This window comes from Burkholderia sp. ZZQ-2 (genome assembly GCF_050768715.1).
Lineage (GTDB): Bacteria > Pseudomonadota > Gammaproteobacteria > Burkholderiales > Burkholderiaceae > Burkholderia > Burkholderia cepacia.
The window spans coordinates 54,943-112,613 of record NZ_LDVA01000261.1 but is presented as its reverse complement, the minus strand read 5'-3'; the positions used below and the strand labels follow the sequence as shown (position 1 = coordinate 112,613).

Sequence of the window (57,671 nt, the reverse complement as noted above, 5' to 3'; positions counted from 1 at the left end):
TCACCGTCTACGCGCCGACCTTCGGCAAGACGGTGCTGCATCTGAGCACCGCCGACAGCCTGCTCGTGACGCTCTGCGTCGGCGTGTCGAACTTCGTGTGGCTGCCGATCGGCGGCGCGCTGTCCGATCGGTTCGGCCGTCGGCCGCTGCTGGTCGGCATGACGATGCTCACCGTCCTGACCGCCTATCCGGCGCTGTCGTTCCTCGCTCACGCGCCGTCGTTCGCCAACATGCTGCTCGTCCTGCTCTGGCTCTCGTTCATGTACGGGATCTATAACGGTGCGATGGTCGTCGCGCTCACCGAAGTGATGCCGGTGCAGGTGCGTGTCGCGGGCTTCTCGCTCGCCTACAGCCTCGCGACGGCCGTGTTCGGCGGCTTCACGCCGGCCATCTCGACCGGGCTCATTCACATGACGGGCGACAAGGCCGCACCCGGCTACTGGATGAGCTTCGCCGCGGTGTGCGCGCTGCTTGCGACCTTCGCGCTCTACCGTCACCGCACGGCGACGCTCACGCCGGCGCATTGATAGCCCATCCGAAACTTCACCCCCACACACGAATTCGCACGACCACGACCATGAGAAATCAGCTCCTGAAATTTTGCGCGACCGCGCTCGTCGCCAGCGCGGCGTTTGCGGCCAACGTGCAGGCGGCCGAGCTCCACGTGATGAGCTCGGGTGGCTTCACGGCCGCCTATAAACTGCTCGGCCCGCGGTTCGCGTCCACGACCGGCAATACGCTCGACACCGCGCTTGGCCCGTCGATGGGCAAGTCGCCCGAAGCGATTCCGAACCGGCTCGCGCGCGGCGAGCCCGCCGACGCCGTCATCATGGTCGGCTACGCGCTGGACGAACTGATCAAGCAAGGCAAGGTCATCCCCGGATCCCGCGTCGAGCTCGCCGATTCGCGCATCGGCATGGTCGTGCGCGACGGCGCGGCAAAGCCCGACATCAGCACCACTGAAGGTCTCAAGCAGGTGCTGCTGCACGCGAAGTCGATCGCCTACTCGGACAGCGCGAGCGGCGTGTATATCGAACGCGAGTTGTTCAAGAAGCTCGGCATCGAGGAGCAGGTGAAGTCCAAGGCGAAGATGATCCCGCGGATTCCGGTGGCTTCTGTCGTCGCGAACGGCGACTACGAAATCGGCTTCCAGCAGGTCAGCGAGCTGCTGCCCGTCCACGGTGCGACCTTCGTCGGCAAGATTCCCGAATCGCTGCAGTCCGTCACGCGCTTCGCTGCCGGCATCCCCGTCGGCGCGCAGCATCCGAAGGAAGCGAAGGCGCTGCTCGATTATCTGGCGTCGCCCGGCGTGCAGGCCGACGTGAAAACAACCGGACTGGATGCCGTCCCCGCGCATTGAGTCCGACCCGCGGGAAGGCTTGTGTCACAAAGTCTTCCCGTTGCCGCCGGCATCCCCTGCGGTACTGCCTTCATCGGCCCCGTTCGGGGATGCCGGGCCGGCCATGGCGAGCCTCTGCGCAAGCCGTATGCGATCGCACGCACCTTCCCACAGCGAAACGAAGATCACCGCGCAGGCATTGCTGATCACGCTTGTCAGGGCGCGCGCCTCCGACATGAAGCGATCGATGCCGACCAGCAGTGCGACGCCGGCGACGGGCAGGTCGGGCATGACGGCGAGTGTGGCGACCAGCGCCACCAGCCCGCTACCGGAAACACCGGCCGCCCCCTTTGACGTGAGCAGCATGATGGCGAGCATCACCGCGATCTGCGACGCGGAGAGCGGCACGTCGCACGCCTGGGCGATGAACAATGCCGCGAGCGTCAGATAGATCGCGGTACCGTCCAGATTGAAGGAATAGCCCGCCGGCAGCACGAGCCCCACGATGCCCTTGTCGCAGCCGAGTGCCTCCAGCTTGACGATCAGACGCGGCAGAACGGGCTCCGTGGACGACGTCGCGAGGACGATGAGCAATTCTTCGCGCATGTAGCGCAAGAGCCGCCACAGCGCGAAACCGTGCAGTCGCGCGAGCGGTGCGAGCACCAGCGCGACGAACAGCACGCAGGCCACGTAGAAGGACGCCATCAGCTTCGCGAGCGAGCCGACCGAACCGATGCCGAAACGGCCCACCGTGAACGCCATCGCGCCGAATGCGCCGAGCGGCGCGAGCCGCATGATCATCGCGAGCACGCGAAAGACGACCTGGGCGACACCGTCGATCAGCGCAAGAACGGGCCGGCCGGCCCGCGGGTGCGCATTCAGCGAGAAGCCGAACAACAGCGACAGCAGCAGCACCGGCAACACTTCGCCTTTGGCGAACGCGCCGAGCATCGTGTCCGGAATCACGCTCAGCCCGAACTCCACAAGGCCCCGCGGCTCCGCATGCTTCGCATACGGAGCGAGGATGCCTGCATCCAGGTGGCTGACGTCGACGTGCATGCCGGCGCCGGGCTGCAGCACATATGCGGTGACGAGTCCGAGCGCGAGCGCAGCGGCGGTCAATAGATAGAAGAGCGCCAGTGCCCGCACGATCGTGCGGCCGATCGCCTTCCCGTTCGCCAGCGACGTGATGCCCGAGACGATCGTGCAAAAGACGATCGGGGCGATGGTCATCTTGACCAGGCCGACGAACGCATCGCTGAGGGGCTTGAGCATCGCGCCCGCCGCGGGCCATGCGTGACCGATGCCCATGCCGAGCATCATCGCGAGCAGAACCTGCACGTAAAGCGATCCAAGCGGCCTGGCCAACCTCACTGTCCGGTCTTCCTTCGTGTCTCTCTGTCGTCGTTACGCCGATGCGCCACTGCTTGCGGTCCCGCCACGCTTCGCCTCGATGACCATCCGATGAAACGCCTCGGCGGCCGGCGTAAGCGGTCGTCCGCGCCGCTTCACGATTCCCACGCGTCGTTTGACGACCGGTTCGACGAGCGGCACGCTCGTGAGAATCGGGTGGTCATGCCCAGGCATCGCCATCGAGGGGACCGCGGCGACGCCGAGCCCCGCTTCGATCAATCCGAGCAGGGTCGTCACGTGGCGTGTCTCGCAGACGCTCGGCGCGCGCGGCGCGACGGCGGTCAGCGCCTGGTCGAGCAGCAGACGGTTGCCGGAAGTCTTGTCGACCGACACATAGTCGTGCTCGTAAAGCTCGTTCCAGGTCACGCGCTTCTTGCGTGCGAGCGGGTGGTCGCGGCGGCAGGCGGCAACGAAGCGTTCCTGGAGCAGCACCTTGAACTCGATCTCAGCCTCCTGGCTGCCGATGAAGCTCACGCCGAAATCCGCCTCGCCGCTGATGACGGCCCCGAGCACCTCGTTGGCGCTTGCATCGAGCAGCTTCACCCTGATGCGCGGAAAGCGCTGATGATAGCGCGCGACGATGGCGGGAAGAAAGTAGTAGGCGACCGACGGCACGCATGCGATCGTCACATGGCCGAGGCGGCTCGATGAAACGTCGCGGATGCCGAGCAGGGCGGCATCGAGATCGTCGAGCAGTTGTTCGGCACTCTGCGCGAACACGCGACCTACCGTGGTGAGCGAGACGCTGCGCGTGGTGCGCTCGAACAGTCGTACGCCGAGCGCTTCCTCGAGCTTGTCGATACGACGGCTCAAGGCCGGCTGGGAGAGGTTGACTGCGTCGGCGGCCTTTCGGAAGCTCCCCGTTTCCACTACGGCGCGAAATGCCTGCAAGTCGGTTAAATCGAAGTTGATCCCCACAGGCAAATCTCCGCCACTCAGATGCGGTGCATTGTGCATGATTCTGCCGGCGCCATGCGCGTTGCGTTGCCTGAAACCGATGTCTTCGGGTTTGCCCGCCGTGGTTGCCCGAACCGCGCACGATAGTCCCGCGGCGATGCGCCGACGCATTTTGCAAACGCACGCTGCAACGCGTCCACGCTTGTGGATCCCGATCGTTCGGCTATCCGTTCGAGCGGCCAGTCGGCCCGCTCCAGCCGTGCCTTCGCACGCCCGACCCGCGCAGCCGGCACGTAACGGGCCGGTGAGAGCCCGGTCTCTTTGACGCGTGTGATCCTTGCGCTGCGACAGATCGCCGGATCGTGGAAATCGAGGAGATTACCTGGCGACCAAGGTCGCGTGGATGACTTTTGGCAGCCACGCATACGCAATCGTTACCAGCGTCACGCCGACGACGAGCATCGGCACAACCATCGGCCACGCGCCCGACTGGTAACGCGGATCGGCGAATCCCGCTGCCGTCTGTCCCACGCTGAACGCGAAGAACATCATGATGAAGCCGGACCAGGATACGGCGCGGCCTGCAAGGTGAGGCAGGCCGCTGACCGCCCCTGCTTGCCCGCACGGCTGATGGATTCCGTGGCCGAGGCAATACACGCCATGCCCGACGAGCAGCGGCCAGATGCTGCCGGGAAGCAGCGCGCACCCCAATGCCTGGATCACCGCGCCGCAGAGGCTCAGCGTTGCGCCTTGCCGCACCGTTCGCAGCATGCTTTGACGGCGCAGCAGCACGCGGCAACCAAACGTGCTCAGGACATAGACGAGCGTACCGCCCGCCGGTATCCAGCCATAACGCTGGGGCGAGATGCCGAGCTGCCCGATGTAGATAGCCGGAGACAGCAGCAGAAAGCAGAACATGCCGGTGTACGTCGACGCGGCCAGCAGCGTCCATACCCTGAACGGGGCATTGCCGAGTATCTCGCGCACTTCCCGGTTCGAGTCCCGGTTCGGCGCGCTTCGCGCGAAGCTTTCCTCGAAGCCGTACCAGCACATGACGAGCAACCCGAGCGCATACACGCTCATCCCGGCGAGCACCCATCGCCATCCGGCCTGCTGTGCGACATACGCACCGAGGATCGGGGCGAGGAACGCCATCATCCCCATCCCCATGAAACCGCGCGCCATTACGTACGGGCCGTCGCCCGCCGAATACCGGTCGCGCACTGTCGCACGGGCGCATACCAGTATCGCGGCCATGGCCAGCCCCTGCATCGCGCGAGCGGCCACCAGCATCGCCGCGGTCGAGGCCAGCGCAGCGGCCAGTGCGGACAGCGCATAGAGCGCAAGGCCGGTCAGCAGGACGGGGCGGCGGCCGAACCGGTCGGAAAGGCTGCCCATCGGCAATTGCCCGACACCGAATATCAGCGCGAAAACCGTGAGGCTGACACTGGCGGAGCCCAGCGTGGCGGCGATTTCGGGCAGCGCCGGCAGGTAACTGTCGGTCGCCACCGGCTGGGCCGCCAGCAGAAGCGGCAACATGAGCGCGAAGTTCAGGCGAGCGGGTCGCGTGGAGTCCGGCATGGCGGTTTTCGACACGGTATCGGGCATCGAGCTTCGAGTAAGGGCTGCGGTTACGCAAGGTTGCTCGTCCGGCGAGCGCGGCCGCGGCGAGCTGAAATGGCCGGGCGGAAGGGGCGCCGAACCCGACGCCCCGCCGAACGCCGGCTAGCTGCCGACGGATCCGGGCACGGGTTCGCGCACGACGCGATCGTGCGACAGCGCCTCGGCGCGCAGCAGGTCGTATTCTGCCTTGGCGACCGGTTGCGCGTTCGCTCGCCCCAGGTCGTTCAAATGGACACGACTGGTTTCGCGTGCGCTCCAGGCCGCGAGCGACGCGATCACGGTGATGCCGAACGCGATCGCACCGACGATCAGCCAGACGTGATGGGCGCCGGGCGGCGCGACCGCGGTGAACAGCGCGGGCAGCATCGCCGTGGCCGCGGTACCGAGGTTCTGCGCGATGGCCATCGCCGAGACGCGCGTGCGGGTCGGAAAGAGTTCCGGGTAGAAGGCGGGGAATACCGCGTTGTAGCCCTGGTACACCACGCCCCACATCAGCATCGACATCACGAATGCGAGCGGCACGTTCCGGATGCTGATCGCATACAGGTACGCGAACGCGAGCAGCCCGGCGGCCAGCGAGCCGATGATGATCGGCGGCCGGCGGCCGACGCGGTCGGACAGGTTGCCGACGAACGGAATCACGATCATCGCAACGATATTGCCCATCACCGTGATCCAGAGATAGACATCCTTCTGGAATCCGATTCCATATGCAGGCTGAACCGCATAGGCCGCGCCGAAGATCGTGGCGACGACCGGAATCACGTTCATCATCGACATGCAGGCCACGCGCAGCATGTCGGGAAAGTGGTGCCTGAAAGCGTCGGCCACCGGCGAGCCGGCTTGCGACCGGTTGCGTACCGCTTCGTCGAAGGCCGGCGACTCGTCGACCTCGCGGCGAATGATCAGGCCAGCCACGATGACCAGCGCACTCAGCAGGAACGGAATGCGCCAGCCCCAGCTATCGAATTGCGCGGACGGCATGTAGTAGGCGAGCGGCAGGAACACGGCGGCGGCCAGCACTTGCCCGGCCTGCACGCCCTGCAGCGTGAAGCTGACGAAGTAGCCGCGCCGGCCGAACGGCGCGTGTTCCAGGATCATCGAGCTCGCGCCGGTGATCTCGCCGGCCACGGCGAAACCCTGCAGCAGGCGAAGCGTCACCAGCAGTGCGGGCGCTATCAGCCCGGCTTGCTGATAGGTCGGCAGGAGGCCGACGCCGACGGTCGAGATGCCCATCAGGAACATGCAGAACAGCAGGACGGTTTTTCGTCCGCGCGTGTCGCCGAGGTGGCCCAGCACGAACGCGCCGATCGGGCGGGACACGTAGCCGACGCCGTAAGTGGCCAGCGACGCGATGATGGCCGTCGTGGGGCTCCCGTGCGGAAAGAATATCTGCGGGAAGATCAGCGCCGATGCCGTGGCGTAGATGAAGAAATCGTAGTATTCGAGCACCGATCCGATCCAGCCGCTGATGGCGGCTTTTCTCGATTGGTGCCTGCCCCTGGGCTCGTCTCGCAAGGTCGTGGTCATCGTCGTCTCCGGATATTGATATGCGTGCCGGGCAAGGCGGGTGATGCGGGGAGTCGTCACTGCCCGATGTGTCGACTCCGTCGTGCGACCTGACCGCGGCCCGTCGATACGGCGCGCGGCGAGCACGCGCGGTGCGCAACGCCGCGCCCTGGCGACGGCTGCGCATGCGCGTCGGTCCCGCATCGGCAGCCGATGCGGGAATCGGCTTATTCGTCGCCGAGCGCCGAAACCGTGGCCCTCAGCGCCAGCAGATAACTTTGGACACCGAAACCGCAAATCTGCCCGCTGACGATCTCGGCCAGGACGGAGTGATGCCGGAACGGCTCGCGTGCATGAATGTTGGACATGTGCAGTTCGATGATCGGGCACGTGAGGATCGCAAGGGCATCGCGAATGCCGTAGCTGTAGTGCGTCCATGCGCCCGCGTTGATCAGCACCGCGTCCTGACGTTCCTCGAAAGCGCGATGAATGCGCTCGCACATCGCGCCTTCGTGGTTCGTCTGGAACGATTCCACCTGCACACCCAGTTCCGTCGCCAGCCCTTGCAGCCGCGCATCGATCTGCGCGAGCGTGATCGTCCCGTACTGCGCCGGATCGCGCTTGCCGAACATGTTGTGATTGATGCCGTGCAGCATCAGGATCTTCTTCATGCGAATCTCCGTTGCGTGTTCAATCAAAGGGCACGGCCAGGCGATCGATCACCGCGCTGGTTTGGGGGCGTACGCCGCGCCACCACGCGAACGCTTCGGCCGCCTGCTCGACCAGCATGCCGACGCCATCCGCGATCCCGTGTACGCCTGCGTTTTTCGCGAGCCGGAGAAACGGCGTCAGACGCTTGCCGTATGCGAGTTCGTAGGCCGTGCCGGCCGGACTGAACACGCTCGGCGGAACCGGCGGCAGGTCGCCGGTCAGGCTCGCCGACGTGGCATTGACGACCAGGTCGAAACGCCCCATGCGCGCGAGGTCCGCGTAACCGCTGGCAACGAGCGGGCCGCGTCCGGCAACCTGCGCGGCCAGTGCGCGCGCCTTGTCGACGTCGCGATTCGCGATGACGAGTTCCGCCGGGCCGGCTTCGAGGAACGGCAGCAGCGCGCCGCGTGCCGCGCCGCCGGCACCGAGCACCAGGACACGCTTGCCGGCCATCGGCAGATTGAGGTTCGTTTCGATATCGCGCACCAGCCCGATGCCGTCGAAGTTGTCCGCCAGGATGCGGCCGCCGTCGAACTTGAGCGCGTTGGCCGCGCCCGCGAGCTGCGCACGCTCGCTGCGTTCGTCCGACATCGCGAACGCGTCGAGCTTGAACGGCGCGGTGACGTTGATGCCCTTGCCGCCGCCCTCGAAAAACGCGCGAACCGCGTCAGCGAAGGCGCCTGCCGGTTCGATCGGCCCTTCGATCGCCGTGTAGCTGAGGTCCTGCCGCGTCTCCTGCGCGAAGAGGCCGTGAATCAACGGGGATTTCGTGTGTCCGATCGGATTGCCGATCACCGCGTATTGGTCGGTCATCATTGGCTCGCTTTTGAGTAGAGGACGCCGTCGGCCTGCATCGCGTCGATTTCGGCCGGATCGAACCCGAGGGAACGCGCGATCTCCGCGTTGTGCTGCCCGAGATCGGGCGCGACGTCGCGAATCGTCGTGTCGCAATCGGAAAACCGGAACGGCAGGTTGGGCAGGCGCAGCGTCCCGTAGCGCGGATGCTGTTGCTCGACGACCATGCCTCTGGCCTGGATCTGCGGATCGTTCAACACCTCGTCGATGCGCTGCACCTTCGCGCACGGAACGTCGATGCCGTCCAGCAGATCCAGTACCGACGCGACGGAGCGCGCGGCCACCCACGGCTCGACCACCGACAGAATCTCCGCGCGGTGCGCGTTGCGCCCGGTGCTGTCGTGAAACCGCGTGTCGGCGCCGAAGCCCGCCGGGCCGCCGTGCGTCGCGATCAGCTCGGCGAAGCGCTTCCACGCGTCGTCGACTTGCGCGGCGATCACGAGATCGCCGTCCGCGGCGCGAAACACGCCGTAGAGCGTCGAGGTCGGCATGTCATGCCCGGTCTGCTCGGGCAGCACGCCCTGCAGCGTGTAGCACTGCACCGCATATTCGTGCATCGATACCAGCGTGTCGTACAGCGCCATGTCGACGTGTTGCCCGCGGCCGCTCTTCACGCGCCCCAGCAGCGCGGCATTGATGGCCGCGACCGCATGGATGCCGGTGTACATGTCGCCGAGCGAGATGCGCAGCAGCGGCGGCCGCTCGCCCGGCGTGCCGACCATCTGCATGATCCCGCTCTTGGCTTCCGCGATCAGCCCGAAGCCCGCGCGATGCGCGTCGGGGCCGGTATGCCCGTACGCCGAAATCGAGCAGTAGACGAGGCCCGGATTGCGCGCCGACAATTCGGCATAACCGAGCCCGAGCTTGTCCAGCGCGCCCGGCCGATAGTTCTCGATGAACACGTCGGCCGAGTCGCACAGTCGCTGCATGAACGCCTTGCCGCGCGCGTCCTTCATGTTGACGCTCACGCCGCGCTTGCCCATGTTGAGCTGCAGGAAGTAGCCGCTTTGCTGGTCGTCGAGCACGGTCGCGTGCTGCCGTCCGGCGTCACCCGACCCGGGCCGTTCGACCTTGATGACTTCGGCGCCGAGCGCCGCGAGACAGCGCCCGACATACGGCCCGGCAAGAAAGTGGCTGTAGTCGACGACGCGAATGCCTTCGAGTGGGCGAGCCTGCATTACAGTGCCTCCGGGCGGCGCGGCACCATCAGGCGATGCTCGCCGCGTTGAACGACCTGACCGTCCTGATTGATCAGCTCCGACGGCAGCACGACGATGCCCCAGTCCGGGCGGCTCTTGCTGGCCCGCATCGAGCCGACGCGGAACTTCACGTGCAGCACGTCGCCGACCTTGATCGGCAGCAGGAAATCCCACGTCCAGCCGAGCGACATGCCCGGCAGAAAGCGATAGTCGCTCTGCGTCTTCAGGCCGTCGGCAATGGACAGGCCGAACAGCCCGTGCGCGACGAGGCGCCCGAAATGGCTCGCGTTCGCGTATTCCTCGTCCACGTGGACGGGCGTATGGTCGCCGGTGAGGTCGGCGTACGCGAGAATGCGCTCCTTGGTCACGATGTAGTTCGGGCTCGTGCACGTGTCACCCTCGCGGGCGTCGTCCCAGTATTTTTCGACGATCGTCATGGTCACGCCTCCGCGCGCGGGTTGATTGCCAGCGCCTGTGCAACGCAGGAAGCCGGTCTGGCCTGGATCAGTTCGACGGCGAGCCCGTCGGGCAGGCGAAGCCAGTTGCGCCCCTGCGGCATCTCCGTCACGCCGAATCGTTGGGCCGCGGCCAGCGCGGCCTCCAGGTCTTCGCACATCACGCCGAGATGCGCGAGCCGGCCTTCCGGGCCTTCGTATTCCGGCGCGTGGATGAACTGCAGGCCGCCGAGCGTCCAGTACTGCCGCGGCGCGTCGAGGGTGCCGTCCACTTCGCGCAGGGTCATGCCGAGCACGTCCTCGAAGAAACGGATGTGCCAGCGGATGTCCTTCACCCAGATCGCAACGTGTTCGAGATAGGCTTTCGTGGCATTCATGCGGCCGCCTCCTGCCGTTGGCGGTCGGCCATCGCGCGTTCCAGCCCCTTGATGCAGGCGACGAGCGTTGCATTCACCGGCGTCGGCACGCCGTAGCGCTGGCCCCAGCGCACGACCGAGCCGTTGATGAAGTCGATCTCGGTGATCGAACCCTTCTCCAGGCTTTGCAGCATCGACGTCTTGAAGGTCGCGGGCAGCCCCTCGGCGGCCAGCGTCCATGCCTGTTCGGGGTCGGTCATCGACAGCTTCACGCCCGCAGCCTGCGCCGCCGCGATCGCCTCGGCCACGGCCGCGAGAGACGTCGCCTTCAGCTGCGGCTCGTCGTAAAGCTGCCCGTAGGTGAGGCCGGTCAGGCCCGTCAGCGCACCCGTCGCGACGTTCACCAGCAGCTTGTCCCACATCGTGCCGACGATGTTGTCGCTGATCGTCGTGGCGAGGCCGGCGGCATTGAACGCCGCGGCGATCGCCTCGACACGCGGTGTGATGCGGCCGTCGAGTTCGCCGATATAGGTGTATTTGCCGATCACGCCGGATTCGATATGACCCGCGCCGCGCAGCACGCCGCCGACGTAGGTCTTGCCCGCGAGGACGCGCTCGCGGCCGACGACGTCGATCAGGATGTCCTCGTGTCCGAGGCCGTTCTGCAGCGACAGCACGGCGGTATCCGGCCCCACCAGCGATTGGGCGCCGCGGATGGCCGCATCGGTGTGGAACGACTTGACCAGCACCACCACCAGGTCGGCCACGCCGACATCGGCAGCCCGGGTCGTCGCGTGGACGCGCACGTGGCGGGTGCCGCCGGCATCGTCGACGCGCAGGCCGTCGCGGCTCATCGCATCGACGTGTGCAGGCGAGCGGTCGATCAGCCAGGTCTCATGGCCGCCTTGGGTGAGGGTGGCGCCGATCGCGCAGCCCAGTGCGCCGGCGCCCAGAATTGCTATTTTCAATGGTTTCTCCTTTGTCGACGAGAGTTGGCGCTTTGGCGCCTTACTCTGGTCCCATGCAAAGCTGACGTATGGCATCACGATAGGCGTCGCCGCTCATGCCGCCAATGCAATGGATACAATGGCGTCATTGCCATGGACAATAACGCCGCGATGCCCGCCGACCTGCCCGACCTGAAGCTGCTTCAGCTTTTCGATCTCCTGTACGACGTGCGCAGCGTCACGCGCGTAGCCGAGCAACTGGGCCAGAGTCAGCCGACGGTCAGCATCTGGCTCGGGCACTTGCGGGAACACCTGCACGATCCGCTTTTCATCCGGACGCCCGGCGGCATGGCGCCGACACCGCAAGCCGACGCGCTGATCGGGCCATGCCGGGAAATTCTCGAATCCCTGCGGCGCTTCACTGCGTGGGAGATCGCGTTCGATCCCGCGACGGCCCAGCGACGGTTTCGCATCTGCATGACCGACGCGAGCCACGTCACGCTGCTTCCGCGGCTGCTGGCCCATGTCCGGGCGCAGGCGCCCGGCGTCCGGCTGGAAGCCGCACGGATCGACGGCAATACGGAGCGCGCGCTCGAATCCGGCGAAGCCGACCTCGCAATCGGCTATGTGCCGTGGCTAGGCGGCGGCATTTATCAGCAGAAGCTGTACGACCAGGACTGGGTATGCCTGGCGAACCGGCATCACCCGAGGATTCGCGGTCGTCTCGGGGCAAAGCAGTATCGTTCCGAAGGACATGTCGCCATTACGGCGGGAACCGGCGCGCAACTCCTCGAGCAGGCGCTGCGGCAGGCGCGCATCGAGCGCGACGTCGTGCTGGAGCTGCCGGGTTTTCTGGGCCTGGGGGCGATCGTCCAGACGACCGACCTGATTACGACGCTACCCCGTCATATCGGCCAGACACTGGCTCAGGCGAGCGATCTGGCGGTTCATGCATGCCCGATCCCGGTCGACGGGTTTGCGGTACGGCAGCATTGGCATGCGCGATATCACCATGAGGCGGGCAATCGATGGCTGCGTGGTGTCGTGATTCGATTGTTCGGTGCATCGGATTGACCTGCGGGTTTGGCGTTCGCGACGGATGCCAGGCTGGCCGGTGTTTGGGTGGGATGTAAAACGTCAGGAAAGCCGTGCTTTTCGACGTTTTGCGTCGATGTTCGACGCGGTTGAGATTTTTTTGGTCGCACCGAGGCGATATGATTTCTCCAGCCCCAACACTGTCGGCCAATCCATGACGCGCGCCAGCATTGCTGCGACGCGGCCCCGCAAGCACGAGAGAGTTGTATGCCGGACACGCCAATCGTCATCGTCGAACACGCCCGCAGGCGAACCGCCCAAGTCCGGTCCGGCGACGTTCCCGCCGCCTTGCAGGATGGTCCCAAGTGGGTGTGTCGTATCGTCACGGATCACGCACAGAGATCCTGCGAAGGGCACCGATCCGCTGCAAGCGCGGCTGAAATGCTCGGCAGACTGAAGCCTGCGAACGTCGCGTTGACGGATCCTGTCCCGAGCGCCGGCGGCTGGCTGGCACGCGCTTCGACCGACGGGGCGGGCCGGTGTCGAGCCTATGCGCATCTCGGTGCGAACCGGATCCTCGAGATGGTCGGCATGCCGGGCGTCGGCCCGTGGCTTGACGAGCACGATACCTGGTGGCCCGGCGCGTACGAGCTGCCGCTGCTCGAGCAGTTGTCCGCGGACGAGTCGCCTCTGCGCAACCTGCTTGGCGCCACTGCGCCCGCCCATCTGCTGATGAGCCTGACAGAAGTCGACGGCACCGCACTCGTGACCGAATCGGACGATGGCATCGAGCGCCCGTTCCGTATTCCTGCAGGTGTGGACACGATCCATTTCGAACCCGTATGCATCCGCGGGCCAGCCGCGCAGTGGCGCGAATCGCTCGTTACCGCGTTCGACCGTGTCCGGCATCTGGTCGGGCTCAGATCGGCCCGTCCTTTTTATCTTTGACGCAAGTATCCGTTCTCCGGCAGGCCACGCCATGACCGACGCACTCGACTCCTTCGACCGCAAGATCCTGAATATCGTCCAGCGCGATTGCACCGCGACGGCGGACGCCATTGCCGAACGGATCGGTCTGTCCACCTCGGCCGTGCAGAAGCGGCTGAAACGCATGCGCACCGAAAAGATCATTTCGGCGGAAATCGCGGTGGTCGATCGCGCGGCGGTCGGCAGGCCGATGACGTTCATTGCGGCAATCGAGATCGAACGCGAAAACTACGAGACGGTCGCCAGGTTCCGCGAGTGGTCGAAGGCGCACGACGAAATCCAGCAGATCTACTACGTGACCGGCTCCGTCGACCTGATCGCGATCATCACCGCACGCGACGTCGAGGCGTACGACCGGCTGTCCGCGCGGATCATGCAGAGCAACCCGATGATCCGCCGGATCAACACGAATGTCGTGCTGAGCGCGGTCAAGGTCGGGCTGTTCGTGCCGGTCGACAAGGACGACGAACCGCCGGCCACCTGACGCAATTGCTTCGCGCGGCAACGGGCGATCCGCCCGTTCCGCATGACAAACCGCAACGGATGACTACCTGATTCGGGCGAAACGACTAATTTGAAAATCGATTCGCATGACTAACCTGTATCACGTGGTCAATGAACAGGAGATGATCGAGATGGAACTCAAACTGGCACTGGTCGGTTTCGGCGGAGTCAATCAGGGACTGGTCGAACTGCTCAAAAAGAAGCGTGCAATGCTGGGGGCGGCGGGACTCGACGTATCGGTGACGATGGTCGCCGACCTGCGGCTCGGGATCGCGACGAATCCTCGCGGTATCGCGCTGGACGTCCTCGACGAAACCGCGCGGCGGGGCGTCGATGCGGAAGCGCTGCGCCGCGATCCGGGCACGCTGGTGTCGCCGGACGTCGGCCTCGGTGCGGTGCTGAAGGCCATCGCATCGGACCACGTGGATGTCGTCGTCGAGGCGACCTTCACTGATCCGAACACCGGCGAGCCTGCGCTGTCGCATTGCCGTACCGCGCTCGAATGCGGCAAGCACGTGATCACGACCAACAAGGGGCCGATCGCGCTCGCGCAGCCGGCACTGGCGCGGATCGCCGCGCAATCGGGTGCCTGTGTGATGTACGAAGGCACGGTGATGAGCGGCACGCCGGTGCTGCGGCAGCTCGCGACCTCGCTGCGCGGCTGCGACATCAACAGCTTCGCCGGCATCCTGAACGGCACGTCGAATTACGTCCTCGGTGAGGTCGAGGCCGGCGCGAGCTTCGATGCGGCGATCCGGGATGCGCAGCAGCGCGGCTATGCGGAGGCGAATCCGGCGGCCGACGTCAACGGTTCGGACGTACAGCTGAAAGTCGTCATTCTGGCGAACGCGCTGTGGAATGCCGGCCTCAAGCGTGGCGACGTGACGTGCCGCGGCATCGTGGAATTGACCGAGCACGACGTGCGCGCGGCGGCGGCGGAGCGCATGTCGTGGCGGTTGATCGGTTCTGCCGTCCGTCATCCGGACGGCACCGTGACCGCGAGCGTCGAACCGCGCAAGCTCCCGGCCGGCCATCCGCTGCTTGCCGCGAGCGGCGTGACGAACGCGATCACGTTCGACACCGACGTGCTCGGCGGCGTGACGATCAGCGGGCCGGGTGCCGGCCGTGAGGAAACGGCGTTCGCGATTCTCTCCGACCTGATCGAACTCGCGGACAGAATCGGCGCAACCTCGCACGAGGTGGCGGCATGAGCGCGCGCGATGCGGTGATGACCGACTGCACGGGAGCCGGCGTGGCCGATGTTCGGTCGCCCTATGACGGCTCGATCGTCGGCCAGGTTCGCCTGTCGCCTGCAGATGCGGCGCCGGTCCTCGTCGAGCGCGCGCTCGACGGCGCGCGCGCGGCCGCAACCCTGCCACGCAGCCGGCGGGCCGACATCCTGTTTCGCGCGGCCGCGAGCGTGGAAGCACAAGCGGAGACATTCGCACGCACGATCGCGCTCGAAGCGGGCAAGCCGCTGCGGCAGGCCCGCAAGGAAGTCGCGCGCTGCGTGAACACGCTGCGCCTGTCGGGCGAGGAAGCGAAGCGACTGGCCGGCGAGACGATCCCGTTCGACGGGTATCCCGGCTCCGAGGATCGCAGCGGCTACTACACGCTGGAGCCGCTGGGCGTGATTCTCGCGATCACGCCCTTCAACGATCCGCTGAACCTCGTTGCACACAAGCTCGGGCCGGCGCTCGCGACCGGCAATGCGGTCATCCTGAAGCCCTCGTTGCTCGCGCCGCTGTCGGCGCAGGCCCTCGTCGAGGTTCTGTGGGAAGCCGGGGCGCCGCGCGACACGCTGCAGATCGTGCACGGCGGCGCGGATATCGCGTCGGCCCTGGTGCGCGACCGGCGGATCCGGATGGTGACCTTTACCGGCGGCCCGCAGACCGGCGAAGCCATCACGCGCGATGCGGGACTCAAGAAGATCGCGATGGACCTGGGCGGAAATGCGCCGGTGATCGTCATGGCCGACTGCGACCTGAAGGATGCCGCCGAATCCTGCGTGTCGGGCGCGTTCTGGGCGGCGGGACAGAACTGCATCGGCACACAGCGGATCTTCGTCGCCGAGGCCGCCTACGAGCCGTTCGTCCGGTATTTCGTCGAGCTGACCGGCAGGATGGTCGTCGGCGACCCACTGGACGATGCGACCGACATGGGGCCGATGATCGGCGAGGAACAGGCGATCCGCGTCGAACGCTGGGTCGACGAAGCGGTCTCGTGCGGTGCGACGGTGCTGAGCGGTCATCGCCGACGCGGGGCGCTGTATGAACCGACGGTGCTCGCGGATGTGCCGCACGACGCGCGCGTATGGACCGACGAGGTGTTCGCGCCGGTCGTGACGATCGAGAAATTCACCGACCTGCAGCAGGCGCTCGATGCGGCCAACGCGTCGGAGAGCTGCCTGCATGCAGGCGTGTTCACCAGCCGGCTGGAGGTGGCGCTCGGCGCGGCCGAGCGACTGCAGGCGGGCGGCGTGATGATCAACGATTCGTCCGATTACCGCTTCGACGGCATGCCGTTCGGCGGATTCAAGCATGGGTCGCTGGGCCGCGAAGGCGTTCGGTTTGCGATGACGGAAATGACGCAGCCGAAGGTGGTCTGCTTCAGGCGCAACCGGCGGCTGTCGAGCTGATGCGCAAGCGCCGGCGCCTGGCGGGCCGGCGCGGCGCGAACCGGAGCGGTGTGGTGAGCAACGTATCGAAGAAGGAGTCGAGGATGCCAGCAGCAATTCCTGCATGCAAACCGGCGGCGGACGCGCTGGTGGTCGAGGATATTCACAAGTCGTTCGGCGGTGTCGAGGTGCTGAAGGGCATCTCGCTGACCGCGAGGAATCACGAGGTCGTGTCGATCCTCGGCAGCAGCGGGTCAGGCAAGAGTACGTTCCTCAGATGCATCAACCTGCTGGAAATGCCCGACCGCGGCCGGATCTGCGTGAACGGCGAAACGCTCGCGCTGAAGCCGGCGGGACGCGACGGCGCGCTCGTCGCGGCCGATGCGCAGCAGGTGATGCGCGTGCGCCGCAAGCTCGCGATGGTGTTCCAGCAGTTCAATCTCTGGGCGCACATGACCGTGCTGCAGAACGTGATGTTCGTGCCGGTGCGCGTGCTCGGCGTGCCGAAGCGCGACGCCCGCGACAAGGCGATCGCGATGCTCGAACGGGTCGGGCTCGCCGGCAAGTGCGAACACTATCCGAACCAGCTGTCGGGCGGCCAGCAGCAGCGCGTCGCGATTGCACGTGCACTCGCGACCGACCCCGACGTGATGCTGTTCGACGAGCCGACGTCGGCGCTCGATCCCGAGCTCGTCGGTGAAGTGTTGAAAGTGATGCGCTCGCTGGCCGACGAGGGACGCACGATGCTCGTCGTCACGCACGAGATGGGGTTTGCACGCGAAGTCGCGAACCGGGTCGTGTTCGTCCATCAGGGAAGAATCGAGGAAGACGGCAGTCCCGATGAGGTGTTCGCGAGCCAGAAGTCGCCGCGTTTCCAGAAGTTTCTGTCCAGCATCATCTGATGCGGATTCATTGTCAACCGGAGAGGAAACCATGAAGAAGCTGCTTCAGTCGCTGTGCGTGGGCGCGGCATTGCTCGGATCGGTCGCGCACGCCGAGCAGGTTGTGCGGATCGGCACGCTCGCCGATTACGCGCCGTTCGAATACAAGGATGCATCCGGCAAGCTGCAGGGCATGGAGATCGACGTCGGCAAGAAGATGTGCGACACGATGAAGGTCAAGTGCCAGTGGGTGACGATGGATTTCGACGCGCTGATTCCGGCGCTCAAGGCGAAGCAGATCGATGCGGTGCTCGCGCAGATGTCGAAGACGCCGGAGCGCGAGCAATCGGTGGACTTCTCGCGCATTTTCACGACGGCGCCCGTGCAGCTCGTCGCGAAGCAGGGCTCGGGCATCACGGACAACGCCGCCACGCTGCGTGGCAAGACGATCGGCGTTCAGACGGCCTCGACGCACGAATCCTATCTGCGCCGCCGCCTGCCGGCGAGCAAGTCGGGGATCAACGTGAAGGTCTATCAGACACTCGACGAGGCCTGGCTCGATCTCGAGGCAGGGCGCGTCGATGCGGTGTTCGCCGACAACACGGTCGCGTACGACTGGCTGACGAAGGCCGGCAGGAAGGAAGGCTTCGACTTCGTCGGCAAGCCGATCGCCGATGCGGAGATCTTCGGCGACGGTACGGCGATCGCGGTACGCAAGGGCGACGCGCCGCTGAAGGCGCTGTTCGACAAGGGCATCGCGCAGGTGCAGGCGGATGGCACGTTCGCCGCAGCCAACAAGCGCTATTTCCCGTTCAGCATCGCGCCGCAATAACCGCGTATCGGGACCGCGCGGTCGCCGTATGGCGGCCGGCGCGAATCGGGCTCACAAGGAGCGATATTACGATGGACATCTTGGTGAACTACGGCGCGCAGATCGCGGCTGGCGCGCTCGTCACGCTGGAGCTCGCGGTCGCCGCGCTGTGCGTCGGCATGTTGCTCGGCATCGCCGGCGCATCGGCAAAGCTGTCGAGCCTGGGGTGGCTCAGACATGCGACCTATGCGCTGACCAATTTCCTGCGCGGCATTCCCGAGTTCCTGATCCTGTTGATCTGCTACTTCGGGCTGTCGCATCTGCTCAACGCGCAATTCGATGGCGCCATCGTCATCAGCCCGTTCTCGGCCGGCGTGATCGCGCTCGCCGTGGTGTTCGGCGCCTACTCGTCGGAGATGTTCCGCGGCGCGTTCATCGCGGTGCCGGCCGGACAGATCGAGGCCGCGCGCGCGTACGGGATGACACGCCTGCAGACACTGTGGCATGTGCGCCTGCCGCAGGCGTGGCGCATCTGCCTGCCGAGCCTGAACAACATGTGGCAGAACTTGCTGAAGGACACGTCGCTGGTGTCGATCGTCGGGCTCGAGGACATGCTGCGCAAGGCCAACATCGCCGCGCAGTTCACCAAGCAGCCATTCGTCTTCTACATGACGGTCGGCATCGTCTATTTCGGCTTTCTCGCCGTATCCAACCCCGTGTTCGCGTGGCTCGAGCGCATCGCGGGCCGCGGTTACGCAAAACGCACCTGACGGGGGCCACGTGATGAACGACTTTCTTTCCCTCATCGTGCAGTCCGGCCCGGACGTCGCGCGCGGCATATGGATCACGCTCGAGCTGCTGGTGCTGTCCTGCACGCTTGCATTCGCGCTCGCGGTGCCGCTGGCGGTCGCGCGCACGTCGGCGTGCCGGTGGCTGTCGACACCGAGCCGCCTGTTCATGTCGGTGTTTCGCGGCACGCCGCTGCTGGTGCAGATTTTCGTGCTGTATTACGGGCTCGCGCAGTTCTCCATCGTGCGTGCGTCGCCTCTGTGGCTGCTGGTCGGCGGATCGTTCTCGTGTGCGTTGTGCGCGCTGACGCTCAATCTCGCGGCGTACATGGCGGAAGACATCCGGGGCGGGATCGCCGGCGTCCCCGCCGGCGAGAAGGAAGCCGCGCTCGCGTTCGGGATGAGCCGCTTCATGCTCACCTGGTTCGTGATCGTGCCGCGCGCGATCGGCATCGTCGCGCCGACGCTCGGCAACGAGATCGTGCTGCAGCTGAAGTCGACCGCGCTTGCCAGCACGATCACCGTGCTCGACCTGACCGGTGTCGCACGCCGCATCGCGATCGAAACCTATACGACCGATGCGCTGATGCTGGCCGGCATCGTGTACGTCGGCATCACGGCGGTGCTTTCGACCGTGCTCAAACGCATCGAAGGCCTGCTGAATCGCCATCTGGGCAGCGCGCGTGCTTGACCGGCGCCGAATGAACGCGACACAACCAACGATCCGAGGACGACATGGGATACAAGCTTGAAACGCTGGCGCTGGCTGCGGACCGCGACGTGACCGACGAGAAGTCGGTCGCGCCGGCGATCCACTATTCGGCGGTGTTCAAGGCAGCCGGCAGCGAGGAATTCGCGGAGATGTCGAGCGTGCCGCAGCATCCGCGCAACTACACCCGCTACGGCAATCCCGTTCACGAGCGCGTAAAGGCGGTCATGGCGGAGCTCGAGGGCACCGAGACCGCGCTCGTCACCGCATCCGGAATGGGCGCGATCGCGACCGCGATCCTCAGTGTCGTGAAGGTCGGCGATCACGTCGTCGGACAGACGCGTCATTACATGAGCACCACGAAAATGCTCGACGACATGCTGCGCCGGTTCGGTGTCGAGGTGACGTTCGTCGACCAGACCGACGTGGTCGCGTTCGATCGTGCGATCCGGCCGAATACGCGGCTGATCGTGCTCGAGTCGCCGGTCAATCCGCTGCTGCTCGTGACCGACATCGCCGCGGTGACTGAAATCGCAAGGGCGCGCGGCATCCTGACGCTCGCGGACAACACGTTCGCGTCGCCGGTCAATCAGCAGCCGCACCGGCTCGGTGTCGACATCGTCGTGCACAGCGCGACCAAGTATCTGGGCGGTCATCACGACCTGACCGGCGGCGTGATCTGTACGAGCCGCGTGCTCGCAGAGCAGATCTGGCATACGCACATCACGCTCGGCTCGGTGCTGTCTCCGATGGACGCGTGGCTGCTGCTGCGCGGGCTGCGCACGCTGCCGATGCGCGTCGAGCGGATCAACGCGAACGCTCAGGCGCTCGCCGAATTCCTCGAAGCGCACGCGAAGATCGAACGCGTGTTTTATCCGGGCCTGCGCAGCCATCCGCAGCACGGACTCGCATGCCGGCAGATGCGCGGCTTCGGCGGTGTGGTGGCGTTCGGCGTGCGGGGAGGCTACGGCGAAGCGCAGCGCTTTGTCGAGGCGCTGCGCTTGCCGCTGAATGCAGGCAATCTCGGCGGCGTCGATTCGCTCGCGATCCATACGGCATCCATGTGGGCGGGCACGATGTCGGCGGAGCAAATGCGCGCTGCCGACATTCCGCTCAATTTCATCCGCTATTCGGTCGGCATCGAGCACATCGACGACCTGAAAAGCGATATCGCGCAAGCATTGGAGCAGATCTGACACGGACCGGTGCGCACGCTCGATCGACGTCTCGTGTGCGTCGCGCCGACCTTTGAATCGATTCGGGCACGAGATGCGCGGATTGCAACGACGGAGCACGGACTATGCATGACATCACAGTACTCGACGGCGGCATGGGGCGCGAACTGGCGCGGATGGGGGCGCCGTTCAGGCAGCCGGAGTGGTCGGCACTCGCGCTGATGGAAGCGCCGCATTACGTCGGCCTTGCGCACGACGCATTCGTCGCGGCGGGTGCCGACGTGATCACCGCAAACAGCTATGCGGTCGTGCCGTTCCATATCGGCGAGGAGCGGTTCCGTCGCGACGGAGTCGCGCTCGCGGCCCTTGCCGGGCAACTCGCGCGGCAAGCGGCGGACCGCGCAGGGCGGCCCGTGCGCGTCGCAGGATCGCTTCCGCCGACTGGCGGTTCCTACCGTCCCGACCTGTTCGACGCGGCGCGCGCCGATGCCATCTTGGCGACGCTCGTCGATGGGCTCGATCCCTACGTCGACCTGTGGCTGGCCGAGACGCAGAGCCTGACCGACGAGATCGGCGCGGTCCGGCGAGCGCTGGGTGAGAATCCGAAACCGCTTTGGGTCTCGTTCACGCTGCGCGATGACGTCGAAGCAGACGCCACGCCGGTATTGCGATCGGGGCAGACGCTCGGCGAAGCGATCGACGCCGCCGTGTCCGCGCGCGCGACCGCGCTGCTGTTCAATTGCAGCCAGCCGGAGGCGATGGGTGCGGCGATCGAGACGGTGCAGCGCGGGCTTGCGCGAACGGGAACGTCGCTCGTGATCGGCGCCTATGCGAACGCGTTTCCGCCTCAGCGCGCCGATGCGCGTGCGAACGAGGAACTCCACGGTTTGCGCGGCGACATCGATCCGCCCGGCTATGCAAGATGGGCGGAGCAGTGGCTTGCGCTGGGCGCGCGGATCGTCGGCGGATGCTGCGGAATCGGCCCCGGCCACATCGCGGCATTGCGCGACGCGGTCGATGCACGCGGTGCCCGGCACACCGGGCTCGGCGAATGAAGATCGACGGCCTGGACCAGAAGATAATCGACGCGTTGTGTGCCGATGCGCGGATTCCGCTCGCGGTGCTGGCCGACAGGATCGGTTTGTCCAGGCAAGCGGTCCGGAACCGGATCGACCGGCTCGAAGCACTGAACATCATTGCAGGCTATACGGTGCGGCTCGCATTGCCCGATGAGGTCGTGCCGGTGCGCGCCGTGATGCTGGTTTACCGCAAGGACCGGATGCGCGGTGCGGACGTGCTTGCCGCACTCGAGCGGATCGCCGAGGTGCGCGATTGCGCGGTGCTCAGCGGCGAGGTCGATTTGCTCGTACAGATAGAGGCCGCCACACACGAGCGCATCAGCGACATCTGGGCGACGATCAGTGCGATGGACGGTGTGCAGAACATGACGACCAGCTTCGTGCTCGATTCGGTTGTCCACAAGCGTTGACCAAACTGGCGCGACGGGAAAGGAGCAGGTGGGGTAGCTTGCCGATCATGACCCGATCCTGTCATTCGCCTGTACTTCGGCTGCAACATCCGACTGTCGGCCCTGCCCGGGTATCGGACTCTCGCCTATCGATCAGTCTTCTCGCGCAAGCCGCAGCAAGATGTCGGCGAGGGCTCGAATTTTCGGTTGTGCCGCACGTTGGGACGGATATACGAGGAAGTAGGAAAGGCCGTCCTGAACCACGTCCTCAAACGGCGTCACCAGCGATCCGGCACGGAGCCGGTCTCGTGCCATTCGTGGGTCGCCGATTGCAATTCCGTGTCCATCCATCGATGCCGCGAGCGTCAATTCGAGGGTATCGAATACAAGTCCACGTTCCGCATCGATCTGGAGCGCCCCAACATGATCGAGCCAGCATCTCCACTCCGCGTGGCTGGGCCCGGGATGGAGCAAATCGACATGCGCAAGGTCGGCAACGGATCGCAGTGATGTTGCCAATGCGGGCGCGCACATCGGCGTGAGCGTCTCGGAAAACAGCGGTACCGCTTCCATACCGGTCCACTGTTCTGTGCCTCGCACAATGACGGCATCGACGTCGGACGTAGTGAAATCCGGCGTATCGTCCGCGGATGTCGAAATACGAAGCTCCGTCCCGCTCATGGCGCGATGAATGTCCGGCAGCCGCGGGAGCAACCAGCGAATGGCGAACGTGGACGGCAACTTCAAGGTGAGAACCGAGGTCGTCCGCGCATGGAAGTCTGCGTGCTGAACCAATTGCGTAAGCACGTTGACCGCGACCGTCAGCAGTCCATTTCCTTCTGCTGTCAACGTCAGACCCGATACGTGGCGCACAAAGAGCGCGCATCGATAATGCGTTTCCAACTGCTGTATCTGGCGGCTCACCGCGCCTTGCGTACGGCATAGATGAGCCGCCGCCTTGCTGACGCTGCCAAGCTGCGCCGCGGCGACGAATGACTGAATCGCTGCCAACGGTGGGAGGGGCCGCGTCAGGTCAGCCAGCGGATATGCATGCGCTGCATACCCGGATTGCACATTTTTCGATTGTTCGGTCATCGGTGCGTCGCTATCGTGCGTCTACCGGATGCCCTGTTCTTGCGAATGAACGGGGTTGTCAACGAATGATCGGAGGATAATTTTGGACTCAACGTCGGGATCACTATATACGGAACAGGTTCGCGCGTACCTTCGGGAACTGGAGCGAGGCGATGTCGGTGCCATCTGCGCGCTATTTACGCCGGACGCGCAGATTTTCTCGCCATTTCTCGGCTGGATGCATCCTGAGGCCTTTTTTTCGAAGGTCGCTGCCGCGTCGGGAGAAAGCAAGATTACACCGATCGATATCTGCGTCAGCGCGAGTGGGGCTCGACGTGCGACAGGTTACTTCATCTACGACTGGGGCCTGAAAGACGGATCGGCGGTGCGCTTCGAGTGCGTCGACGTGTTCGAGTTCGACATCGCGGGGCTCATCGAACGGATGATCATCGTCTACGACACCCATCCGATTCGGAGTACGGTCGGCGACAAGTACGCGTAGCGGAATCGATGTCGCTCAATACCGAAGGCTGGTTTACGGGGAGGTAGCCGACAAGCTGCAAGTGGGTCTCGGCCGGCCGTTCAGCCGTTCGGTGTGGAGCGAGCAGTATTTGCTGGATGAGCTGGCGCGCGACCCGAACGATATGATGCGCAAATATCGTGCGGCTTTTGCTCAACGGCGAGGGGTCGCATGGGACGAGAGTGGGACGGTCAATCGACGCCACGCCATTCCGGTCACCGACGTTGCATCGTGGATCAATGCAAACCTTACTTCGGGCCGCATCGAGCAATCGTGAGTACTACCATCCAGACAAACGGCATCGACGACAGCTTCCCCGAACAAAAAGCGCGACCTCGGCGATGGGTGCGGGCTCCCGTATTCCGTACTGACTTCAACCGAATTCTGCTCGGCGAAGTCGGCGTGTGGAAGCAAAGTGGCAGATGGCGGAAGTTGCTTGTCAGCAGTCGTTGACGCCGCTGAAGATTGGATGACGGGTTAAGGGCGAACAGCGGCCGCTCGCCAGCGCACAATCGATCTCCCTTCTTTGGAGAGGAGGTTGACATGGAAACGCTTAATTCTTCCGCTGCCGGGCGGGTGCCGTGGAACAAGAGCAGATTGACCGGACAGAACGGGATCAAGCCCTCCCCAAAGGCCCGTTGTGCCGAACAGCTCATGCAGATGCAAGGTATCGCGCAGCCTTACGCAAGTCGGGGACGGTTGTTCAAGATCCAACCGAACTAGATGTTCGGAGTACCTCAAGAGTTTCCAATATCGAGCGTCTGGGTGATTGGTGGCGTTCAGTTGACGAGCCGATGGCCGTGATACGGCAGCGAACTCTGACGTGACGGATTGGATCCACATGCATACAGTCTCGGCGTGGTCCGTGCGCGCAGGGCCTTCGAAAAATGCTTCGCGTGGAGGGGCTCGGGACATGGCCGGCGTTCGGAGTGCTCCTCGTCGATCCAGCTGGAGCCGCGAAATTTAGTGGCCTTAGTCGAATAACATGAAAAATTGCTAATCGAGATCCGGGATTGTTATTTCCGTGTCACATTTTGGTAAACTCACGCGCAGCCGCCAGCAATTTAGAACAGCAACATCCGGCGGGTCATAACGAATCAAACTGAGAGACCGTCGTGAATATCCGAGAGTCGTTCCGCAATTTCATATCGGGAATCGATGCGAATCGCCGACCGGTCGTGCTGAATTGGGGTAAGGCGCAGCACGCGCTGGCATCACAGGTTGCGTTGCAGCACGCGAGCATCCATGAAAGCATGATGACCGGCATCAGCGGCTATCTGACCTGCATTTCGCAGCAGGGCGATCTGCCTCCGAAGCTTTTCATTGGTGCGCCGGTCTCAGTCGGTATCGTCACCGATCGCGGCCAACTGCGTGCCATCAACGCAATCGTCAGCGCCGTGCAGATCGGCCGGACCGACGGAGAGCTGACGGTTTACCAGTTCACCGTGACCGACGCAGTGAACCTGCTGCAAAAGCGCACCAACTCTCGCATCTTCCGTAACGTCAGCGTTGTCGATGTGCTTGGAGTTGTCCTGAACGAATGGCGACAGCGTAGCGTGGCCCTCGCGCAGGCGTTCGAATTCGATCTGTCTCAACTCGACAGGTCCCGCTACCCGAGTCGATCTTTCGTCCGTCAGGTCAATGAATCTGATGCCCGTTTCATCTCCAGGATTGCGCGTCGCGACGGCATCACGATGTTTGTGCGCGCCGGACGGGTGAGCGGTGAGACGAAAGACGGCGATCCTCCCGTGCATACGCTGGTGTTCTGCGACGACCCTCAGAAACTGAACGAGTCCGCCGCGGGTACGGTGCGCGTCCATCCGCGAGACGCTGGAACGGAGCAGCGCGACACCATCACCGCTTTGACGATGCGCCAGCAACTGATTTCGGGGGAATCGGGGCGACCTTCGTGGGACTACCGATATGCCCGTGTGGACCAGTCGAGCGCATCGACAAAGATCGATCAAGGCGAATCGGGCAACGATCTCGCGAAATTGCTGACGGACATCGTGATCGACGTCCCGCATATGGCGGACTCGTGGGCGGACCACGAGCGGATGACGGAGGATCGCATTCTGGCTCATGAAGCGCAGGCGGTTCGATACGACGGCGTGAGCGGAATTCGCGACCTCGCAGTCGGCTCATGGATCACGATCGCCGGAGATGATGAGTGGGGCACGCTCCCGTCCGACAAGCAACAATTCGTGATCACGTCGCTGCACCACGAAGTCTGGAACAATCTGCCCAAGGGGTTGAACGAGCGTGCGCAGGCGCTGTTCGCGGCCAGCCATACGCTTCAACGGCCGCGAACGATGACCGACGGCGATCCGTCCGGGCAGGATACGCGCTACGAGAATACATTCTCGTGCGTGCCGCGCGGCACGCCGCTCACGCCGCTTTACGATCCCAAGACTGATCTTCCGCCGACGCCGCTGATTACCGGACGCGTAGTCGGGGTCGATGGAGAGGAAGTCAGTTGCGACGAGAATGGCTGCGTGTTCGTGCAGATTCTCGGTCAGGATTCTCGCGATCATGCGCATGCGCAGGGTGCGGGAACGAACAGCAACGAGAGCGACAGCGCACCGATTCGCGTGGCGTCTAGTCTGGCTGGGCCGAATTTCGGGGAGACTTTCTTGCCGCGGGTGGGCACCGAAGTTCTGCTCGGGAGCCTCGGCGGGGATCCGGACCGGCTGGTCATCATCGGCGTGCTGGCAAACGGCGCGAACATGCCGGCGAGTTTCACTCATACGGGCAGTCTGCCGGGCAATCGCTTTCTTTCCGGGATCAAGACGAAGGAAATCAAGGGGCAGCGCTACAACCAGCTTCGTCTCGACGACACGCCGCAGCAAATCAGCGCGCAGCTTGCATCGGAGCATGCGCATAGCCAGTTGAATCTCGGCTACCTGACTCAACCACGCGAAAACGGACAGGGCGCAGACCGCGGCCAAGGCGCCGAATTGCGCACGGACGCGGCAGCCGCGCTGCGTGCGGCGCAAGGGATGCTTCTGACGACATACGCGCGTACACAGGCGAGCGGCGGACAGCTTGATCGCGATGAACTCGTCGAGTTGCTCGGCGAATGCGCGGAGCTGTTCAAGGCGTTGGGAGACTACGCCGGACAGCACGGCGGCACGGCGACCGATGCGACGGGACAGCAAGCTGTCGTGACCGCCTTCAAGGGATGGACACCGGGTGGCCACGCTTCAGGCGACGATCGTGCATCGAACGCCGGCGCAGGCGACTCTCAGGCGCTGATGGCATTTGGCGCAAAGGCGGGGGCGCTCAATATCACCCCGAAGACTTACGTGACCTACGCCGGCGAGAACATCGATCAGATCGCGCGGCAGAACCTGCAATTCGCTGGCGGTCAGCGCGTGATCACGACGGCTGGCCAAGGCATCCACCTGTTCGGGCGCGGTGAAGGCGTCCGCGCGATTGCCGGCGAAGGTCCCGTTGTCTTGCAGGCGCAACAGGACACGCTTGCGGCGACTGCCCAGAAGGGAATACAGATCATGTCCGTTGGCGACGAGGTGTTGATCTCGGGCAAGTCGATTCGGCTCGTCGCGGAAGACGGAAGCTACGTGAAAATCGGTGGCGGCGTCGAGGTCGGTTCAGACGGTGCGTTCACTGCTCACACGGCGGGACATGATTTCGTCGGCCCGAACACGGACCACGTTGCGCCGCCGGCGTTCAATCGCGGCGGTGCCGATCAGAAGTTCCGCTTGCGGTACCCCGGTACCGACGGCGATGACGGTACGCATCCCGTACCGAACCGTCCGTACAAGATCACGTTGCGCAACGGCCAGGTCATTAATGGGGTCTCGGATGCACACGGGTTGACGGAGCTGGCATCCAGCGACGCGATGCACATCGCTCATATTCAGGTTTTCGACGTTTAAGGCAGGCGGTCATGTCCGATACCACAACCTCGTCGCCCCGGATTGTTGGCGAACGCAAGGCGATTCTCAATTGCAACCGGCCGCAGGATGCGTGCGTCAATACCGACGTGCAAAATCGCTTTCCGTGCACGACGATCCTGATCCATGGTGTGAATGACCTCGGAACGGATTTCGGTACGGTCGAAGGCGGACTGTGCGAAGGATTGAACGACCGCCTCGGTCGTTCCGATTTCAAGGGCGCCGAGTACTCGCACGGCCGCATGGCGAACGACCCGAGCAAGGTGAGCGTTGCCGACATGATGAAGAACATGGACGATGTCATTTATCGTCGGCAGGAAAGCGAAGAGACAAAGAGTCCGTTGATTCCGTTTTATTGGGGGTTACGCGTCGGAAAGGAGGATTTGCCCCGAGACCCCAATAAGGAGACCGTCAACGGCCAGTACGTCGACCGGTTCGGCAACCGCCTTGATGAACACCGCGCGCGCAACGGCGGATTCTTCGCCAATGCGACCAATAACATCCCCGACATGTTCGACTCGAATTTCAAAGGGGGAATGACGACGAAAATTCTCGACCGGATGCAGGGCGACCCGACGCACCCGCTTCGCGAAGCGGAAAATCGGCATTACATGGTGCTGGCAGCTCGGCGGCTCGCGGCATTGGTGCGGCAAATCCGCCTTGTCGATCCGGACGGGACAGTCAACATCATTGCGCACAGTCAGGGCACGCTGATATCGCTGCTCGCCCAGGCCTATCTCGTCGAGGGGCTGATTCCAAACCAATGTGGCCCGGCCGACCGTCCTGCCGACACGCTGGTCCTGATCGACTCGCCCTACAGCTTGAGCGAGGAGTTCATGGATCGGTTGCTGCAACGCGGGGACCAGCAGCAGACGGCTTACGCGCGTGCAAAGACCCTGGCAAATCTGGCCGGGCATGTGGCGAACGGCAAATATCCGACGCCGCCGCTCGAACAATTGAAATACGAGCCAGGACGGGACAATTTTGGCGTCGTCGGCCCAACCTGGGATCCCGCGCAGGCGACGCGCCTGAGCGGGTTGCAAGGCAACGAATGCGTCGTGTTCGCCGAGCGCGACAATCGCGGCAAAGTGTATATGTACTTCAGCCCGGAGGATGCGACCGTCGGTCTGCGCGGCGTCAATGGCATGGGGTGCTCGGGCTTGCCCGACTCAATCGATGTGCGTGCGGCGCAGCGGGGAAGCAAGCTCGAGAAAATTAATCTGCTGTCGGCGGCTTTCCGGCAGCGTGTCTTTACCCGGCGTCTGCGGCAGGGCAAGCCGGTTCAGGTTGGTACGCCGCCCGGGAACTTTACGGTGCGGGAAAAGGGCGAAACATCCCATGGCTTGCCTGGCGGCTTCACGACATGGGTGAAATCGACGCAGATAGACGTCGGCACCGAGCGCAATATCAATGGCGAAGCATTGACGCCACCGTTCGATCCCGAAATGGAAGGCAATGTGCTGCCTGGAACGGAGGCAACGCCGCTCTCGGAAAAAAATACCGGAGAGTATGCGCCCGGCAAACAAGCCATTGACCAGCTCGAAGCGGAAATTGCCCTGAGCACGAACAGTGGCGAAGGTGCGTTGCAGCCGTTGCCTGCACAAATCATCGACTGGCCAACGAGCGAGGATGGGACGTTGCCGACCTCCGCTGAGGTGGAGGCGTCGTTGAACGCGGGCAAGGATCCCGACGATCAGTGCAAGGTCGGCCGGGTCGTGTCGACGGTACCGCCGTCGCCCGGGCACATCGTCGTTTATCGTCAGGAGACGCTCAACGAAGCCAAGGTTCGGCTGATGAATGAACATCCGGGAGAAAGTTCATATCACTCGGCGGTCATGAGCGGTCGTAGAAATCACCGCTGTGCGACCGCATTCGATGTGTCGGTAGGCCAGGCGCGTGCGCTCGACGATCCGGACTGGGCAAAACTCCTGCGGGCTATTGCTGATTGGAGACTTCCGGAGAGCGATATAGTAAAAGCCGAGAGAAAACTCGGCAAAAAGCTCGACTCCGTAACGTCCGACATAGTAAAAGCCAATTGCAGCTATTACGAAAGCGGAGTTTTCCCGGAAGACGATATCGTGCCGAAGGATTTTCCTGAAGGTGTGGTCAGTGAAACCAGGAAAGATCGAAATAGTGAAGTTGTAAAAGAAGCACGATCGGTACATTGAAAAATTGACGCGCCATGATTACGACAAACGTCACACGACCACCGGCTGCACGAATATTTCTGCTTTCACTCGCAATCCTGACTCTCTTGTGGATTGCAGTCGTCGAATTTGTTGTTGGAAGGGAGGGATTCTTGGGAGGAAATATTGCAATGTATCGACGCTTGTCGCTGTTGATCTTGCCGCCGCTGTTGTTGGCGGCAGGCGTCAGTATCGCCTATGGCGCCTCGTTGCGTAGAGACTCGCCGCCTCGAGACACGCCGGCGGCCGCTCGTCCATCCAGCGCAAACGAAGCTGTCGTTGCCGGGGACGGGTCCAGGGATGCGCGGTTCACGTTGGAAATACGCCGTTTTGGCGTCGCCGTTGACCGGTTTCGCCAGCGTGCGCTATTGATGCGGCTGGACGAGGCAGGGGGCAGCGGAACGTTGCTCCTGCAGGATCCCAAACAATATCCGTGGTCGAGTAGCGATCGAAGCTTTGCGGGACATAAGCGCGAGAACAACGTCTTCGGCTATACGTTGCGCGGATGGGTCGATTATTGGCCGATTCCCGTGATAGTGGCCGGGCCGCCGCGAAACGAGAGTGATCCGGATGCGGACCGGATGGCAACCCACATCAGTAGTGCGGATAACGGGGCGGGGATTGGTAATACCCTTTATACGAGACTCGATGAAATACATACTGCGCACGGGGACGAGGTAGTCTCTAGAGTATTTGATATCTTTGACCGCGAGCCGGACTTGCCGGCAGTGGTATTGCTGGTTGAGGATGGAATCAATACGCGATCCTATTTGGGCACTCCGGGCGCCGATTACCTGGGTTTGTCCACAAAAGATGGAAACTTCGTACCAAAGAATCCTGACAGTTACGTTGCGTTGCTGGTGACGAGAAAGGACCGAGTTGACCGACTGATTCGTCCATATGTGGTGGACGCACCGGAGGCAATCGACAACAGCCAGACCCAATATGACGTGATCAAGCTGTGGAATTATTTCTGGCAGCTTCAGAAAGCCCACTGGAAGAAGGGTGAAAAGGAGATGCCGGTGGATTATTGGCAGGCGAAGCTCTCCGAGTTCTGGAAGACTGCGTCGTTGAAGATGCCGGACGGCTTCAAGCCGAACCCGTGGGTGCCGATTCCCTGGACCACGTGGCAGTTGAAGGAGTATGACAAATGGCCGGTTCTGGCCAATCTGCATCGGCCGGTGCGAGTCGATCTGAGCAACGGGCACGGGGCGCCGTTGAAGAAGGGCGAGCGAATCGAAAAGATCCGCGCCGGCTGGCAGCAGGCTGTGGGTGCGCTTGCGCCCGGCGAGCAGCCGGGACGCATGTTCTACGATACTGGCGCCTCGACCGCCAATCTCGCGTTGCTGGTGCAGTCGCTGCACGACAACCCGCAGCATGTCGATATTGACGATCCGAAAGACGCCTTCGACATGCAGCGCCGTATCGGCGGCGACACCGGAACGAGCTCGATCTGGGTCCAGACCGCGCTGGCGCTGATGATGGGTTATGGCGACGGGAAGACGAGCGCACTGATCAACCTGCGGGATCCGCTGCATGCCACGATCGTCATGCTGACACCGCCGGACGCCGCGTCGCGGCAGGCGCATCCGCAGACGTTCAGCTGGGATTTCTGACGGACCGGATCGACACGTCATGGGTCAAAAGCGATACATCATCGAAGGCGATGTGCACAGCCACGGCGGACGCGTTGTGTCCGGGGCGCCGAACTCGCGAATCAACGGGCGTGCGATTGCACGCTTGCACGATCCCGCGATTTGCGAGATTCACGGCCTGACCTTCATCGCAACGGTGTCGGGCCGCGCCCGGTTCGACGGGCAAGTTGCTGCCTGCGATGGCGACTTGCTGGCATGCGGAGCACGCCTGATCGCGAGCCAGGATCAGACCGGCGGCTGACGGAAATACGGGGCACGTGGGCGGTGCGCCGGTCAAGCCGGGCCGGCCTCGCCCGATCGTGCCTGTGACGCTCAGATCACGAATTCCATCGGCTTCGTGCCGCATTGCGCATCGGGCAACGGCTCGCCACGCTGCGCCGCGGCCAACAACCGGCCGATCGCAATGTGGACCACATCGGCGCGCACGCTCGACGGGGTGAAGCCTGCGGCGTTGTCGAGTCCCTCGCGGTGTGCACGCATGATTCGCACGTCTTGCTGGATCACGGAATGCGTGTAGAGGTGCAGCAGCGGTTTCAGCGCGCGCAGCACCGCGGCCGGCAAGGCAAAGCGATAGGCGATGTACGTATAGACACGCGATCGACGCGTGTCGAGCGGCGTGATCTGGCTGATGATCAGAAAACTCGAGCGGCTGCCCCAGTGATAGTCGCACCGCGTGACGTTCGGTGCATAAAAATGATCGGTATGTCGAAGCGGTTCCCTGGACGGATTGGTCAGCCAGTCCAGCATGCCGATCTTGTCGCCGTCATCGTGATACGTGACCTCGACGCTCTGCTGCTTGAGTTCGACGGATGCCCGTAGTCGCCGTCCAGTGGATGAGCGGAAGATCCGGTCGTGCACGAACACCGTATGCGGGACGTCCATGAAGTTCTCGACCAGCGCACCGAGGTCGCCATCGAACGTATTGACCATGTAGTACGACTGCCACGGCCGTTCGCCGTAGTGCGGCATGTCGAACGGCCGCTTCAGCGCTGGATCGTCTCGCCCGCGATAGACCCAGACGAGGCCGTGCCGAGTCAGCACCGGTAACCTGCGCTGACGATACGGGTAGGTCGTACCTGGCGGTGCTGCGCTCGCGCCGTCGATGCTGGGAATTCGGGTCACGCTGCCGTGCTGGTCATAATGCCAGCCGTGATACGGACAGACGAGGCAGTCGTCGACGACCTTCCCGGCCGACAACCGGGTGCCGCGATGCACACATTGATCGACGAGCGCGACGATCTCGCCGCCGGCCGCCCGGAACAACACGATGCCGAGGCCGAGTACCCGCGTGCCGAACGGCTTGTCGCGCTTGACGTCGGCTTCGGTGCCCGCGACGTACCATTGTTCGACCAGCGCGCCGAAGGCGTCGCCATCGGCGTCCGGCACGGATTCGTCGCACGGGGGATGCGTCGATGCGATCGATATGTTCAACATGAGCACGTGTCCTCGATGAAGGCGCGGAGTGCGTTCGCCACGGCGGGCTTGGCCACCAGGGCGCGGGGTTTGACATCGCCAGCCCGGATGCCTGCGCGCTCGTGGGCTCGCTGGACGAGATCCGCCAGCTGGGCGGCGCCCCCGGGCACGCGAACCGCGCGCAACGGGCCAAGCTGGCCGACCGTGCGTGCGTGCCGGTAGTGAAAAGCGCGGACGAGAGCCTGTTCCAGCGCATCGCGCAAGGCGGCGACGTCCTGCGTACCGCTGGCAAGCAACAGCAGGTAGTGGGGCGGATCCGCGTCTGCGCACGGAATCACGCAACCTTCGTCACCCGGTTGCAGCACGTCGGAAAGCGACGCAGCCAGATAGGCTTCGTCCAGCTTTTCACCGACCAGATCGCTTTGCGTGCCAGCCCGCCCGACGAAGGTCACGCATGGCGTTCGTCCCGCATATCCGGTCACACGGACCCGATCGCCGAGCCGATAGCGATACAGGCCGCCTCCGGTCGTCACGACGACCTCGACCGTATCGCCCGGCTTCAGTTCTTCCACGCCAATCGCGGTTCCGTCGTCGAGCAGAAACTCCAGGAAGTGGCTGCAGACGGCGAGGGGACAGCCGGTCGTATCGCCGAACGGCAGGCTGACCACCGCCTCGGTGGAAAACAAGCCTTTCGGAAGCCATGCCGCCTGCGGAAACAAGGTGCGGGCATGTGCGGCGTAGCCTTTGCTTGGACCGTCCATCCAGCAACTCACTGCCGCGAGCTGCGGCCACAGCCGGCCGCAGTGGCCGTCGTCGAGTGCGCGTCGCAGCGCTGCCATACGGCTCGACGGTAGCGAATCGAACAGGAAGGTGAGCGTATCGCGGCGCTGCGGTTCGGCGTGGTCGAACAGCGGACGAAGCAGACTGGTCAAGAAGGTCGGGCTCCATACGCTGATGAAGGCCAGATCATCGGCGGAGATAAGCGCGCGTAACGTTTCGTTGCGCCACGCCCGATCATTACCCGACAGTGACGGGGCGACGAGTGTCGGCAGTAGATCGACGAGCGGGCTGCCGGCCAGGTAATCGAGATCGCTGTCCGATCCGATCATGATGCCGTTGGGAGCGCGTTCGCGCGCTTGCATTGGCGGTGACATCGACCAGTACGCGCGCCCGGCCGCGACGCCGGGCACGGTGCGATGCAGATCGGAGAGCCAGACGATCAGCGCGAACTGCAATTCTTCGAGAAAGGCTGGCGTATAGGGAATGAGCTTTTGCTGCTCGCTGCCGCCGCTCGTGCGCTCGAAGAAGCGTGGCGCCTGGTCGGTCAGGATCGGAGCGGACTCCTCGAGGGCACGATCGATCCATCGGGACATGCCGGCGTAGGAGGTTGCCGGCACGCGTTCGCGAAATTGTGCCGGATCCGCGATATCGGCAAACCCGTTGGCCATGCCGAACGCTGTGTTCCGATTCGCGGCGAGCAAGCGTGACAGAAAGGTTGCCTGCGCGTCGCCCGGCGCATCGAGTGCGGTGAGCCATGCGCGACGGAAAGGTTCTGCAGCAGCGCTAAACGCGGCCCACGCATCTTGTGCACGCACGTGCATCCTCTCGTCAGAAATAGGTTTTTTCGAGCTGTGTCAGATCGCTGGGCAAGCGCCGGGGCGCATCGAACACATGCAGCCAACCGTACCACAGCGGTCGCGTCTCCGCCGCGTCGGAGCGTGCATGAAGCTCCTGCCAGCGCAGGCTCGGATGCCGGTGATGCGTCAGGTTGTAGTTGAAGTTGAGGAATGCCCAGCGGATCAGTGTGGGGGCACGCATGTTGTATGTGCCCTCGACAACGTCGAGCGGCGTGTGCATGTGATACACCCATTGGAGCGACGACCACGAAAACGCGAATGCGAGATAGGCAAGCGCGATATCGAGCACGCGCCAGTCCAGCAATGCGCCCAGTGCGATCCACGCGGCCACGCCTGCGAGGGTTTCGTAGCGAATTCGTCGAAATTCGGCCTGGTCGAAGTCTTTGAACGCAGCCGCATACGTGTTGTCGCGTCCGTACTTCGCCCAGCCATACGGGACGCGACTCGGAAGCACGGCGAGGACGAAGCTGCCCGCGAAACTCGCGAACCAGATGCCGCCGACGATCGCCGCGTAGTATTCGATTCGCTTGCGCCACAGCGAAGCGTCCGGCTCGACGAAGTCCACCCGCTCCGCGAGCGTTCGATTCCGCACGTGGTGACCGAGATGATTCACGTGGATCAGCGTTGCGGCCGCGCCGAACATCGCCGATGCCCACCACATCATCAGGTAGTTGACTGCCCCGCGCCGATGCCCGAAACCGTGGAAAGTTTCGTGCATCATCGAAAACACACCTTGCATGATCAGGCAGAACGGTACGAGCGACACCCAGCGCAAGGGGCTCGTACCGTGCGACAGCCACGTCAGGATGCCGGCCCATGCAACGCTCTGCAGCGCGAGCACGCAGAGATTCAGCCGATCGAACCGTCGCGAACATTTATCTATGGCGCTTGCATTGGCAACGAACATACAATTCGGACATGGATGGTGGCGGCGACGCAGAGCATACCTTCGATCGCCATCATCGAACAATACGCCCGCCTGCGCTGATCTTGCGCGTTACGCCACGATCGATCGCGACCATGTCCGCCAAACGAACCGACGATTCCATGCATGAGCGCTGCAACGACGCGGCAGACATCCGTCGGCGCAATCCGCGTTTTTGTTTTGCCGACCATATTCCGCGCTATTGGTATCGTGACAAACGCCTCGTGACGCGCTTTTTCGACGCGTTCTCGATCATGTTTCCGCTCGGCGAGAAGTTCTTTGTCGATAGCGTGAGGCAGTACCGCGACGCGCTGCCGGTCGATGGCACACTCGCCGCTCAAGTGGATGCTTTCCTGTACCAGGAAGCTGCTCACATCCGCGAGCATCGCGCGTATAACCGGCGCCTGGCTCGCCAGGGCATGCCGGTCGACGCACTCGAGGCGCTCATGCGGAGACGGCAGCAACAATGCCGGCGTGTCGCGTCGCCGCTGCTTCAATTGACCTTTACGGCATGTCTCGAGCACTACACGGCTATTCTGGCCGATCTGCTGTTGCGCGATCCGGCCATTCTTGACGGCGTCGACCCGTCGATGGCCGCGATCTGGCGATGGCATGCGATCGAGGAAACCGAACACAAGGCCGTCGCGTTCGACGTATTGCGCGCTTGCGGCGGCGGCGCGATCAAGCGCTATTTCATACGGACGGCGGCGATGCTCGGCGTCACGGCATGCTTCATCGTCGATCTGGGCTATTTCATCGTGCGTCTCGCGCGTGCCGACCGCGGCGCCGGCAATTGGCGAAGCTGGGCACAGCTTGGCTGGTGGCTGTTCGGCGCGCCGGGCATCGTTACCCGCGTGCTGCCCGCATGGCTGGTATGGTTCTCGCCGCGTTTTCACCCTGCGCGAATCGGAAATCCGGCCACCCTGGCTGCTGCCCGTGCGGCACTCGCTGCCGACGGCGTGACAACGGAGCCGGCATGAGCGCACGGCGTCCGGCATGGTCGCCGTCCGGCTTCGACGAGTGGCGGCAACACTACCCATCGACGCCGTTCGAACCGGCGCCCGCAGCAATCGACTGGACCGGGCATTTCATCGAATGTTGGCATGCGCATGGCGGCCGCGCATTCCCGGACACCGTCGTCGTGTTGATTGCGGGACTCTATTCCGAGTGGATACCTGCCTGCTTCCGGCATGCCGTGCGGGCGTTGCGTGCCGCGCGCTACCCAATCCTGCGTGTGCCGGTCCGCTCGTCTCGCGCGGTTGCCGAGCAGGGCGCGCATATCGTGCGCTACCTGTATGCGCGCCTGCCTGCTGATCGCCGCTTTATTGTCCTCACCCATAGCAAGGGCGGGCTCGATGCACTGGCGGCGCTGCATGCGGATTCAGGGCTTCGTGCTCGCTGCGACGGTATCGCACTCGTGCAGCCGCCCGTCGGCCCGAGCGCGATCGTCGACGGCCTGCTCGGGCAACGGGGGGCGCGCATCGATCCCGCATGGTTGGGTCGAGCCGCCGGGAGATTGTTGCGCACACGCTGGCTCCATGCAGGCTCGCGCGATATCGGCAGCGAGCGCGACGCCGGCATCGCGAATCTGTTGTCTGCGGTGCCCGGTGGCCTGCACTGTGTGCATGTCGTGAGCTGGTCGATAGAACGCACGTCCCGGTTCGATGCACATCACTCGCGCCTCGACCGCTACCGTCCCGGTTGTGCGCATGACGGACAGTTCTACCTGGACCACCAGACGATTCGCGGCATGCCTCAAGTATGCGTGCCGCATCTCGACCATGGCCAGCCTGTACTCGGCGGCGCCGGTTTCGATGCGGGGCGTTTCTGGCTTGCACTCGTTGCGCTCCTGAACGACACGCGAGCGGCAGCGGTCGCGAGCGGTCAGACGAGATAGATCTCGAATCCCGGGATCGCTTCGGTGCCGCCCGGATCGAGTGCGGTCGCGCCGGGCGTCGATAGCGTATACAGATCCATCGGCAGCGCGGTGTACCGATAGCCGCGCAACGCGGACCATAGCGGATCGTGATCGTACAGGCAAAGCTGCAGCAACGCATAGCGGCTCCGCTCTCGTTGCCAGACTGCATCGAGCAGCGCCTGTGCGATGCCCGGGTCGCGTCCGCTCACATGCAGATGAGTCAGGTAGATGTCCTGAAGCGGCTGGCCGGGTGCTGCGATGGGAGGGCGTCCGAGCAACGGCGCGACGGCGTTGACGCCGTGACGCAACGCACCGAGTGAGCGCGGCAGACGTTCCAGGACGATGCGCTTGATACGTCCCGCATCCCACGGAGCAACGCAGCCCACGATACGCCCCTGCGCGTTGCGTGCGATCAGAAAGCGCTCGATTCCGAAGTCAGGCCAGGCGTTCAGGCGGCGCGTGAATTCGTCCGCTGTAAAGACGCAGCCGAAGGGTTGGGAACGCGACTCCTGGTCCAGGAATGCGCGGAGCGCGTCGGCATCGGTGGCCGACGCGTTCATGATCCTGACGGAGTCGGCGCGCCGCGCAGCGATACGTCGCGCATAGATCGATACGTTACTGTAGCCGCGCCAATGTCGAAATCCGAGCCGGGTCCGCTTGCCTGTCCTGAATAGCGATTGCGTTGCGATCCGGTTGTCGCGAATGACGCAGCAGTACGTATGCTGCACATCTTCGTGCCGGGCGAGATCAGCGAGGCGATCGACGACATAATCGACCCACGTGCGTGCCAGTTCGCGATCGGGGGCGATGCGCAAGTCGCCGAGGTAAGCGATGCGCTGTTTCTCGCCGGCGAGGTAGCCGTCGCGAACGACCATGCTGGCCATTCCCTTGACGTGCCCGGCGCTGTCCTCCGCGAGCCAGGTTCGATAGTCGTTCGAATGGCACCGATGCAGTGCGAAGTAATCCGGTGAGCGATCGAAGCGAAGCGGCATCCCGCCGAGCATCGCGTAACGTGTTTGAAACGCGAGAAGCCGTTCGTTGTCGGACGCTGTGGCTGGCCGGATCCGCGTCATTGGCTCATTCACCGGCGAAGATTCGTCTTGCCATCGGGCGCAGGTTTTCCGGCTTCAGCTCACACAGGCAGACGAGCTCGTTTCCGTGCGCGTATTCTGGATTGCGTTCCAGAAAATAGGCGACATCCGGCAGCCGCCGATGCGCGTCAGGCACTTCGGCGAGGGCCGGGGCGAGGCGGCCTTGCGGTACAGGAAAATTGAGCACGCCGGACGCGGCGTCGTATGCGTGCCCGAAGCGCTCGACAGCCAGATGATCGAGCAGTGCCTGAATCGAGGGCTCGGTCGGTCGGTCGAATCGCGGGGTGAAATCATGCGCGAACGCTCGCAAGTAGCGGTACGTGCGATGCCCTTTGCAGATCAGAAACCAGTATAGTGCCAGGTCAGGCGAGTTGCGTTTGAGCTCACCGGCGAGTCGAATCCAGCAAAACGCGAGTTGCTGGCTGCCCCAGCAGGCCGGATCCACGATCGTGTCGCCGGAAAACAGGATGCGCAGTGTGGTGTCGCACCACTGCTGTTCATACAGTTTCAACGTGGAGAAGCCGCGCAGCTTGCCGGTGTCATCGCGCATGATGACGCAATGTGTCTTGTCGTCGAGATCGTGTTCGAAGCGTGCCCGTTCCGTATCCCGGTAACAGGCCGAATAGAGCGCGTACATGTGTGCAACGTCGACGTCGCGCAGCTGCGCACGTGTCATGGAACTGGCTCGAAGCGGCATAGCGTCGTTATTCATGCGAGCTGAAACGATTTATCATGATACGCGATTGAGCCGCTCCTTTTTTCACATGCGCGCCATACCTTCTGTTTCCCTCTCCTATATACCGTCAGCATTCGACGCGTGGCGGTGGCTCGCAATCTATGTCGTCGCGTCGGGCGCACTCTACTTCTGGGTCACACACGCGCCGATGGCGCCCGTGGTGGTGCTGCGTCCGGGGCCGTACGATGCGGTCATTCCGCGAGTGTCCGCCAGTGTGCCGCTTTATTTGAGTTACGCGCTCGTGATGCCGTCGATTGTCTGGTTCGGCCGAGGCCGCAATTGGCTGCTGCCCGCGTTTTTCGCCGGTGCGCTTGCCGCAGGCCTGTGCATCGTCAGTCATCTGTTCTGGCCGACTGCCGTGAGCCGGTCGCCGGCTGTGTCGGGATGGATCGCATGGCTGTATCGGATCGACACGCCACTCGCCGCGAGTCCATGCGGGCATGTTGCGTTGCCTGTGGCGGTAACCGTGGTATTGGCTGCGCTACGTGTCCGCGCAGCGCGCTATTACGCTGCGTGGAGCGCAATACTGGCGCTCACGGTCTTGACGACCGGGCAGCATCTGCTCGCGGACATGCTCGCGGGGCTCGCACTCGGCGTCGGCGTCGGCGGTGTGACGACCGCGCTCATTCGTCTCGACGTTGACCTGCGTACGGCTGCGGCATTGCTGCTTGAATGGCTATGTATCGTCGTTACGCTGCGAGTTGCGTTATCGGTGGGGCATTGGGGCGGTTACCTCGTCGCCGCTGTCATTGTCGCGACCCGGCAACACGCGTTATTCATTCTGTATCACGACGCGACACACTATCATTTGACCCGCCGTCGTTTCGCGAACGATTTTCTGATCAACCTGGCAATCGGCGTACCGGGACTCGTGCCCATCGAATTCTATCGCCCGCTGCATCTTGCACACCATCGACACGTCGGGACTGCGGACGATCCTGAGCGGAACTATCTGTACCACGCGCAGCCATGGAAATTCGAGCCACTCGACACACTCCCGTTCGTCCGGCAACTGCTCGGTGACTTGTTCGTGGTCAACATGGTGAAAAACATGCGCGCATACCGGCGCGCGAACGGGCGTGGTGCGTCCATGTCACTGCCGCTGCTCGCTGCGATATCGACATGGGGCATCCTGCTCGTGCCGCTCGTGCATGCATGCACGGTACGCGAACTGTTGACGCTGGCGGCGCTTTGGTTCGTGCCTCTCGTGACAATTGGCGCGCTGGTGCAGAAGATTCGTAGCATTGCAGAGCACAGTGGCGGGCCGGGTGTCACGGCCGGCTGGAATGACTGGACTTATTCGTGGCGTGTCGGGTTACTGGGCCGCTTCTTTATTTGGCCGTACAACATCAACTATCACCAACAGCATCATCGCGAACCCGGCGTGGCGTGGCATCGCTTGCCCGGATTACGTGCGTCCGACGAGCCGGTTCTGTCTTCGAGGCAATTGCTTGCATTGCTTTGGTCGGGCGCCTCGCGCCGTGGTAGTCAAAGATAGAAAATCCCTTTCAAGACACGATGAAGTTCCCCCTCGATCCAGGAGCGAAAGATCGGCACGGCCCGTTGCGATCCGTCTGACGCGTGCCGCGCAACTCCGATCGTGAATTGAGCGCCACCATTGTCTTGACACGCCGTGGATTCATCAACCGCAGTGCGAGGCTTTGTCCGGAACGACAGGGTCAACCCCACACCAATGCACAGCGGTCAGGCGGCATCCACGCGCACTCGGCCCGGATGAATATTCATGCGGATTGTCTTCGTATCGAGAGGCGTCATGCCGCCAGACCTGGGCAGCTTCGAGTGCTAATCCCTCACGCCCTGCGCCGAGCTCATGAAGTTGACGCTGATCCGCGTGCCCTCGATTTCCGGTTCCTTGGGCACGCAGTGCACCCAGTCTTGCTGCGCGCGCCCTCCCATCACCACCAAGTCTCCGGAAGACGGTTTGAAGGTCATGGAGCGGCCGCCCTTGATCGGCTTGATCAGGAACCGGCGTATCGTGCCGAGCGTCAGGACGGGGACGATGCATTCGAGCTTCCGGCACGAGCCGTGGTCGCGATGCCAGCCTGTACTGTCTTGTCCGTTGCGATAGAGGTTCATCCACAGGCCGTCGTATTCCACGCCGTAGTGACGCGACAGCGCGCAGACGGCCTGCAGCAGGCGCGCGTCGGGCACATCGGCGACATGCTTGTAGACCGCCGTCATGCGCGGCTCGCGAAACACCTGGTTGAACATGCGCCGATCGTGCTCCAGCCACGGAACGCTGTTGCGCAACTGCTCATAGAGCTGCGACGCCCCTGAAATCCATCCGGGCACGATTTCGATCCAGGAATGAGCGTCGAGATCGAAACGCCTTGCCGATCGAAAGGACTCGTCTATCGAGAATTCGGCTTCGCTGCTTCCGAACAAATCGCTCTGTGCAGGTACCGTGCTCGGGATCCGTGTGATTGAATTCATCGTGCAAGTTGATCGCTTCCGGGGGTGACGAGTCACGCGGCCGGGAAAGGTGTCGATATGAGTCGTAGTCAGGCCGAAGCACCGTGATTCATCGCATGCCACGCACGCAGCACCGAATAGCCGCGCCAGGGCCGCCATTTCTCGGCGGCTTGTGCCGCGGCACGGGCGCTACCCACGCCCAGGGCCTTTTGCAACGCGACGTCGCCGGCGGGAAAGGCGTCGGGCCAACGCAGCGCGCGCATGGCGATGTACTGCGCCGTCCAGTCGCCGATGCCGGGCAACGCACACAATTCGGCGCAAGTCGCAGCGACGTCTACGCCGGGATGCAAAGCGATGCGCCCGTCCTGCACGGCGTGCGCCAGCGCATGCAGCGCGGTCTGGCGTTGCCGCGTGATGCCCAGGCGGCCGAGCTCATCGCCGGTGGCGGCCGCCAGGGCAGCAGGCGTGGGAAAGAGACGATCCAGACCCGCGACAGGCGTTTCGATCGGATCGCCGAAGGCCGCAACCAGTCGCGCGCCCAGTGTGCGTGCAGCGGCCACGGTGACCTGCTGGCCCAGCACGGCGCGCACCGCCAGCTCGAAGCCGTCCAGTGTGCCCGGCACGCGCAAGCCTTCGCCCGACGGGAATGCGGCGTGCAGAGCCGCGTGGATGGCGATCGGGTCGGCGTCCAGATCGAACGCGGCGCGCACACGGTTGATCAGCGCCGGCAGGGCGGCGGCCAATGAATCGCTGATCGTCAGCACGGCCTGCGCGCGATCTTCGTCGAAGCGAGCGCGCAACCAGCCGCTACGCGCCTGCGTCCCTTGCACAAGCCGCAGCGTTCGCGTGTATTCCAGGCCCGCGACCTGCTCGACGCCGGGCAACGCGCGCAGGCGCAAAAAGCCCACCATTGCCTGTACGTCATAGGGAGGCCGCCAGCCGAGTCGCACGGTCACGCCTTGTCCATCGGTCGTGGATCTGGCCCGGCGCAAGGCGCTGGGATTCAGGCCGTAGTGGCGCGAGAAGGCATCGTTGAAGCGTCGGACGCTGGAAAAGCCGCTGGACGCCGCGACCTGGCTCATCGGCAATCGCGTGTCGGCAATCAACTGCTTGGCCGCCAACAGCCGGCGTGTTTGAAGGTACTGAAGCGGCGACACGCCAAAGTGTGCGTCGAAAATGCGGCGCAGATGGCGGTCGGTCACACCCAGCCGTTGCGCAATGCGCGGCATCAAGCCGCCGCTCGACTGCCCGAAGGTCGGGCGCGCGGAGGTCATGTGCCGCCATGCGTCGGGTTCGTCCATCAATCTTGCGGCCTGCAGGGCCAGGATGCGCGAAGCGTCCTCCGTGCTCCAGGATGCCGCGCGCGGGGCCAATTCGGGGCGGCAACGCAAGCAGGGCCTGAAACCGGCCGCTTCTGCCTCTGCCGCGTGACGGTAGAAGCGGAGGTTCTCGCGACGCGGTGTCTTCACGCGACACACCGGACGACAGTAGATGCCGGTGCTGGTGACGGCCGCGAAAAAGGAGCCGTCGAAGCGCGCGTCGTGCGCCTTCAGCGCCAGGTAGCAGGCGTCGCTGTCGGGGGTGTCGATGGGGGTAGGCATGGGTGACATCGTATATCCCGCGCGCCCACGACGTGCGCCATTTTCGGACATGTGGTCTGTCGGCTTTGCGCCGCCAAACACCGGGCATCTCGAGCATCCGGGACGGCAGAAAATGATTGCGCGGTTCGGCCCCGCCAACCTCACGGAACGCGGTATGCGCTTGACTTCAAGGTGATCGGGAACCTGGATCGGGCGTGAGACAGTGCCGTGCGCTCACAAAACGGACCGGCCCTCACGACGGCGCATTCTCGTTCCCTCGCAAGATTCGGAGTTGCCGCGCGACCTCTCCCCGGCAAGGTGTTGCTACGCGCAGGCCAGATGATCAAGCCGTGAGTGGCATGGGCCATAGCGGCCCCATTTCTTTGCGCGCCTGCCGCTTGCGGCGATGGTTGTTGCCGATGCGTTCCATCGGCCTCCTGGCGAGGCGATCACGGCGATCGGATCGTCGACGCCTTGCCTGCGTCCAGCCGTTGCCGGCAATCGATCGTGACGCGGCGGCGTGCCGGTACCCGCTTGCCCGCCGACACCCCCGAAACATCGGATGCGACACCTTAATCCCGCAGTAACTCTTGTAATGCAATTCGCCAAAACATCGAGGGTAATTATTTAAATCGCCGAAACCATTTAATTTATTTCCTTTTAATCAAACAAAACATCCGCGGCGGCAAAGGTATTTAAGTTCGCCTCGTCATTCAATGTGACTGCTTCCGTTCCAAGCAAGCCAGTCGGGGCTATAGAGGCGATTCGCATTTACGACCCTTTATATGCGATCTAAAAATCGGCCGAAAATGTAAAGCATTGCAATATCAAGGGGGGAGTTGAGTGTTTCGATTGCGATGCATGATTTTATTTGGCAGGATTTTCATCAGGTTGCTCGATTTCAAGACAACAATGCAGCCGGCCATTCAATCAGTCGAAACAACACGTGCCGGATGAGCAACGATCCGAAAGGAAGCTGACGAAGAAACGGATAACGAGGCGGCGAACGGGCGACATCGTTCGCGTTCATTGAAGCAATCGTTTGCCTGGGCGTCGATGCGTCACTCGAGCGACCCGGGCGGATTCGATACGGGGCAGCCATGGCGATACTCATGAACGATTCTTCCGGGGAAGCGTGCCTGCTCCGCGCGTATCACGTGTTCGGCCGGGATGCCGCGCGTTGCGATACGGTCATCCGGGATGCGTCGGTGTCCCGTGTTCACGCCCATATCCGCTGGGTGGGCGGGCTGTGGGAACTCCACGATCACAGCAGCAACGGCACGTCGCTGTCCGGCGTGCCGTTACGCCACGGCGATCACGCGGTACTGCAGCCGGGTGACATGATCCGGTTCGGCAGGGCCGGCATCGCGCCGTGGCGCGTCGATGCGCTCGACGATCCGGCCGATACGCTGTGGCCGATACGAGGCGCTGCGCATCCGATCGTGCTCGCGCCGCGCCAGATCCTGGCCGCCCGCGCCGCGCAGCCGGTCACGATCGTCCGGTCGCCGGCCGGCGAATGGCTGTGCGACGACACGTTGCCGCCGCGCGCGCTCCATGACGGCGACGAAGTATCGACCGGCGATGCCACGTGGCGCCTGGCACTCGCGCGCAATGGTTCGACGATGAGGCTCGCCGCCCCCGCCGATCCGGCCGTGCCGGCACAACTGCTCGAATTCCTCGTCAGCCGGGACGAAGAGCATGTGCGCATGCTGCTGCATGTTCGCGGCGGCGTGGTCGACCTCGGCGAGCGCGCGCATCACTACAGTCTCGTCACGCTTGCCCGCGCGCGCTCGGCCGACATGCAGGCCGGCTACGACGCCGCCACGCAAGGCTGGATCGAACTCGACCGGCTGGCGCGCATGCTCGGCATCGATACGTCCCATGTCAACGTGCAGATTCACCGCGCCCGGAGCCAGTTCGCGGCCCTGCCGGGGCTGGACGCGAGCCAGCTCGTCGAGCGCCGGCGCGGCAGCGTCAGGTTCGGCGATTTCCCGTTCCGCGTCATGCGCGGCGCGCATCTCGAATGCCAGTCGGTGCCGCCCGCTCAGCCGCGTATCGGCGTGCATCGTCCGGCGCCGGCCCCGGTAGTCCATTGCTCATGAACTCGAGAGAACCGGTCTCGGCGCCGGCCGTGCCCCTCGCGCCATTTGCGGAACTGGCCGGCAAGCGGCGTTACCGGCTCGGTTCGTTGCTCGGCGAGGGCGGCAATGGCGTGGTGTTTCGCGCGACCTGCTGCGAAACGGGACAAGCCGTCGCGATCAAGCTGATGCGGTATCACGCCGTGCGGACCGCGACGGAGCGCGCGCGCCAGCGTGCGCGCTTCCAGCGCGAGACGAGCCTGTGCGAGGCGCTGCGGCACCCGAACATCGTGGCCTTGCTGGACAAGGGGGAAGCGCCCGACGGCCGGCTGTTCGCCGTATTCGAGCTGGTGCAGGGCCGGACCTTGCGCGACCGGCTCGCGGCACAGGGGCCGCTGTCGGCCGTCGACACGGGCCGGCTGATGGCGGAGGTGCTCGACGCGCTCGCGGCCGCGCATCGCCGGGGCATCGTGCATCGGGACCTGAAGCCGCAAAACATCGTGATCGCGATGGCCGACGACGGGCCGCACGCGAAGCTCCTCGATTTCGGCATCGGTGCGTTGCTGCCCGGCGCGGAGGACATCGGGCGCCAGACCCTGACGCTGGCGACCGAGGTGCTTGGCTCGGCGTCCTATTGCGCGCCCGAGCAATTGCGCAACGAGCCGCCGACGCCCAGAAGCGACCTGTATGCGTGGGGCCTGGTCGTGATCGAATGCCTGACGGGCGAGGTCGTCATGCGCGGTGCGAGCGTGGCCGACATTCTCTATCAGCAGCTCAGCCCGGCGAATGTCGCGTTCCCTCCGCCGATCGCATCGCATCCGCTTGGCGCGGTATTGCGGCGCGCGCTGAGCAAGAACCCGGAGCAGCGCGCCGCGTCGGCCGACGAACTCGCGGAAGCGTTCCGCACGCTCAACTTCGCGTCGCTCGTCGGCCAGGTCGATGCCGGCCGCGCAAGCGGGCCGACGCATCCGCGCCCGTTCGCGCCGTACGGCGAGCCGATCGCAACGGCGGGCGGGTACCGTCAGATCACCACGCTGTGCTGTTGTGTGACGATCACCGGAGAAGGCCGGCGACGCCACGCCGGAGTCGATCACGACGCCCTGCTCGACGGCTACGAGGACCAATGGCAGACGAAGTGCGCGGATATCGCCGTCGGTTACGGCGCGCAGGTCGACGCACGGCTCGGCGACACGCTGCTGTTCCATTTCGGCCTGCAAGGCGACATCGATTGGCCGGCGCGCCGCGCGGCGCGCGCGGCACTCGACATGGTACGGGTGGCCGGGCGCGCACGACTGCCGGTGCCTGCGGCGGCCGGCGGCGACGCCGGTGGTGCAAGCTGGCGCGTCGAAGTGGCCGCCGCGATTCACGTCGGGCAGGTTCTCGCCCATGCGTCGCATATGTCGGGCGTATCGACGCCTGCCGCGGCTGCGCGGCTGCTGCGGCTTGCCGGGCCCGGACAGATTCTGATCAGTGACGATGCGCGGCTGGCGCTCGAACGGCATGCGGACTGTCGGCCGACCCCGTTGCGGCTGGCGCGGGCGGGCCTCGTGCCGCAGCCGGTTCACGAACTGCTCGGCGAGCGGCGCGCCGATACGCCGTTCGATTCGCTCGACGCCGGCATGCGGGCACCGATGATCGGCCGCGCGCGCGAACTCGACGTGCTCCTGCGCGCGTGGCAGGAGACGCTCGCACGACATCGTCGCGTGATGCGCGGCGAGCCTGCGCCGCACGGTGTGCCGCGGCTGGTCGTCGGCGACGCGGGGCTCGGCAAATCGCGCCTCGTCCACGAGTTGTGCGAGGTCGTCCGGGGCGAGGGTTCTGCCTGCGCGTATTGCGGGTGCCTGCCCGAGCGGGAGAATCACGCACTGTTTCCGATCCTGCGATTCATCGCCGCGCATTGGCATATCGACGCCGACGACCCGGCGGATCTCGCGCTCGCGGCTATCGACACCATGATCGCGCCGCTCGAATGCGATCACGCGGCGGCCCGTGTCGCACTCGCGACCTGGCTGGGGGTGCCCTGCGAAGGGACGAGGGTCCCATGGTCGAGTGCGCGCGAACGACACGCATTGTTCGACGTCCTCGAGCAGCTGATCGTGTCGCTTGGCAATGGCGCGCCGGTGTTGTTCGTCGTCGAGGATGTCCAGTGGATCGACCGCTCGACCGAGGATTTTCTTGCGTACCTGCGGCGCTCGCCGCGCGCGGCGGCGCTCGGCATCGTGCTCACGTCGCGCCCCGACCAGCTCGCGCGCTGGCGCGGCGCGACCGAACGCCTGGTGTTGCGCCGCCTGCCGCGCGACGACGCGCAGCGCCTGATGTCGGCATGCCTGGGCCCGGGCGAGCTCGATCCGCTCTGGCTCGACCCGCTCGCCCGGCGCACGGCGGGCATTCCGCTGTTCATCGAGGCCGTCGCGCGCGAGCTGACGATGGGCGGCGCGGACGGCACGCTCGCCGGGCTGCTGACGACGGCCCCCCGTCCGCTTCCGCTCAGTCTCGGCGGGATGCTCGGTCGAGCGTTCGACCGGATCGACGACGCGCGCGACACCGCGCAGCTCGCCGCGACGATCGGGCTCGAGGTGGATGCGCAACTGCTCGTCGCGGCTTCGCCGCATGATCGCGCGACGCTCGACGCGCACCTGCAGTTGTTGCTCGAGGAACGGATCCTGTACGCGCAACATCGGCGCGATCGCGTGGTCTATTCGTTCCGCCATGCGTTGATTCGCGATGCGGCCTATGAGTCGATGCCGCTCGACCTGCGGCGCGGCAATCAGGCACGCGTCGGCCGCGCGCGGGCGGCGTAAGCCGGTCGCGGCGCCGGTGCGCACGCGTTTGGCGTCGCTCATTTCTGGCCGCGTTTTGGTGCACGACGGCTTTACCCGGTGCCGGTGGATCTTGGGTGGTGCGCCCGGCCACGCAGCGAAGCCGAGTTGAATCCGGCACTGCTGTTTCCGTGACTTGACCGGTCGTCCGCCAGCGGAGCCGGGTTCCGGGCGCGACGTCGGTCGAGGCGTAGTTTCATCTCGTGCCCCCGCTTTCGTCTTTCGAAATCCTGACGTATTTCAAAATGCTTTCCATCCATGTCGCATGCGCGATTCGATGCCGGGACAGTCGAAATTTGCATAGCGTTTGTGAACGGAATTACGGCTGCATACGTTCGCGGTTGACGGTGCCGCGCGCCATGTCCGGCGCGCAGCGGCCTCGATGCGCGGCGTGATGGCGCGTCGCACAGCCGCAGGCGCCGACGGGCCCGGATCGCGGTACGGTCCGAACGAGATCACGCAAGCACACGAGGATGCAGTCATGGCATCGATTCCCGAACCCGCGCCGACCGGCGACACCAGCAAACGGAACTGGCTCGAATCCCACGAGGCCGGCTATCACAAGACCCTCGGCAATCGACAGGTGCAGATGATCGCGATCGGCGGCGCCATCGGTACCGGCCTGTTCCTCGGCGCGGGCGCGCGCCTGCAGGCCGCCGGGCCGTCGCTCGCGATCGTCTATCTCGTGTGCGGCGTGTTTTCCTTCCTGATCCTGCGCGCGCTCGGTGAGCTCGTGATGCATCGCCCGAGCAGCGGCAGTTTCGTGTCGTATGCGCGCGAATTCCTGGGCGAGAAAGCGTCGTTCGTCGCCGGATGGATGTATTTCCTGAACTGGGCGATGACCGGCATCGTCGACATCACCGCGGTCGCGCTCTACATGCATTACTGGGCGCCGTTTTCGGGCGTGCCGCAGTGGATCTTCGCGCTCGCCGCACTGTGCATCGTCGCGACGATGAACCTGATCGGCGTGAAGTGGTTCGCCGAGATGGAATTCTGGTTTGCGTTGATCAAGGTCGCCGCGATCGTGCTGTTTCTCGTGATCGGCAGCGTGATCCTCGGCACCGGCGGGCACGTCGCAGGCCATGACACGGGCATGCACCTGATCACCGACAACGGCGGGTTCTTCCCGCATGGGCTGATGCCGGCGCTGGTGCTGGTGCAGGGCGTGGTGTTCGCGTTCGCGGGCGTCGAACTGGTCGGCACCGCCGCCGGCGAATGCAAGGACGCGCGCAAGGTGCTGCCGCGCGCGATCAACAACGTGATCTGGCGCATCGCGATCTTCTACGTCGCGTCGGTCGTCCTGCTGGTCTGCCTGCTGCCGTGGAGCGCGTACAAGGCGGGCCAGAGCCCGTTCGTCACGTTTTTCGGCGCGCTCGGCGTGCCCGGCATCGGCTCGGTGATGAACCTGGTGGTGTTGACCGCGGCACTGTCGAGTCTCAACTCGGGACTGTATTCGACCGGGCGCGTGCTGCGTTCGCTCGCAATGGGCGGCTCGGCACCGGCGTTCCTCGGCAGGATGAGCGGGCAATCCGTGCCGTACGCGGGCATTCTCGTGACGGTCGCGATCTACGTGGTCGGCGTGCTGCTCAACTACCTGGTGCCGTCGAGCGTGTTCGAGATCGTGCTGAACATCGCGTCGCTCGGCATCATCAGCACGTGGGCATTCATCGTCGTGTGCCAGATGAAGTTCCGCGCGGCGGTCGCGCGCGGCGAGGTGGACGACGTGTCGTTCAGGATGCCCGGCGCGCCCGTGACGTCATGGCTGACGCTGCTGTTCCTGCTCGGCGTGCTGGTCCTGATGGCATTCGACTATCCGAACGGCACGTGGACGATCGCGTCGATCCCGCTCGTCGCGCTGCTGCTCGTGGCCGGCTGGAAGTGGCTGAGCGGCCGCGCGCACCGCGCGTCGCTCAAGCCGACGATTCCGTCGGTCGCGCTCACGCAGAACGTGCTCGAGAAGGACGGCGACTGACGGGACGCGCGACGAGGCGCGGCCGCCGGCCCGGTTGCGGCGCGCCCGCTCAAATTTGCTTGCAGCCGGTATGCCCGGATCCGGTTCTGCGGCGTATGGTCGGTTGCGGCGCGTGCGCCTCGATACGTTCGATGCGCTTGCCGGCCGGTCGGGCGACAGGCCGGGGGCGCGGCTGTGATGCGCGCGACGGTTTCTACGTGAAGCCGACCGTCGTCGTACCGAAGTCGTTGCAGCCGAGCGTGTGCCGCAACGAAAGCTTCGGGCCGGCCACGCGGGTTGCGCGGCCGGCCGCCGCGCGTGTCAGAACCGCGTACTGAATCCGACCCGCGCGATCGACTGCAGTGCGCCGCTCGACGCACCGTTCGCGTCCATCACGCCGTTGATCTGCGCGTTGCTGCCGTGGTTCGCGCGCTGATGCACGCCCGCCACGTACACCATCGTGCGCTTCGACAGCCAGTACTGGACGGCCGCCAGGAACTGGTGCGCGTGCGCATTGTCGAGTGTGTCGTTGCCTTTCATGTAGGTGTAGCTCGCGCCGACCACCCACGCGGGCGACGGATGCCACGACGCGCCGGCTTCCGCCGACCACGCGCCCGCGCCGTTCGCCGAGTTCCGTACGGTCGTCACGAGCGCCTTCCCCGTGACCGTGCCGAGTGTGTAGTGCACCCCTGCGCCCCAGTTGCGCACGCTGGTCGGCGGAAGCCCCGCCGACGCGCCGTATTTCTGGTTCGTATAGGCCGCGCCCGCGCCGAACGGGCCGTTGTCGTAGCTCGCGCCGACGCTGACCGTATTGTTCGCACCGACCGACCCCGCGACGTTCCCGAAACCGTACAGCGCGCCGAAGGTCAGGCCCGACAGCGACGGGCTCGTGTACTTGACGGAATTCGCGACGCGATTGCTGCCCGCGACGCGATCCCAGTCGAACGCGCCGGTGGGGTTGTTCGGCAAGGCGAGCTTGTCGAACGGCCCGTTGCGAAAGCCGTACAGGCCGACGAGATCCTGCGCGATCTCGTTGCCGCCGGCGGCGAGCGCATCGACCATGAACTCGTACTGGTTGCCGAGCGTGAGCTTGCCGTAGCGGTCGTTCTCCAGCCCGACGTAGGCCTGCCGAGCGAACAGCCCGCCGCCGATGATCGAGCCGTTGCCGAGCGAATACTGGTTCACGAGCCGGAAGATCGCGCGCGTGCCCGCGCCGAGATCCTCCTTGCCTTCGAAACCGAGCAGGTTCGGAAAGAAGATGTTGTCGTCGAACTTCGCGTTGCCGTGGCCGCCTTCGTTGCTGACGTAGCTGATGCCGGCATCCATCAGCCCGAACATCGTCACGCTGCTCTGCGCGAACGACACGGCGGGAAGGGCGCATGCCGCGAGCGCCAGAAGGGTCTTTTTCGTCATCTCCATTGTGCTCCTCACATGTTTCCGGTCAGGCCGGATATTTTTAATTGGACTACTGATTTATATGAATAAAACCCGAGCCGGGCGATTCCCGGTTCGGTGGCAACCGGAGCGAACCGGTGTGCGGCTGGCATCGGCCGGCATCGGCTGGAACCGCGTGCCCGCCGATGCCCGCCGATGCCTGTCGAGCGCGCGCTAGACCGTCGAATACCCGCCGTCGACCGGCACGACCGCACCTGTCACGAACGACGCGGCGGGCGAGCACAGGAACAGGATCACGTCCGCGACTTCGTTGGCCGTGCCCCAGCGCCCGAGCGGCGTGCGTTCGAGGATGCGTCGTGACGCCTGCGTGTCGGCCATCAGGCCGCTGCTGAGCGGCGTGTCGATCCAGCCGGGCGCGACCGCGTTCACGCGGATGCCGCGATCGGCCCACGCCTGCGCGAGCGAGCGCGTGAGCTGTGCGATGCCGCCCTTGCTCGCGCTGTACGCGGGGCGATCCTTGCTGCCGAAGTACGTGTACATCGATGCGACGTTGACGATGCTGCCGCCTTGTACGGACAGCGCCGGCAACGCGGCGTCGGATGCGCGCATCACCGACGTCAGGTTCACGTTCAGCACGAGTTCGAACTGGTCCATCCGGTATTCGTCCGCGTGCCGGCTGATGCCGACGCCGTTGACGAGCACGTCGAGCCGCGGCAATGCGGCGATCGTGCGCGTCAGTGCGTCGCTGTCGGTCACGTCCAGTTCCATGCACCGGACGCGCGGATGCACCGGCGCGTGCGGGCCGGTAGCGTCGAGCCCGAGCGCAACGACCGATGCGCCGGCTTCCGCGAAACGCCACGCCGTGCTTGCGCCGATGCCCGATGTGCCGCCGGTTACCGCGACGGTCCTTCCCTCAAATAACCACTGGCGACTCATGTTCGACACTCTCGACGGCGTGGGTGGAGCGCGCATGCCGCTGCGCGGGGGAAACCAGGATCTTGATCTGCGTACGATCGGCGAGCAGCGCGTCGAAGCCGTCGGCGACGGCGTCCTCCAGCGACACGGTACGCGTGACGATCGACGTGAGATCGAGCGCGCCCGACGCGACGATGCGCAGCAGGTCCTCGTACGCATGCCGGTAGCCGACGCTCGCCGTGAAGGTCAGCTCGTCGTTGACCGCGCGGAACGCGTCGAAGCCCGCCTGCGGCATCAGGCCGACCATCACGACGCGGCCGCCCTTGCGCAGCGCCAGCATCGCCGCCTCGAACGTGGCCGGCAAGCCGGCCGCCTCGAAGCTCGCGTCGACGCCGAGCCCGCCCGATGCCTCGTGGATCGCATCGCGCAGCACGGACGCGTCGAGCGTGCGCGCATTGAACGTGTGCGTCGCGCCGAAGCGCGCGGCGGCCGCGAGGCGCTCGGTCGACACGTCGACCGCGACGAGGGTCGTCGCACCCTGCAGCTTCGCGAGCTGGATCAGCAGCAGGCCGATCGGCCCGAGCCCGAATACCGCGCACGTGTCGCCGAGCCGGAGCTCGGCGCGGCGCAGCGCGTGCAGCGCGACGGCCGCGGGTTCCATCACGGCGGCCTGCTCGAGACTCACGCCGTCGGGCAGCCGGTGCAGCATGTAGGCGGGCACGACCGCGAAGTCGGCCATCCCGCCGTCGCCCATCAGCCCGGCAAAGCCCATCGACACGCACAGGTTGTACGACCCCGAGCGGCAGTACGCGCACTGGTGGCAGCGATATTCGGGCTCGACGGCGACACAATCGCCCGGAATCAGCGTCGTCACGCCTTCGCCGACTTCGACGACGGTGCCGCAGAATTCGTGGCCGAGCGTCAGCGGCGCGGTACGGCGCGACAGCGGATGCGGCGTGTCGACCGGAATCGCGTGCGGGCCGTCCGCGTATTCGTGCAGGTCGCTGCCGCAGATGCCGCAATACGCGACCGCGATGCGCACCTCGCCCGGCCCGGGGCGCGGCGTATCGATTTCCACGAGACGGACGTCGCGCGGGCCATGCCATTGAAGTGCACGCATGTCAGCGTCCTCCGAGGTTCTGTGTATCGAGACGGTTCGCGGCCGTGCCGGCGAGCGCGCGCTTGCGCAGCACGGCGGGCGCGGTTTCGACGAGGCCGAACGACAGCACGCACGCGAGGATCGCGCCGGTGGCCGACGTCCACATCGCGAACTGCAGGCCGTACTTGTCCGCGGCGAAGCCGGCGACGGTCGGCGCGACGAAGCCGCCGATCAGCTCGCCGGCGCCCATGATCAGCCCGAGCGCGCTGGCGATCGCGCGCGGCGGCACCGTTTCCGCCGGGATCGTCGCCATGAACAGCGTGAAACAGCCGAGGCCCGTGTAGGTCGCGAGCACGAGCGCGCAGAGCGCCCACAGCGAATTCGCGTGAATCATCGCGACGGGGCACGCGGCGGCGACCAGCGCGAACACGATCATCGTCGGCTTGCGGCCGATCCGGTCGGAGATCGCGGGCACCGCGAAACCCCAGAACACCCACGCGGCGCCGAGGCAGGTCATCACGACGCCCATGTCGGCAGGGGACAGGTGGCGGCTGTCGACGAGGAACACCGGCGCGAACGAGATGATCACGATGAACCACGTGAGGAAGAAGCAGCTGATCAGCACGCAAAGCAGGATGTTGCGTTCCTTCAGCAGCGCCCAGCGGCTGATCGCCGCGCCGCCCGCGGCCGGTGCGCCGACGGTGTCGGCCTGCGCATGCCGTGCGCCGCCGGGCGGCACCTCGCGCACCCAGCGCCAGATGCAGAACGCGATCAGGAAGCCGGGAATGCACGATACGAAGAACGCATGGCGCCAGCCGTGCGCGGTCGCGATGCCGATCACGACCGGCGGGCCGATCATCGCGCCGAGCAGGCCGGCGGCGGAGCCTTGCAGCAGGCCCATGTTCAGCCCGCGGCGGCTCGGCGTCGAACTCTCGACCATCAGCGACTGCGAGAGCGGCAGCACCGGGCCTTCGGCGATGCCCATCAGCGCGCGGAACGCGATCAGGCTCGCGAAACCGCCGACGAGCCCCGACAGCGCCGAGCACACGGAAAAGCCGATCACGGCGGCGATCAGCAGCGGCTTGCGCGTGCCGCGCGCGTCGGACCACGCGCCGGTCGCGGCGCCCGACAGCGCCCACGTGAGCGCGAGCGCGGACGACACCATGCCGAGCTGCGCATTCGTCAGGTGCAGCTCGGCGGACATGAACGGGAACAGGAACGACAGCGCGAGGCGGTCGAAGAACACGAAGCCGAACGTCATGAACAGGATCAGCAGCAGCCTGTTCTCGTACGTCCAGGCGGGCCTGGAGGAGGAAGGGGATGTCATGGTGAGCCTCGCCGCGCGTCAGCGGAACAGCTTCTCGATCGCTTGCGCGCCGAGGCCGACCTTCTCGTAGTGCGCCTTGCACATCGCGATGTACGAGTGCACGTCGAAATAGCCGTCGGGCTGGCCTTCGTCGTCGAGCCAGATCAGCGGCCCCTTGACGATGAAGAACGCGCGCATCGGCTCGGGGTGATCGAATGCGACGAGCGTGTGGCCCTCGCCCGGCGTCTCGTAGACGAAATCGCCGCGCGTCGCGGTCCATTCGTGCTCCAGGTAACCCCACTTGCCCGACAGCGTGTAAGCGAACACCTCGTGCGGGTGATAGTGCCGGTTCACGAGCCCGGCTTCCTTCGCCATCAGGATGTCGCACCATTTGTTCTGCGACGGCGAGATCCATAGCGGCCGCGACGAAACCGTTTCGGTGAACGGAACGTAATAGCGCTCGTCGTCGGTGGCCGCGTTCGCGATGTAGGCTTCCGGAAGCGCATCGGGCTTGAACGGATTGGCAATCGGCGGGATGTTTTGCCAGAATTCGGCTACGGCTTGGTCGACCACGGTTCGTCTCCTTGTGTTTGGATGTCGTGGGCTCGACTTTAGCCAGCAGGTGCGCGCCGCTCTTGACTGGGCTGGACGAATTGCTTGATCGGGCCGGACATCGCACCGCACGACGTTTAAACGATCCATCCCCCAATTTCGCATTGCATGGCGCTCCGCACGACGGGCGCCAGCAGGAGGCGACGTGACGAATTCGACCGTTTTTTCACGCACGCGAGGCTCGACGGCCGACGTGCCGGTTCGCGACCGGATGGCGTACTGGGACGCGTTCAATGCAGAGACGCTGGTCGGCCTGCGCTGCTCGTCGCTGTCGCCGGCCGGGCTCGAGGTCGAGAAGACCGACATCGCGCTGCCGGGCCTCGGCATCGCCGACATCAGCGGCCAGGATCACGTGATCGAACGCAGCCCCGCGCTGGTGCGCCAGTTGCCGAAGGAGTCGTTGTTCGCGTGCCAGATCCTGAGCGGGCGTGCGTATTTCATCCAGCACGACCGGTGCCTGCTCGCGGAAGCCGGCGATGTCGTCGTCTACGACACGCGTGTGCCTTATCTGTTCGGATTCCTGACACCGATGCGGCAGTTGCTGATCGATATCCCGGTCACGACGCTCGACGACCGGCTCGATGCGGAACTGGCGGCGCTGCCGCTGCGGATCGCGCCGAAGCCGGGCGCGGGCGCGATGCTCGGCGCAACGTTGCGCGCGAGCGTCGAGCGGTTCATGAAGGACCCGGTCGAGCGCGATGCCGCGCAATTCGCCGAGCACACGCGCACGCTGATCGCGGAACTCGTCGACGCGGAAGTGAACGGCGCGGGCGCGTCGCGCGCGTCGCTGTCGTACCTGCTGACCGCGAAGCAATACGTCGCGACGCACCTGGGCGACCCGGAGCTCGGGCCGCAGGCGGTTGCCGACGCGGTCGGGCTGTCGCTGCGCCACCTGAGCCGGCTCTTTGCGGCCGAAGGCGAGTCGATCACGCAGCACATCTGGTCGGAGCGGCTGGCGCACGCGCATCGCGAGCTGACCGATGCGCGGCTGCGCAAGACGAGCATCGGCGAGATCGCGTTTCGCTGGGGTTTCTCGAGCCAGGCGCACTTCAGCCGGGCGATTCGCGAGCGCTACGGCGCGTCGCCGATGGCGTTGCGCGATGCGGCGCACGCGGCCGGCCGCTGATACCGGCGGTCGATGCGGAGGAGCGGCGGCGCGTGTCCCACGCGCCGTTTTTTCGTGCAGCGAACGACGGCGCAAATGCGCCGCGCCGCGTCATTCCGCCAGCATGAATTCGGCGCAGCGCTCCGCGATCATGATCGTCGGCGCGTTCGTGTTGCCGGACACGATCCGCGGCATCACCGACGCATCGCAGATCCGCAGGCCGTCGACGCCCTGCACCGAGAGGCGCGGCGTCACGACCGCATGTTCGTCGCTGCCCATGCGGCAGGTGCCGGCCGGGTGATAGACGGTTTTCGCGCGGCGCCGCACGTAGTCGGCGAGTGCCGTATCGGTCAGCGTCTCGGCTTCGCGCACGATGCGCGCGAGCGACGGCGCGCGGATGATCCGCCGCGCGAGCGCGACGCCGCGCACGAGACCGTCGACATCGGCCGGGTCGGACAGCGCGCCGCTGTCGAACAGGATCGGCGCGGCCGGATCGTTGCCGCGCAGTTGCACCGAGCCGCGCGAGCGCGGCCTGAGCAGGCACGGGTTGATCGACAGGCCGTGGCCGGGAAGCGGCTCGCGATCGACGTCGCCGACGAGCGTCGGCAGCACGTGGAACTGGATGTCCGGGCGGCCGCTGCCGGTCGTGTCGACGAACGCGCCGGATTCGACGACGTTCGACGTCAGCAGGCCCGTGCGGCACAGCATCCACTGCAGCCCGTGCCGCAATGCCTTCAGCCCGCGATCCTCGCCCAGCAGGCTCACGGGTGCGTGGCTGCGGCCGTAGATCGAGACTTCGAGATGATCCTGGTAATTCGCGCCGACGTCGCGGCTGTCGTGCAGCACGTCGATGCCGTGCGTGTGCAGGTGCGCGCCGGGCCCGATGCCCGACAGCATCAGCAGCTTCGGCGTGCTCAGCGCACCGGCTGCGAGCACGACGTCGGCGCGCGCGGCGGCCGAACCCGTCGCGCCGCTTGCCGTCCGCCATTCGACGCCGGTCGCACGCCGGCCGTCGAACAGGATGTGC

Annotated in this window: 49 protein-coding genes and 3 pseudogenes (2 of these 52 only partly in view); 27 read left to right on the top strand and 25 right to left on the bottom strand. The window is 64.8% G+C overall.

Annotation, left to right across the window (positions count from 1 at the left end):
- Nucleotides 1–527: the 3' portion of an MFS transporter gene (locus ABY44_RS19410; RefSeq protein WP_027790157.1), read on the top strand. 769 nt of this gene lie to the left of the window's left edge; 527 of the gene's 1,296 nt are visible here — the last part of the coding sequence; its start codon lies beyond the left edge, outside the window; it ends in the stop codon at nucleotides 525–527.
- 50 nt (nucleotides 528–577) lie between these two features.
- Nucleotides 578–1,360, top strand: a complete 783-nt coding sequence (locus ABY44_RS19405) for a substrate-binding domain-containing protein (RefSeq protein ID WP_027790156.1) — start codon at nucleotides 578–580, stop codon at nucleotides 1,358–1,360.
- Between the two features lie 24 nt (nucleotides 1,361–1,384).
- On the opposite strand, the gene dctA is transcribed toward ABY44_RS19405, so the two are convergent.
- From dctA to ABY44_RS19350, 11 genes and pseudogenes are all read right to left on the bottom strand, one after another.
- The gene (gene dctA, locus ABY44_RS19400) at nucleotides 1,385–2,713 is read right to left on the bottom strand and encodes a C4-dicarboxylate transporter DctA (RefSeq protein ID WP_060175051.1); all 1,329 of its coding nucleotides are present in this window, start codon (nucleotides 2,711–2,713) and stop codon (nucleotides 1,385–1,387) included.
- A 33-nt stretch (nucleotides 2,714–2,746) separates the two neighbouring features.
- Entirely contained in the window at nucleotides 2,747–3,670 is a 924-nt protein-coding gene (locus ABY44_RS19395; RefSeq protein ID WP_060083134.1) for a LysR family transcriptional regulator, read from the bottom strand.
- 17 nt (nucleotides 3,671–3,687) lie between these two features.
- Nucleotides 3,688–3,975, bottom strand: a pseudogene (locus ABY44_RS19390) (helix-turn-helix domain-containing protein); the annotation flags it as partial.
- A 52-nt stretch (nucleotides 3,976–4,027) separates the two neighbouring features.
- Nucleotides 4,028–5,230, bottom strand: a complete 1,203-nt coding sequence (locus ABY44_RS19385; protein WP_060175096.1) for an MFS transporter — start codon at nucleotides 5,228–5,230, stop codon at nucleotides 4,028–4,030.
- A 144-nt stretch (nucleotides 5,231–5,374) separates the two neighbouring features.
- Nucleotides 5,375–6,802 carry an MFS transporter gene (locus tag ABY44_RS19380; RefSeq protein WP_060175052.1) on the bottom strand — a complete coding sequence of 476 codons (1,428 nt, stop codon included), beginning with the start codon at nucleotides 6,800–6,802 and terminating at the stop codon, nucleotides 5,375–5,377.
- A gap of 206 nt (nucleotides 6,803–7,008) precedes the next feature.
- A complete protein-coding gene (aroQ, locus tag ABY44_RS19375) occupies nucleotides 7,009–7,452 on the bottom strand; it encodes a type II 3-dehydroquinate dehydratase (RefSeq protein ID WP_060175053.1) in 444 nt (147 codons plus the stop codon).
- A 19-nt stretch (nucleotides 7,453–7,471) separates the two neighbouring features.
- A complete protein-coding gene (aroE, locus tag ABY44_RS19370) occupies nucleotides 7,472–8,305 on the bottom strand; it encodes a shikimate dehydrogenase (RefSeq protein ID WP_027790150.1) in 834 nt (277 codons plus the stop codon).
- Nucleotides 8,305–9,525, bottom strand: a complete 1,221-nt coding sequence (locus ABY44_RS19365) for a CaiB/BaiF CoA transferase family protein (protein WP_048021202.1) — start codon at nucleotides 9,523–9,525, stop codon at nucleotides 8,305–8,307. The genes aroE and ABY44_RS19365 overlap by 1 nt, the downstream gene beginning before the upstream one ends.
- Nucleotides 9,525–9,983 carry a MaoC family dehydratase gene (locus tag ABY44_RS19360; RefSeq protein WP_060175054.1) on the bottom strand — a complete coding sequence of 153 codons (459 nt, stop codon included), beginning with the start codon at nucleotides 9,981–9,983 and terminating at the stop codon, nucleotides 9,525–9,527. The genes ABY44_RS19365 and ABY44_RS19360 overlap by 1 nt, the downstream gene beginning before the upstream one ends.
- A gap of 2 nt (nucleotides 9,984–9,985) precedes the next feature.
- Complete coding sequence (locus ABY44_RS19355) at nucleotides 9,986–10,378, bottom strand: VOC family protein (protein WP_027790149.1); 393 nt, start codon at nucleotides 10,376–10,378, stop codon at nucleotides 9,986–9,988.
- The gene (locus ABY44_RS19350; RefSeq protein WP_060175055.1) at nucleotides 10,375–11,325 is read right to left on the bottom strand and encodes a ketopantoate reductase family protein; all 951 of its coding nucleotides are present in this window, start codon (nucleotides 11,323–11,325) and stop codon (nucleotides 10,375–10,377) included. The genes ABY44_RS19355 and ABY44_RS19350 overlap by 4 nt, the downstream gene beginning before the upstream one ends.
- A gap of 132 nt (nucleotides 11,326–11,457) precedes the next feature.
- On the opposite strand from ABY44_RS19350, the gene ABY44_RS19345 reads away from it, so the two are divergent.
- From ABY44_RS19345 to ABY44_RS19290, 12 genes are all read left to right on the top strand, one after another.
- Nucleotides 11,458–12,378 (top strand): LysR family transcriptional regulator, encoded by a 921-nt coding sequence (locus ABY44_RS19345; protein WP_027790147.1) that lies wholly within the window; start codon nucleotides 11,458–11,460, stop codon nucleotides 12,376–12,378.
- Between the two features lie 228 nt (nucleotides 12,379–12,606).
- Nucleotides 12,607–13,287: a hypothetical protein gene (locus ABY44_RS19340; RefSeq protein ID WP_060357181.1), complete on the top strand. Its 681-nt coding sequence runs from the start codon at nucleotides 12,607–12,609 to the stop codon at nucleotides 13,285–13,287.
- Between the two features lie 31 nt (nucleotides 13,288–13,318).
- Entirely contained in the window at nucleotides 13,319–13,810 is a 492-nt protein-coding gene (locus ABY44_RS19335; RefSeq protein WP_027790145.1) for an Lrp/AsnC family transcriptional regulator, read from the top strand.
- 106 nt (nucleotides 13,811–13,916) lie between these two features.
- Nucleotides 13,917–15,041: a homoserine dehydrogenase gene (locus tag ABY44_RS19330; protein ID WP_230948766.1), complete on the top strand. Its 1,125-nt coding sequence runs from the start codon at nucleotides 13,917–13,919 to the stop codon at nucleotides 15,039–15,041.
- Complete coding sequence (locus ABY44_RS19325; RefSeq protein ID WP_060175057.1) at nucleotides 15,038–16,468, top strand: aldehyde dehydrogenase family protein; 1,431 nt, start codon at nucleotides 15,038–15,040, stop codon at nucleotides 16,466–16,468. Before ABY44_RS19330 ends, ABY44_RS19325 begins: the two co-directional genes overlap by 4 nt.
- 83 nt (nucleotides 16,469–16,551) lie before the next feature.
- Entirely contained in the window at nucleotides 16,552–17,349 is a 798-nt protein-coding gene (locus ABY44_RS19320) for an ABC transporter ATP-binding protein (protein ID WP_034196105.1), read from the top strand.
- Nucleotides 17,350–17,380: 31 nt separating this feature from the next.
- Entirely contained in the window at nucleotides 17,381–18,160 is a 780-nt protein-coding gene (locus ABY44_RS19315; RefSeq protein ID WP_059699163.1) for a transporter substrate-binding domain-containing protein, read from the top strand.
- A 71-nt stretch (nucleotides 18,161–18,231) separates the two neighbouring features.
- Nucleotides 18,232–18,909, top strand: a complete 678-nt coding sequence (locus ABY44_RS19310) for an ABC transporter permease (RefSeq protein ID WP_060083139.1) — start codon at nucleotides 18,232–18,234, stop codon at nucleotides 18,907–18,909.
- Nucleotides 18,910–18,922: 13 nt separating this feature from the next.
- A complete protein-coding gene (locus tag ABY44_RS19305; protein ID WP_081066296.1) occupies nucleotides 18,923–19,618 on the top strand; it encodes an ABC transporter permease in 696 nt (231 codons plus the stop codon).
- 44 nt (nucleotides 19,619–19,662) lie between these two features.
- On the top strand, nucleotides 19,663–20,832 hold the full coding sequence (locus tag ABY44_RS19300) for a trans-sulfuration enzyme family protein (RefSeq protein WP_060175058.1): 1,170 nt from the start codon (nucleotides 19,663–19,665) through the stop codon (nucleotides 20,830–20,832).
- A 104-nt stretch (nucleotides 20,833–20,936) separates the two neighbouring features.
- Nucleotides 20,937–21,866: a homocysteine S-methyltransferase family protein gene (locus ABY44_RS19295; RefSeq protein ID WP_027790137.1), complete on the top strand. Its 930-nt coding sequence runs from the start codon at nucleotides 20,937–20,939 to the stop codon at nucleotides 21,864–21,866.
- Entirely contained in the window at nucleotides 21,863–22,300 is a 438-nt protein-coding gene (locus tag ABY44_RS19290) for an Lrp/AsnC family transcriptional regulator (protein ID WP_021157543.1), read from the top strand. The genes ABY44_RS19295 and ABY44_RS19290 overlap by 4 nt, the downstream gene beginning before the upstream one ends.
- Before the next feature lie 132 nt (nucleotides 22,301–22,432).
- Here the strand turns inward: ABY44_RS19290 and ABY44_RS19285 are convergent, their stop codons facing one another.
- A complete protein-coding gene (locus tag ABY44_RS19285; protein WP_060175059.1) occupies nucleotides 22,433–23,374 on the bottom strand; it encodes a LysR substrate-binding domain-containing protein in 942 nt (313 codons plus the stop codon).
- An 82-nt stretch (nucleotides 23,375–23,456) separates the two neighbouring features.
- Between ABY44_RS19285 and ABY44_RS19280 the strand changes: the two genes are divergently transcribed.
- From ABY44_RS19280 to ABY44_RS19255, 6 genes and pseudogenes are all read left to right on the top strand, one after another.
- On the top strand, nucleotides 23,457–23,855 hold the full coding sequence (locus ABY44_RS19280; RefSeq protein ID WP_027790134.1) for a nuclear transport factor 2 family protein: 399 nt from the start codon (nucleotides 23,457–23,459) through the stop codon (nucleotides 23,853–23,855).
- Between the two features lie 28 nt (nucleotides 23,856–23,883).
- Nucleotides 23,884–24,150 (top strand): annotated as a pseudogene (locus ABY44_RS19275) (aromatic alcohol reductase); the annotation flags it as partial.
- Between the two features lie 838 nt (nucleotides 24,151–24,988).
- The gene (locus ABY44_RS19270; RefSeq protein ID WP_431641603.1) at nucleotides 24,989–27,772 is read left to right on the top strand and encodes a type VI secretion system Vgr family protein; all 2,784 of its coding nucleotides are present in this window, start codon (nucleotides 24,989–24,991) and stop codon (nucleotides 27,770–27,772) included.
- An 11-nt stretch (nucleotides 27,773–27,783) separates the two neighbouring features.
- Complete coding sequence (locus tag ABY44_RS19265; protein ID WP_059699171.1) at nucleotides 27,784–29,958, top strand: T6SS effector phospholipase Tle3 domain-containing protein; 2,175 nt, start codon at nucleotides 27,784–27,786, stop codon at nucleotides 29,956–29,958.
- Nucleotides 29,959–30,107: 149 nt separating this feature from the next.
- Nucleotides 30,108–31,592 carry a type VI lipase adapter Tla3 domain-containing protein gene (locus ABY44_RS19260; RefSeq protein ID WP_060175061.1) on the top strand — a complete coding sequence of 495 codons (1,485 nt, stop codon included), beginning with the start codon at nucleotides 30,108–30,110 and terminating at the stop codon, nucleotides 31,590–31,592.
- A 19-nt stretch (nucleotides 31,593–31,611) separates the two neighbouring features.
- The gene (locus tag ABY44_RS19255) at nucleotides 31,612–31,872 is read left to right on the top strand and encodes a PAAR domain-containing protein (protein WP_060175062.1); all 261 of its coding nucleotides are present in this window, start codon (nucleotides 31,612–31,614) and stop codon (nucleotides 31,870–31,872) included.
- A 71-nt stretch (nucleotides 31,873–31,943) separates the two neighbouring features.
- On the opposite strand, the gene ABY44_RS19250 is transcribed toward ABY44_RS19255, so the two are convergent.
- From ABY44_RS19250 to ABY44_RS19240, 3 genes are read right to left on the bottom strand one after another with little or no spacing between them, the layout of a single operon-like run.
- Nucleotides 31,944–33,065, bottom strand: coding sequence for an aromatic ring-hydroxylating oxygenase subunit alpha (locus ABY44_RS19250; protein WP_081072672.1), 1,122 nt, complete (start codon nucleotides 33,063–33,065; stop codon nucleotides 31,944–31,946).
- Entirely contained in the window at nucleotides 33,059–34,645 is a 1,587-nt protein-coding gene (locus ABY44_RS19245) for a GH3 family domain-containing protein (RefSeq protein WP_059699173.1), read from the bottom strand. Before ABY44_RS19245 ends, ABY44_RS19250 begins: the two co-directional genes overlap by 7 nt.
- Nucleotides 34,646–34,652: 7 nt before the next feature.
- Nucleotides 34,653–35,522, bottom strand: coding sequence for a fatty acid desaturase family protein (locus ABY44_RS19240; protein WP_230948767.1), 870 nt, complete (start codon nucleotides 35,520–35,522; stop codon nucleotides 34,653–34,655).
- A 179-nt stretch (nucleotides 35,523–35,701) separates the two neighbouring features.
- Here ABY44_RS19240 and ABY44_RS19235 point away from each other — a divergent pair, with 179 nt between their 5' ends.
- Nucleotides 35,702–36,586, top strand: a complete 885-nt coding sequence (locus tag ABY44_RS19235; RefSeq protein WP_230948768.1) for a metal-dependent hydrolase — start codon at nucleotides 35,702–35,704, stop codon at nucleotides 36,584–36,586.
- A complete protein-coding gene (locus ABY44_RS19230) occupies nucleotides 36,481–37,503 on the top strand; it encodes a hypothetical protein (protein ID WP_230949283.1) in 1,023 nt (340 codons plus the stop codon). Before ABY44_RS19235 ends, ABY44_RS19230 begins: the two co-directional genes overlap by 106 nt.
- Here the strand turns inward: ABY44_RS19230 and ABY44_RS19225 are convergent.
- Complete coding sequence (locus ABY44_RS19225) at nucleotides 37,491–38,597, bottom strand: hypothetical protein (RefSeq protein WP_060083147.1); 1,107 nt, start codon at nucleotides 38,595–38,597, stop codon at nucleotides 37,491–37,493. The genes ABY44_RS19230 and ABY44_RS19225 overlap by 13 nt on opposite strands.
- Nucleotides 38,598–38,601: 4 nt before the next feature.
- Nucleotides 38,602–39,291, bottom strand: a complete 690-nt coding sequence (locus tag ABY44_RS19220; protein WP_230947163.1) for a hypothetical protein — start codon at nucleotides 39,289–39,291, stop codon at nucleotides 38,602–38,604.
- Nucleotides 39,292–39,358: 67 nt separating this feature from the next.
- Here ABY44_RS19220 and ABY44_RS19215 point away from each other — a divergent pair, with 67 nt between their 5' ends.
- Nucleotides 39,359–40,849, top strand: coding sequence for a fatty acid desaturase family protein (locus ABY44_RS19215; RefSeq protein WP_431641600.1), 1,491 nt, complete (start codon nucleotides 39,359–39,361; stop codon nucleotides 40,847–40,849).
- Nucleotides 40,850–41,154: 305 nt separating this feature from the next.
- Here the strand turns inward: ABY44_RS19215 and ABY44_RS19210 are convergent, their stop codons facing one another.
- Both ABY44_RS19210 and ABY44_RS19205 read right to left on the bottom strand, forming a co-directional pair.
- Nucleotides 41,155–41,805, bottom strand: coding sequence for an alpha-ketoglutarate-dependent dioxygenase AlkB (locus tag ABY44_RS19210; protein WP_196487931.1), 651 nt, complete (start codon nucleotides 41,803–41,805; stop codon nucleotides 41,155–41,157).
- Nucleotides 41,806–41,873: 68 nt separating this feature from the next.
- A complete protein-coding gene (locus ABY44_RS19205) occupies nucleotides 41,874–43,385 on the bottom strand; it encodes a DNA-3-methyladenine glycosylase 2 family protein (protein ID WP_060175067.1) in 1,512 nt (503 codons plus the stop codon).
- 1,079 nt (nucleotides 43,386–44,464) lie between these two features.
- On the opposite strand from ABY44_RS19205, the gene ABY44_RS19200 reads away from it, so the two are divergent.
- The 3 genes and pseudogenes from ABY44_RS19200 to ansP all read left to right on the top strand — a co-directional run bounded on the left by ABY44_RS19200 (nucleotide 44,465) and on the right by ansP (nucleotide 50,233).
- A complete protein-coding gene (locus tag ABY44_RS19200; RefSeq protein ID WP_060175068.1) occupies nucleotides 44,465–45,466 on the top strand; it encodes an FHA domain-containing protein in 1,002 nt (333 codons plus the stop codon).
- A pseudogene (locus ABY44_RS19195) lies at nucleotides 45,463–48,396 on the top strand (TOMM system kinase/cyclase fusion protein). Before ABY44_RS19200 ends, ABY44_RS19195 begins: the two are co-directional and overlap by 4 nt.
- Nucleotides 48,397–48,742: 346 nt before the next feature.
- Entirely contained in the window at nucleotides 48,743–50,233 is a 1,491-nt protein-coding gene (ansP, locus tag ABY44_RS19190) for an L-asparagine permease (RefSeq protein WP_027790119.1), read from the top strand.
- 300 nt (nucleotides 50,234–50,533) lie between these two features.
- Here ansP and ABY44_RS19185 read toward each other — a convergent pair whose 3' ends face one another.
- From ABY44_RS19185 to ABY44_RS19165, 5 genes are all read right to left on the bottom strand, one after another.
- A complete protein-coding gene (locus ABY44_RS19185; RefSeq protein WP_060175099.1) occupies nucleotides 50,534–51,625 on the bottom strand; it encodes a porin in 1,092 nt (363 codons plus the stop codon).
- Between the two features lie 195 nt (nucleotides 51,626–51,820).
- Nucleotides 51,821–52,543, bottom strand: coding sequence for an SDR family NAD(P)-dependent oxidoreductase (locus ABY44_RS19180; RefSeq protein WP_027790116.1), 723 nt, complete (start codon nucleotides 52,541–52,543; stop codon nucleotides 51,821–51,823).
- Nucleotides 52,521–53,642 (bottom strand): 2,3-butanediol dehydrogenase, encoded by a 1,122-nt coding sequence (locus tag ABY44_RS19175; protein WP_060175070.1) that lies wholly within the window; start codon nucleotides 53,640–53,642, stop codon nucleotides 52,521–52,523. Before ABY44_RS19175 ends, ABY44_RS19180 begins: the two co-directional genes overlap by 23 nt.
- Nucleotide 53,643: 1 nt before the next feature.
- A complete protein-coding gene (locus ABY44_RS19170; protein WP_027790114.1) occupies nucleotides 53,644–54,948 on the bottom strand; it encodes an MFS transporter in 1,305 nt (434 codons plus the stop codon).
- Nucleotides 54,949–54,966: 18 nt separating this feature from the next.
- On the bottom strand, nucleotides 54,967–55,500 hold the full coding sequence (locus tag ABY44_RS19165; RefSeq protein ID WP_021157568.1) for a 2,4'-dihydroxyacetophenone dioxygenase family protein: 534 nt from the start codon (nucleotides 55,498–55,500) through the stop codon (nucleotides 54,967–54,969).
- 184 nt (nucleotides 55,501–55,684) lie between these two features.
- On the opposite strand from ABY44_RS19165, the gene ABY44_RS19160 reads away from it, so the two are divergent.
- Nucleotides 55,685–56,665: a helix-turn-helix domain-containing protein gene (locus ABY44_RS19160; RefSeq protein WP_060175071.1), complete on the top strand. Its 981-nt coding sequence runs from the start codon at nucleotides 55,685–55,687 to the stop codon at nucleotides 56,663–56,665.
- A gap of 90 nt (nucleotides 56,666–56,755) precedes the next feature.
- Here the strand turns inward: ABY44_RS19160 and ABY44_RS19155 are convergent, their stop codons facing one another.
- On the bottom strand, nucleotides 56,756–57,671 hold the 3' portion of the coding sequence (locus tag ABY44_RS19155) for a GMC family oxidoreductase (RefSeq protein WP_060175072.1). The gene runs 650 nt beyond the window's last position; 916 of the gene's 1,566 nt are visible here — the last part of the coding sequence; its start codon lies beyond the right edge, outside the window; its stop codon occupies nucleotides 56,756–56,758.

Bases quoted from the DNA above. Each gene is read 5' to 3' on its own strand.
- ABY44_RS19360 (WP_060175054.1), bottom strand. From the start codon at position 9,983: ATGACGATCGTCGAAAAATACTGGGACGACGCCCGCGAGGGTGACACG.
- ABY44_RS19405 (WP_027790156.1), top strand. From the start codon at position 578: ATGAGAAATCAGCTCCTGAAATTTTGCGCGACCGCGCTCGTCGCCAGC.
- ABY44_RS19295 (WP_027790137.1), top strand. From the start codon at position 20,937: ATGCATGACATCACAGTACTCGACGGCGGCATGGGGCGCGAACTGGCG.
- ABY44_RS19175 (WP_060175070.1), bottom strand. From the start codon at position 53,642: ATGCGTGCACTTCAATGGCATGGCCCGCGCGACGTCCGTCTCGTGGAA.
- ABY44_RS19385 (WP_060175096.1), bottom strand. From the start codon at position 5,230: ATGCCGGACTCCACGCGACCCGCTCGCCTGAACTTCGCGCTCATGTTG.
- ABY44_RS19285 (WP_060175059.1), bottom strand. From the start codon at position 23,374: ATGACCGAACAATCGAAAAATGTGCAATCCGGGTATGCAGCGCATGCA.
- ABY44_RS19245 (WP_059699173.1), bottom strand. From the start codon at position 34,645: ATGCACGTGCGTGCACAAGATGCGTGGGCCGCGTTTAGCGCTGCTGCA.
- ABY44_RS19185 (WP_060175099.1), bottom strand. From the start codon at position 51,625: ATGACGAAAAAGACCCTTCTGGCGCTCGCGGCATGCGCCCTTCCCGCC.
- ABY44_RS19355 (WP_027790149.1), bottom strand. From the start codon at position 10,378: ATGAATGCCACGAAAGCCTATCTCGAACACGTTGCGATCTGGGTGAAG.
- aroQ (WP_060175053.1), bottom strand. From the start codon at position 7,452: ATGAAGAAGATCCTGATGCTGCACGGCATCAATCACAACATGTTCGGC.
- ABY44_RS19380 (WP_060175052.1), bottom strand. From the start codon at position 6,802: ATGACCACGACCTTGCGAGACGAGCCCAGGGGCAGGCACCAATCGAGA.
- ABY44_RS19205 (WP_060175067.1), bottom strand. From the start codon at position 43,385: ATGCCTACCCCCATCGACACCCCCGACAGCGACGCCTGCTACCTGGCG.
- ABY44_RS19345 (WP_027790147.1), top strand. From the start codon at position 11,458: ATGGACAATAACGCCGCGATGCCCGCCGACCTGCCCGACCTGAAGCTG.
- ansP (WP_027790119.1), top strand. From the start codon at position 48,743: ATGGCATCGATTCCCGAACCCGCGCCGACCGGCGACACCAGCAAACGG.
- ABY44_RS19300 (WP_060175058.1), top strand. From the start codon at position 19,663: ATGGGATACAAGCTTGAAACGCTGGCGCTGGCTGCGGACCGCGACGTG.
- ABY44_RS19200 (WP_060175068.1), top strand. From the start codon at position 44,465: ATGGCGATACTCATGAACGATTCTTCCGGGGAAGCGTGCCTGCTCCGC.
- ABY44_RS19325 (WP_060175057.1), top strand. From the start codon at position 15,038: ATGAGCGCGCGCGATGCGGTGATGACCGACTGCACGGGAGCCGGCGTG.
- ABY44_RS19250 (WP_081072672.1), bottom strand. From the start codon at position 33,065: ATGTTGAACATATCGATCGCATCGACGCATCCCCCGTGCGACGAATCC.
- ABY44_RS19365 (WP_048021202.1), bottom strand. From the start codon at position 9,525: ATGCAGGCTCGCCCACTCGAAGGCATTCGCGTCGTCGACTACAGCCAC.
- ABY44_RS19290 (WP_021157543.1), top strand. From the start codon at position 21,863: ATGAAGATCGACGGCCTGGACCAGAAGATAATCGACGCGTTGTGTGCC.
- ABY44_RS19255 (WP_060175062.1), top strand. From the start codon at position 31,612: ATGGGTCAAAAGCGATACATCATCGAAGGCGATGTGCACAGCCACGGC.
- ABY44_RS19340 (WP_060357181.1), top strand. From the start codon at position 12,607: ATGCCGGACACGCCAATCGTCATCGTCGAACACGCCCGCAGGCGAACC.
- ABY44_RS19265 (WP_059699171.1), top strand. From the start codon at position 27,784: ATGTCCGATACCACAACCTCGTCGCCCCGGATTGTTGGCGAACGCAAG.
- ABY44_RS19235 (WP_230948768.1), top strand. From the start codon at position 35,702: ATGTCCGCCAAACGAACCGACGATTCCATGCATGAGCGCTGCAACGAC.
- ABY44_RS19225 (WP_060083147.1), bottom strand. From the start codon at position 38,597: ATGACGCGGATCCGGCCAGCCACAGCGTCCGACAACGAACGGCTTCTC.
- ABY44_RS19310 (WP_060083139.1), top strand. From the start codon at position 18,232: ATGGACATCTTGGTGAACTACGGCGCGCAGATCGCGGCTGGCGCGCTC.
- ABY44_RS19170 (WP_027790114.1), bottom strand. From the start codon at position 54,948: ATGACATCCCCTTCCTCCTCCAGGCCCGCCTGGACGTACGAGAACAGG.
- ABY44_RS19320 (WP_034196105.1), top strand. From the start codon at position 16,552: ATGCCAGCAGCAATTCCTGCATGCAAACCGGCGGCGGACGCGCTGGTG.
- ABY44_RS19220 (WP_230947163.1), bottom strand. From the start codon at position 39,291: ATGACACGTGCGCAGCTGCGCGACGTCGACGTTGCACACATGTACGCG.
- ABY44_RS19230 (WP_230949283.1), top strand. From the start codon at position 36,481: ATGGTTCTCGCCGCGTTTTCACCCTGCGCGAATCGGAAATCCGGCCAC.
- ABY44_RS19335 (WP_027790145.1), top strand. From the start codon at position 13,319: ATGACCGACGCACTCGACTCCTTCGACCGCAAGATCCTGAATATCGTC.
- ABY44_RS19305 (WP_081066296.1), top strand. From the start codon at position 18,923: ATGAACGACTTTCTTTCCCTCATCGTGCAGTCCGGCCCGGACGTCGCG.
- ABY44_RS19180 (WP_027790116.1), bottom strand. From the start codon at position 52,543: ATGAGTCGCCAGTGGTTATTTGAGGGAAGGACCGTCGCGGTAACCGGC.
- aroE (WP_027790150.1), bottom strand. From the start codon at position 8,305: ATGACCGACCAATACGCGGTGATCGGCAATCCGATCGGACACACGAAA.
- ABY44_RS19330 (WP_230948766.1), top strand. From the start codon at position 13,917: ATGACTAACCTGTATCACGTGGTCAATGAACAGGAGATGATCGAGATG.
- ABY44_RS19210 (WP_196487931.1), bottom strand. From the start codon at position 41,805: ATGAATTCAATCACACGGATCCCGAGCACGGTACCTGCACAGAGCGAT.
- ABY44_RS19315 (WP_059699163.1), top strand. From the start codon at position 17,381: ATGAAGAAGCTGCTTCAGTCGCTGTGCGTGGGCGCGGCATTGCTCGGA.
- ABY44_RS19260 (WP_060175061.1), top strand. From the start codon at position 30,108: ATGTATCGACGCTTGTCGCTGTTGATCTTGCCGCCGCTGTTGTTGGCG.